The 54,813-nt window shown below is 69.2% G+C and carries 58 protein-coding genes (1 of these 58 only partly in view); 26 read left to right on the forward strand and 32 right to left on the reverse strand.

Annotated features, from left to right (window positions below; translation table 11 throughout):
• Positions 1-1,083 (forward strand): histidinol-phosphate transaminase (hisC, locus tag ACFDTH_RS03655; RefSeq protein ID WP_375286149.1); only part of this gene is annotated, 1,083 nt, incomplete at its 5' end.
• Positions 1,083-1,988: a prephenate/arogenate dehydrogenase family protein gene (locus tag ACFDTH_RS03660; protein ID WP_375286150.1), complete on the forward strand. Its 906-nt coding sequence runs from the start codon at positions 1,083-1,085 to the stop codon at positions 1,986-1,988. The genes hisC and ACFDTH_RS03660, both read left to right, overlap by 1 nt.
• A gap of 184 nt (positions 1,989-2,172) precedes the next feature.
• On the opposite strand, the gene ACFDTH_RS03665 is transcribed toward ACFDTH_RS03660, so the two are convergent.
• From ACFDTH_RS03665 to infA, 4 genes are read right to left on the reverse strand one after another with little or no spacing between them, the layout of a single operon-like run.
• Positions 2,173-2,337: a DNA gyrase inhibitor YacG gene (locus ACFDTH_RS03665; protein WP_375286151.1), complete on the reverse strand. Its 165-nt coding sequence runs from the start codon at positions 2,335-2,337 to the stop codon at positions 2,173-2,175.
• On the reverse strand, positions 2,334-3,257 hold the full coding sequence (locus ACFDTH_RS03670) for a ribonuclease E/G (RefSeq protein WP_375286152.1): 924 nt from the start codon (positions 3,255-3,257) through the stop codon (positions 2,334-2,336). The genes ACFDTH_RS03665 and ACFDTH_RS03670 overlap by 4 nt, the downstream gene beginning before the upstream one ends.
• The gene (locus tag ACFDTH_RS03675; protein ID WP_375286153.1) at positions 3,250-3,828 is read right to left on the reverse strand and encodes a Maf family protein; all 579 of its coding nucleotides are present in this window, start codon (positions 3,826-3,828) and stop codon (positions 3,250-3,252) included. Before ACFDTH_RS03675 ends, ACFDTH_RS03670 begins: the two co-directional genes overlap by 8 nt.
• 5 nt (positions 3,829-3,833) lie before the next feature.
• Positions 3,834-4,079 carry a translation initiation factor IF-1 gene (gene infA / locus ACFDTH_RS03680; protein WP_022685627.1) on the reverse strand — a complete coding sequence of 82 codons (246 nt, stop codon included), beginning with the start codon at positions 4,077-4,079 and terminating at the stop codon, positions 3,834-3,836.
• Positions 4,080-4,228: 149 nt separating this feature from the next.
• Here infA and nusB point away from each other — a divergent pair, with 149 nt between their 5' ends.
• Complete coding sequence (gene nusB / locus ACFDTH_RS03685; RefSeq protein WP_375286154.1) at positions 4,229-4,684, forward strand: transcription antitermination factor NusB; 456 nt, start codon at positions 4,229-4,231, stop codon at positions 4,682-4,684.
• A 118-nt stretch (positions 4,685-4,802) separates the two neighbouring features.
• Here nusB and ACFDTH_RS03690 read toward each other — a convergent pair whose 3' ends face one another.
• From ACFDTH_RS03690 to ACFDTH_RS03705, 4 genes are all read right to left on the reverse strand, one after another.
• Positions 4,803-5,336 carry a CarD family transcriptional regulator gene (locus ACFDTH_RS03690; RefSeq protein ID WP_375286155.1) on the reverse strand — a complete coding sequence of 178 codons (534 nt, stop codon included), beginning with the start codon at positions 5,334-5,336 and terminating at the stop codon, positions 4,803-4,805.
• Positions 5,337-5,557: 221 nt separating this feature from the next.
• Positions 5,558-5,899 (reverse strand): ferredoxin FdxA, encoded by a 342-nt coding sequence (gene fdxA, locus ACFDTH_RS03695; protein ID WP_375286156.1) that lies wholly within the window; start codon positions 5,897-5,899, stop codon positions 5,558-5,560.
• A 51-nt stretch (positions 5,900-5,950) separates the two neighbouring features.
• Positions 5,951-6,259: an RNA-binding S4 domain-containing protein gene (locus ACFDTH_RS03700; protein WP_375286157.1), complete on the reverse strand. Its 309-nt coding sequence runs from the start codon at positions 6,257-6,259 to the stop codon at positions 5,951-5,953.
• Positions 6,252-8,729 (reverse strand): helicase-related protein, encoded by a 2,478-nt coding sequence (locus ACFDTH_RS03705; RefSeq protein ID WP_375286158.1) that lies wholly within the window; start codon positions 8,727-8,729, stop codon positions 6,252-6,254. The genes ACFDTH_RS03700 and ACFDTH_RS03705 overlap by 8 nt, the downstream gene beginning before the upstream one ends.
• A gap of 216 nt (positions 8,730-8,945) precedes the next feature.
• Here ACFDTH_RS03705 and ACFDTH_RS03710 point away from each other — a divergent pair, with 216 nt between their 5' ends.
• Positions 8,946-10,406 carry a M23 family metallopeptidase gene (locus ACFDTH_RS03710; protein WP_375286159.1) on the forward strand — a complete coding sequence of 487 codons (1,461 nt, stop codon included), beginning with the start codon at positions 8,946-8,948 and terminating at the stop codon, positions 10,404-10,406.
• A 44-nt stretch (positions 10,407-10,450) separates the two neighbouring features.
• Here ACFDTH_RS03710 and ACFDTH_RS03715 read toward each other — a convergent pair whose 3' ends face one another.
• From ACFDTH_RS03715 to ACFDTH_RS03725, 3 genes are read right to left on the reverse strand one after another with little or no spacing between them, the layout of a single operon-like run.
• Positions 10,451-12,094: an ATP-binding protein gene (locus ACFDTH_RS03715; RefSeq protein WP_375286160.1), complete on the reverse strand. Its 1,644-nt coding sequence runs from the start codon at positions 12,092-12,094 to the stop codon at positions 10,451-10,453.
• A 59-nt stretch (positions 12,095-12,153) separates the two neighbouring features.
• A complete protein-coding gene (locus ACFDTH_RS03720) occupies positions 12,154-12,909 on the reverse strand; it encodes a TIGR02186 family protein (RefSeq protein WP_375286161.1) in 756 nt (251 codons plus the stop codon).
• A gap of 3 nt (positions 12,910-12,912) precedes the next feature.
• Positions 12,913-13,827: a sulfite exporter TauE/SafE family protein gene (locus ACFDTH_RS03725; protein WP_375286162.1), complete on the reverse strand. Its 915-nt coding sequence runs from the start codon at positions 13,825-13,827 to the stop codon at positions 12,913-12,915.
• Positions 13,828-13,908: 81 nt separating this feature from the next.
• Here ACFDTH_RS03725 and ACFDTH_RS03730 point away from each other — a divergent pair, with 81 nt between their 5' ends.
• The 3 genes from ACFDTH_RS03730 to ACFDTH_RS03740 all read left to right on the forward strand — a co-directional run bounded on the left by ACFDTH_RS03730 (position 13,909) and on the right by ACFDTH_RS03740 (position 16,701).
• Positions 13,909-14,595, forward strand: coding sequence for a cytochrome b/b6 domain-containing protein (locus ACFDTH_RS03730; RefSeq protein ID WP_375286163.1), 687 nt, complete (start codon positions 13,909-13,911; stop codon positions 14,593-14,595).
• Complete coding sequence (locus tag ACFDTH_RS03735) at positions 14,592-15,332, forward strand: molybdopterin-dependent oxidoreductase (RefSeq protein WP_375286164.1); 741 nt, start codon at positions 14,592-14,594, stop codon at positions 15,330-15,332. The genes ACFDTH_RS03730 and ACFDTH_RS03735 overlap by 4 nt, the downstream gene beginning before the upstream one ends.
• A gap of 133 nt (positions 15,333-15,465) precedes the next feature.
• Positions 15,466-16,701, forward strand: a complete 1,236-nt coding sequence (locus ACFDTH_RS03740) for a class I SAM-dependent methyltransferase (protein ID WP_375286165.1) — start codon at positions 15,466-15,468, stop codon at positions 16,699-16,701.
• Here the strand turns inward: ACFDTH_RS03740 and ACFDTH_RS03745 are convergent.
• From ACFDTH_RS03745 to ACFDTH_RS03760, 4 genes are all read right to left on the reverse strand, one after another.
• A complete protein-coding gene (locus tag ACFDTH_RS03745; RefSeq protein ID WP_375286166.1) occupies positions 16,656-17,591 on the reverse strand; it encodes a WcbI family polysaccharide biosynthesis putative acetyltransferase in 936 nt (311 codons plus the stop codon). The genes ACFDTH_RS03740 and ACFDTH_RS03745 overlap by 46 nt on opposite strands.
• 1 nt (position 17,592) lies before the next feature.
• Positions 17,593-18,579 carry a GSCFA domain-containing protein gene (locus tag ACFDTH_RS03750; protein WP_375286167.1) on the reverse strand — a complete coding sequence of 329 codons (987 nt, stop codon included), beginning with the start codon at positions 18,577-18,579 and terminating at the stop codon, positions 17,593-17,595.
• A 199-nt stretch (positions 18,580-18,778) separates the two neighbouring features.
• Complete coding sequence (locus ACFDTH_RS03755) at positions 18,779-20,812, reverse strand: S46 family peptidase (protein WP_375286168.1); 2,034 nt, start codon at positions 20,810-20,812, stop codon at positions 18,779-18,781.
• A gap of 106 nt (positions 20,813-20,918) precedes the next feature.
• The gene (locus ACFDTH_RS03760) at positions 20,919-21,323 is read right to left on the reverse strand and encodes a DUF1801 domain-containing protein (RefSeq protein ID WP_375286169.1); all 405 of its coding nucleotides are present in this window, start codon (positions 21,321-21,323) and stop codon (positions 20,919-20,921) included.
• A 76-nt stretch (positions 21,324-21,399) separates the two neighbouring features.
• Between ACFDTH_RS03760 and ACFDTH_RS03765 the strand changes: the two genes are divergently transcribed.
• On the forward strand, positions 21,400-22,617 hold the full coding sequence (locus ACFDTH_RS03765; RefSeq protein WP_375286170.1) for an argininosuccinate synthase: 1,218 nt from the start codon (positions 21,400-21,402) through the stop codon (positions 22,615-22,617).
• A gap of 120 nt (positions 22,618-22,737) precedes the next feature.
• Positions 22,738-23,412 (forward strand): DUF4272 domain-containing protein, encoded by a 675-nt coding sequence (locus ACFDTH_RS03770; protein WP_375286171.1) that lies wholly within the window; start codon positions 22,738-22,740, stop codon positions 23,410-23,412.
• 4 nt (positions 23,413-23,416) lie between these two features.
• On the opposite strand, the gene ACFDTH_RS03775 is transcribed toward ACFDTH_RS03770, so the two are convergent.
• On the reverse strand, positions 23,417-24,235 hold the full coding sequence (locus ACFDTH_RS03775) for a metallophosphoesterase (RefSeq protein ID WP_375286172.1): 819 nt from the start codon (positions 24,233-24,235) through the stop codon (positions 23,417-23,419).
• Between the two features lie 136 nt (positions 24,236-24,371).
• On the opposite strand from ACFDTH_RS03775, the gene ACFDTH_RS03780 reads away from it, so the two are divergent.
• From ACFDTH_RS03780 to ACFDTH_RS03800, 5 genes are read left to right on the forward strand one after another with little or no spacing between them, the layout of a single operon-like run.
• A complete protein-coding gene (locus ACFDTH_RS03780; protein ID WP_375286173.1) occupies positions 24,372-24,626 on the forward strand; it encodes a hypothetical protein in 255 nt (84 codons plus the stop codon).
• 2 nt (positions 24,627-24,628) lie between these two features.
• Positions 24,629-26,182, forward strand: a complete 1,554-nt coding sequence (locus ACFDTH_RS03785; RefSeq protein ID WP_375286174.1) for a L,D-transpeptidase family protein — start codon at positions 24,629-24,631, stop codon at positions 26,180-26,182.
• 42 nt (positions 26,183-26,224) lie between these two features.
• A complete protein-coding gene (locus ACFDTH_RS03790; protein WP_375286175.1) occupies positions 26,225-27,895 on the forward strand; it encodes a hypothetical protein in 1,671 nt (556 codons plus the stop codon).
• Positions 27,892-29,379 (forward strand): hypothetical protein, encoded by a 1,488-nt coding sequence (locus ACFDTH_RS03795; protein ID WP_375286176.1) that lies wholly within the window; start codon positions 27,892-27,894, stop codon positions 29,377-29,379. Before ACFDTH_RS03790 ends, ACFDTH_RS03795 begins: the two co-directional genes overlap by 4 nt.
• 39 nt (positions 29,380-29,418) lie before the next feature.
• Positions 29,419-31,014: a hypothetical protein gene (locus ACFDTH_RS03800; protein WP_375286177.1), complete on the forward strand. Its 1,596-nt coding sequence runs from the start codon at positions 29,419-29,421 to the stop codon at positions 31,012-31,014.
• A 3-nt stretch (positions 31,015-31,017) separates the two neighbouring features.
• Here the strand turns inward: ACFDTH_RS03800 and ACFDTH_RS03805 are convergent, their stop codons facing one another.
• From ACFDTH_RS03805 to ACFDTH_RS03820, 4 genes are all read right to left on the reverse strand, one after another.
• A complete protein-coding gene (locus tag ACFDTH_RS03805; protein WP_375286178.1) occupies positions 31,018-32,148 on the reverse strand; it encodes a GNAT family N-acetyltransferase in 1,131 nt (376 codons plus the stop codon).
• Between the two features lie 220 nt (positions 32,149-32,368).
• A complete protein-coding gene (locus tag ACFDTH_RS03810; RefSeq protein ID WP_375286179.1) occupies positions 32,369-32,830 on the reverse strand; it encodes a RidA family protein in 462 nt (153 codons plus the stop codon).
• Entirely contained in the window at positions 32,827-33,474 is a 648-nt protein-coding gene (locus tag ACFDTH_RS03815; RefSeq protein ID WP_375286180.1) for an HAD family hydrolase, read from the reverse strand. The genes ACFDTH_RS03810 and ACFDTH_RS03815 overlap by 4 nt, the downstream gene beginning before the upstream one ends.
• Positions 33,471-33,749: a DUF3572 domain-containing protein gene (locus ACFDTH_RS03820; protein ID WP_375286181.1), complete on the reverse strand. Its 279-nt coding sequence runs from the start codon at positions 33,747-33,749 to the stop codon at positions 33,471-33,473. Before ACFDTH_RS03820 ends, ACFDTH_RS03815 begins: the two co-directional genes overlap by 4 nt.
• Positions 33,750-33,759: 10 nt before the next feature.
• Here ACFDTH_RS03820 and ACFDTH_RS03825 point away from each other — a divergent pair, with 10 nt between their 5' ends.
• From ACFDTH_RS03825 to ACFDTH_RS03835, 3 genes are all read left to right on the forward strand, one after another.
• Positions 33,760-34,122 (forward strand): response regulator, encoded by a 363-nt coding sequence (locus ACFDTH_RS03825; RefSeq protein WP_375286211.1) that lies wholly within the window; start codon positions 33,760-33,762, stop codon positions 34,120-34,122.
• A 145-nt stretch (positions 34,123-34,267) separates the two neighbouring features.
• Positions 34,268-35,068 carry a phosphodiester glycosidase family protein gene (locus tag ACFDTH_RS03830; RefSeq protein WP_375286182.1) on the forward strand — a complete coding sequence of 267 codons (801 nt, stop codon included), beginning with the start codon at positions 34,268-34,270 and terminating at the stop codon, positions 35,066-35,068.
• Complete coding sequence (locus tag ACFDTH_RS03835; protein WP_375286183.1) at positions 35,050-35,940, forward strand: hypothetical protein; 891 nt, start codon at positions 35,050-35,052, stop codon at positions 35,938-35,940. The genes ACFDTH_RS03830 and ACFDTH_RS03835 overlap by 19 nt, the downstream gene beginning before the upstream one ends.
• An 87-nt stretch (positions 35,941-36,027) precedes the next feature.
• Here the strand turns inward: ACFDTH_RS03835 and rpmG are convergent, their stop codons facing one another.
• The gene (gene rpmG / locus ACFDTH_RS03840) at positions 36,028-36,195 is read right to left on the reverse strand and encodes a 50S ribosomal protein L33 (protein WP_168135232.1); all 168 of its coding nucleotides are present in this window, start codon (positions 36,193-36,195) and stop codon (positions 36,028-36,030) included.
• Between the two features lie 149 nt (positions 36,196-36,344).
• Between rpmG and ACFDTH_RS03845 the strand changes: the two genes are divergently transcribed.
• The 3 genes from ACFDTH_RS03845 (at position 36,345) to ACFDTH_RS03855 (ending at position 37,836) form a co-directional block, all read left to right on the forward strand.
• Positions 36,345-36,677: a hypothetical protein gene (locus ACFDTH_RS03845; protein ID WP_375286184.1), complete on the forward strand. Its 333-nt coding sequence runs from the start codon at positions 36,345-36,347 to the stop codon at positions 36,675-36,677.
• 21 nt (positions 36,678-36,698) lie between these two features.
• The gene (locus ACFDTH_RS03850) at positions 36,699-37,274 is read left to right on the forward strand and encodes a TMEM165/GDT1 family protein (RefSeq protein WP_375286185.1); all 576 of its coding nucleotides are present in this window, start codon (positions 36,699-36,701) and stop codon (positions 37,272-37,274) included.
• A 73-nt stretch (positions 37,275-37,347) separates the two neighbouring features.
• A complete protein-coding gene (locus ACFDTH_RS03855; protein WP_375286186.1) occupies positions 37,348-37,836 on the forward strand; it encodes a Dps family protein in 489 nt (162 codons plus the stop codon).
• 46 nt (positions 37,837-37,882) lie between these two features.
• Here ACFDTH_RS03855 and pbpC read toward each other — a convergent pair whose 3' ends face one another.
• The 3 genes from pbpC to ACFDTH_RS03870 form a co-directional block, all read right to left on the reverse strand.
• The gene (gene pbpC / locus ACFDTH_RS03860; RefSeq protein ID WP_375286212.1) at positions 37,883-39,940 is read right to left on the reverse strand and encodes a penicillin-binding protein 1C; all 2,058 of its coding nucleotides are present in this window, start codon (positions 39,938-39,940) and stop codon (positions 37,883-37,885) included.
• Positions 39,941-40,245: 305 nt separating this feature from the next.
• A complete protein-coding gene (gene clpA / locus ACFDTH_RS03865) occupies positions 40,246-42,558 on the reverse strand; it encodes an ATP-dependent Clp protease ATP-binding subunit ClpA (protein ID WP_375286187.1) in 2,313 nt (770 codons plus the stop codon).
• Between the two features lie 128 nt (positions 42,559-42,686).
• Positions 42,687-42,884, reverse strand: coding sequence for a DUF1192 domain-containing protein (locus tag ACFDTH_RS03870; protein ID WP_375286188.1), 198 nt, complete (start codon positions 42,882-42,884; stop codon positions 42,687-42,689).
• 96 nt (positions 42,885-42,980) lie between these two features.
• Between ACFDTH_RS03870 and ACFDTH_RS03875 the strand changes: the two genes are divergently transcribed.
• The 3 genes from ACFDTH_RS03875 (at position 42,981) to ACFDTH_RS03885 (ending at position 46,205) form a co-directional block, all read left to right on the forward strand.
• A complete protein-coding gene (locus ACFDTH_RS03875) occupies positions 42,981-43,961 on the forward strand; it encodes an NAD(P)H-quinone oxidoreductase (protein ID WP_375286213.1) in 981 nt (326 codons plus the stop codon).
• Between the two features lie 136 nt (positions 43,962-44,097).
• Positions 44,098-44,778 carry a cell cycle transcriptional regulator TrcR gene (locus tag ACFDTH_RS03880; RefSeq protein ID WP_375286189.1) on the forward strand — a complete coding sequence of 227 codons (681 nt, stop codon included), beginning with the start codon at positions 44,098-44,100 and terminating at the stop codon, positions 44,776-44,778.
• A 119-nt stretch (positions 44,779-44,897) separates the two neighbouring features.
• Positions 44,898-46,205 carry a UDP-glucose dehydrogenase family protein gene (locus tag ACFDTH_RS03885; protein ID WP_375286190.1) on the forward strand — a complete coding sequence of 436 codons (1,308 nt, stop codon included), beginning with the start codon at positions 44,898-44,900 and terminating at the stop codon, positions 46,203-46,205.
• Positions 46,206-46,285: 80 nt separating this feature from the next.
• Here the strand turns inward: ACFDTH_RS03885 and ACFDTH_RS03890 are convergent, their stop codons facing one another.
• The 7 genes from ACFDTH_RS03890 to gluQRS all read right to left on the reverse strand — a co-directional run bounded on the left by ACFDTH_RS03890 (position 46,286) and on the right by gluQRS (position 52,212).
• Entirely contained in the window at positions 46,286-47,251 is a 966-nt protein-coding gene (locus ACFDTH_RS03890) for an alpha/beta fold hydrolase (protein WP_375286191.1), read from the reverse strand.
• 13 nt (positions 47,252-47,264) lie between these two features.
• The gene (locus ACFDTH_RS03895; protein WP_375286192.1) at positions 47,265-48,131 is read right to left on the reverse strand and encodes a 3-hydroxyacyl-CoA dehydrogenase NAD-binding domain-containing protein; all 867 of its coding nucleotides are present in this window, start codon (positions 48,129-48,131) and stop codon (positions 47,265-47,267) included.
• Between the two features lie 64 nt (positions 48,132-48,195).
• Positions 48,196-49,173, reverse strand: a complete 978-nt coding sequence (gene egtD, locus ACFDTH_RS03900) for an L-histidine N(alpha)-methyltransferase (protein ID WP_375286193.1) — start codon at positions 49,171-49,173, stop codon at positions 48,196-48,198.
• A complete protein-coding gene (egtB, locus tag ACFDTH_RS03905; protein ID WP_375286214.1) occupies positions 49,174-50,418 on the reverse strand; it encodes an ergothioneine biosynthesis protein EgtB in 1,245 nt (414 codons plus the stop codon).
• Between the two features lie 52 nt (positions 50,419-50,470).
• Positions 50,471-51,034, reverse strand: coding sequence for a cob(I)yrinic acid a,c-diamide adenosyltransferase (locus tag ACFDTH_RS03910; RefSeq protein ID WP_375286194.1), 564 nt, complete (start codon positions 51,032-51,034; stop codon positions 50,471-50,473).
• Positions 51,035-51,099: 65 nt separating this feature from the next.
• On the reverse strand, positions 51,100-51,330 hold the full coding sequence (locus ACFDTH_RS03915; protein WP_375286195.1) for a twin transmembrane helix small protein: 231 nt from the start codon (positions 51,328-51,330) through the stop codon (positions 51,100-51,102).
• Positions 51,331-51,339: 9 nt separating this feature from the next.
• Positions 51,340-52,212, reverse strand: coding sequence for a tRNA glutamyl-Q(34) synthetase GluQRS (gene gluQRS / locus ACFDTH_RS03920; RefSeq protein ID WP_375286196.1), 873 nt, complete (start codon positions 52,210-52,212; stop codon positions 51,340-51,342).
• 67 nt (positions 52,213-52,279) lie between these two features.
• Between gluQRS and ACFDTH_RS03925 the strand changes: the two genes are divergently transcribed.
• Complete coding sequence (locus ACFDTH_RS03925) at positions 52,280-52,846, forward strand: HNH endonuclease (protein WP_375286197.1); 567 nt, start codon at positions 52,280-52,282, stop codon at positions 52,844-52,846.
• A complete protein-coding gene (locus ACFDTH_RS03930) occupies positions 52,767-53,408 on the forward strand; it encodes an EF-hand domain-containing protein (protein ID WP_375286198.1) in 642 nt (213 codons plus the stop codon). The genes ACFDTH_RS03925 and ACFDTH_RS03930 overlap by 80 nt, the downstream gene beginning before the upstream one ends.
• Before the next feature lie 8 nt (positions 53,409-53,416).
• Here the strand turns inward: ACFDTH_RS03930 and ACFDTH_RS03935 are convergent, their stop codons facing one another.
• A complete protein-coding gene (locus tag ACFDTH_RS03935; RefSeq protein ID WP_375286199.1) occupies positions 53,417-54,553 on the reverse strand; it encodes an epoxide hydrolase family protein in 1,137 nt (378 codons plus the stop codon).
• A gap of 61 nt (positions 54,554-54,614) precedes the next feature.
• Here ACFDTH_RS03935 and fdhD point away from each other — a divergent pair, with 61 nt between their 5' ends.
• Positions 54,615-54,813: the beginning of a formate dehydrogenase accessory sulfurtransferase FdhD gene (gene fdhD / locus ACFDTH_RS03940; protein WP_375286200.1), read on the forward strand. 560 nt of this gene lie beyond the right edge of the window; 199 of the gene's 759 nt are visible here — the first part of the coding sequence; it begins with the start codon at positions 54,615-54,617; the stop codon falls past the right edge of the window.

Below are 54,813 nucleotides of genomic sequence, written 5' to 3' on the forward strand. Positions count from 1 at the left end.
ACCGGACCGCAACCCAAGCCCTGGATCGCCGCGATCGCGCCCTATGTCCCCGGGCGCTCGACCACCGACGACGGCCGCAAGGTCGCCAAGCTCTCGTCCAACGAGAACCCGCTCGGCACCAGCCCCGCGGCCCGCGCGGCCTTCGCCACCGCGGCGACCAGCCTGGAGCGCTATCCGGACGCAAGCGCCACCGCGCTGCGCGAGGCGCTGGCGGCCAAGCACGGGCTTGATCCGGCGCGGATCATCTACGGCAACGGATCGGACGAGGTGCTCCACCTCGCCGCGGGCGCCTTCGCCGGGCCGGGCGACGAGGTGATCCACGTGAATTACGGCTTCGCGGTCTATCCGATCGCGACGCACCGTGTCGGCGCCAAGCTGGTGGTGGTACCCGACCGCGATTACGCGACCGACGTCGATGCGATCCTGGCGGCGGTGACCGAGCGCACCCGCGTCGTCTTCGTCGCCAATCCGAACAATCCCACCGGCACCTTCATCGGCCGCGAGGAGGTGGCGCGGCTGCATGCTGGGCTGCGCGAGGACATCCTGCTGGTGCTCGACCATGCCTATGCCGAATATGGCGTGGACGATGGCGGCATGGCGCTGGCAGAAGCCGCGCCCAACGTGCTGGTGACGCGCACCTTTTCGAAGATGTACGGCCTCGCCGCCGAGCGGATCGGCTGGGGCTATGCCGCGGCGCCGATCATCGACGCGATGCACCGCATCCGCCTGCCCTTCTCTATCACCATCGCCGGCACCGCCGCCGCGCTGGCGGCGCTGAGCGACGAGGCGTTCGTGGAGCACACACGGGCGCACAACGAGACGTGGCGGGCGTGGTTCTCAGCGGAGATCGGTAAGCTCTCCAACGCAGGCCTGAGGGCTGTGCCGAGCCATGCGAACTTCGTGCTGGTGCTGTTCGAGGGGGAGCTGACCGCGGAGGCGGCGTACAAGGGGCTGATGGATGCGGGCTATATCGTCCGCTGGCTGCCGGGGCAGGGGCTGCCGCATGGGCTGCGCATCACGGTCGGCACCGAGGACGAGACGCGCGGCGTGATTGCGGCGCTGCGGGGGCTGGTGGGGGCCTGATGCTCCCCTTCTCTCGCGTTTCCATCATCGGCCTGGGGCTGATCGGCTCCTCCATCGCGCATGCGGTACGCGAGCGGATGCCGACCGTGCGGCTGACTGGGCATGACGCGAGCGCCGAGGTGCGCGCGATCGCCGACGCCTTGGAACTTGTGGACGACGTAGCCGACACGCCCGGCGCGGCGGTCACCGACGCGGACCTCGTCATCCTGTGCGTGCCTGTCTGTGCAATGGGCGCGGTGGCGGCGGAGATCGCCGCCGACCTGCCCGCCGAGGCGATCGTCAGCGATGTCGGCAGCTGCAAGGCGGAGGTCGCCGCCGCGCTGGCCGAGGCGCTGCCTGGCGCCAACGTGATCCCCGCGCATCCGGTGGCGGGCACCGAGCGGAGCGGGCCCGAGGCAGGCTTCGCGTCGCTGTTCGCCGGGCGCTGGTGCATCGTGACGCCGCCCGAAGGCGCCGATCCGATCGCGGCGGAACGGGTGGCGGAGTTCTGGCGGCGGCTGGGCAGCCAAGTCGAGACCATGGCGCCCGACCATCACGACCGGGTGCTGGCGGTGACCAGCCACCTGCCGCACCTCATCGCCTACACCATCGTCGGCACCGCCAGCGATCTGGAGGAGGTGACGAGCAGCGAGGTGATCAAATTCTCGGCGGGCGGCTTCCGCGACTTCACCCGCATCGCCGCGTCTGACCCGACGATGTGGCGCGACGTGTTCCTCTCCAACAAGGAGGCGGTGCTGGAGATGCTCCAGCGGTTCAGCGAGGACCTGAGCCAGCTTCAGCGTGCGATCCGCTGGGGCGACGGCGACGCGCTGTTCGAGCATTTCACCAAGACCCGCGCGATCCGCCGCTCGATCGTCGAGCAGGGTCAGGATGATGCGGCGCCGGACTTCGGCCGGCGGCACTGAGGCGATCCCCAGTCACCCGATCCGTTCGTGCTGAGCGAAGTCGAAGCACAAGCGTGACCGTCGCCCATGCCCTTCGATTTCGGCGCATAGCGCCGAAGTTTATCCTGAGCGGCTGGCTTGCCAGCCAGTCGAAGGGCTCAGGGCGAACCGAGGTGGTGCGGAGCAACCGGGAAGCCGGCTTCTTTCAGTTGTCGCGTGTTTCCGCCTCCGCCTCCGCCGGCGGCCCGGGGATGCGGTACCCCTCGCCAAGCCATTGCAGCAGGTCGCGGTCGCGGCAGCCCCGGCTGCAGAAGGGCGTGTGCGGGGTGGTGCTGGGCTGGCGGCAGATCGGGCAGGCGGAACGGCTCATGCCAGCGATATGGGGCGGCCGGTGCGCCGTTCCACCTCCGCCAGCCAGGCAGGCTCGGCGGCGAGGCGGGTGCGGATGACGGGGGTGAGCGCGTGGACGCGCGGCGCATCGGGCGGGGTGCGCTCAATCATGCGCAGCGCGGCGCGCGCGGCGGCGCCGACCGGATCGCCGCGCAGCAGCTCGGGCAGCGAGGCGCGCGGACGCGGGCGGACGATCTGGAGGAAGCCGAAGCCGTTGACCGCGGTGCGCTCGAACGGCGGCGGCAGCGCCTCGTCCAGCGCCTGCGCGACCGCCTGGCGCGGCGCCTTGCCGGTGAGCGTCGGGAAATCGATGCCGATAGAGCCGCCGATGCCGTGCCGCCGGATCGCGCGTGCCACCGCCCGCGCCGCCGCGATCGACAACGCGTCGAGATCGCCATGGCCGTCGACGTCGAACAGGGTCATCGCCGGGGTCGGCGTCATCCGCAGCGCGCCGCCCGCGAAGGCGATGTCGCCGCTGACCGCCTCGTCGAGGGTCTCGGACCAGCCGGCGGCTTCCAGCGCATCGGGTTCGTAGGCGTGGAGGCGGCGGACTGGAATGCCCGTGGCGGCGATGCGGTCGAGCAGGGTGGGCGCCGGGCGCGGCGGCTCGTCGGTGGCGATCGCGCGGGCCGGTTTCGTGCGGCCGGGCTCGGGAATGACCTCGCGGACGATCTCGACCCGCAGCGCCGAGCCGGTCGACAGCCCCGCCGGCACCCGGTTCAGCGTCGCGACGTGGCGGCCGATGGTGACCTGGCCACCCTCCGCAAGCCGCGCGTCATGCACGCCGCCGACCCTGAGGCCGCCATCATCGACCGCGATCAGCGCCTCGACGATCGTGTCGTCCTCGACCAGCGCGGCGCGCTCCTCGCCGATGCCGGCCTCGTAGAGCCACTCAGCCAAGCACGCCCGCCGTCGCCAGCAAGGCGCGCGTCTCGAACAGCGGCAGGCCGATCACGCCCGAATGGCTGCCCTGGAGGAAGCGCACGAACGCCTCGGCACGGCCCTGGATGGCATAGCCCCCCGCCTTGCCCAGCCCCTCGCCGCACGCGACATAGTCATCGATCTCGCGCTGCGACAGCACCTTGAACGCGACCACCGTGTCGGCGAGCCGCGTCCGTGCGCGGCCCTCGGCGTCGATCACGCACACCGCGGAGAGCGCATGGTGGCGACGGCCGGAGAGTTTCGCCAGCAGGTCGCGTTGCACCGCCTCGGTCTCGGCAGGGGGCAGGATGCGGCGGCCGAGCGCGATCGTGGTGTCTCCGGCGATCACCACCTCGCCGGGCGCGCGCGCCACCGCCGCGGCCTTTTCCGCCGCGAGCCGAAGCGCATAGGCGCGCGGCGTTTCGCCCTTGCGGGGCGTTTCGTCGATGTCGGGCGAGTCGATCCGGTCCGGCGTCACCCCGATGCGCGCGAGCAGGTCGCGCCGGCGCGGGGAGGAGGAGGCCAGAACCAGTGCCGGACGGGCCGGCATGCGGCCTACGACGGGCCGGGGCCGCCGCGGCCGGGCATGAAGCGGTAAGTGATCCGACCCTTGGTGAGGTCATAGGGGGTCAGTTCGACCAGCACCTCGTCGCCGACCAGCACGCGGATGCGGTTCTTGCGCATCTTGCCGGCGGTGTGCCCGAGGATCTCGTGATCATTCTCGAGACGGACGCGGAACATCGCGTTGGGCAGCAGTTCCACCACCTGCCCGCGCATTTCGAGAAGCTCTTCCTTGGCCAAACACGAATCCCCGTTGAAATGGAACGGCGCGCCTTACCGGAGGCACGCCTGAAAGAAAAGGCGCAGTGCCTTTGCAAGGTGATATGGGAAGCGTGGCGGTGCTTCGCCAGACTTTCGCGACGGCGCGCGAACGACTAAGGCGCGCCGCCATGTCCCGTATCGCAGCACGTACCAAGGCCCGCGCCGCCGCGCGGCTCGCCGCCACCCAGGCGCTCTACCAGCGCGAGATGGAGGGGACGCCGACTTCGGCGCTGCTCCACGAATTCCACCACCACCGCCTCGGCGCGACCATCGAGGACGCCCAATATGCCGAGGCGGACGTCGCCTTCTTCGACGATTTGGTCACCGGCACCGAGGCGCGCCAGGCCGAGATCGACACCGCCATCGCCGCGCGGCTGGCGAGCGGCTGGACGCTGGCGCGGCTGGACCGGCCGATGAAGGCGATCCTGCGTTGCGGCACCTATGAGTTGCTGGCGCGTGCCGACGTGCCGGTCGCGGCGGTGATCAGCGAATATGTGGATGTCGCCCACGCCTTCTACGAGAAGCGCGAATCGGGCTTCGTGAATGGGCTGCTCGACGCGATCGCCAAGGAGGTGCGGCGGTAGAGGCGTGGCTGGCACAAGGCCGGCAATGCCTCAATTTTGAGGTAATCCCAAAGAAGCACGCTTCCCCGGCGTTCGCCGGGGAAGCGCTTCAATTCAAGCGGATCAACGTAGCCCCCGCTTACGCGGGCACCTTGTCCTTGTTGTAGATCGCCGCGGCGGCGCGCAGGATCTCCAGGATCTTCACCTGCGCGGCGGGCTCGTCGATCTGCTCCATCGCGGCGAGTTCGCGCGCCAGGCGGCTGCACGCCCCCTCAAAGATCTGGCGCTCGGAATAGCTCTGCTCGGGCTGGTCCTCGGCGCGGAACAGGTCGCGCACCACCTCGGCGATCGAGACGAGGTCGCCAGAGTTGATCTTCGCCTCATATTCCTGCGCGCGGCGCGACCACATGGTGCGCTTCACCTTCGGCTTGCCCTTCAGGCATTCCATCGCCTCGCGCATCGTCTTGTCCGAGGACAGCTTGCGCATGCCGACGCTCTCGGCCTTGTTGGTGGGCACGCGGAGCGTCATCTTCTCCTTCTCGAAGCGCAGCACGTACAGCTCCAGCTGCATGCCCGCGATCTCCTGCTTCTGCAGCTCGACGACGCGGCCAACCCCATGTTTGGGGTAAACGACATAATCACCGACATCGAAATGCAGCGCCTTGGCAGCCATGAAGAGGCCCTTCCGTTGGGATCACCCGGTGGGTCATGGGCGTCGACGCCCGTCCCGGACCGGGGAAAGTTGACTAAGGTTCTCTCGTCTTATGCGAGGGGCGGGCACGAACGTGCCCGTCACGGACCTACATAGCAGACCTGTAACAGATTTGCCAGCATCATGAGTCAGCACCGCTGGCCAAATCGGGACGCGCGCCGCGCAGACGTGGCGTGAAAGCCTCAGTCGCCGGTGCCGGGCTCGGGCGAGAAGAACTTGTCGTACTTGCCCTCCACGCCCTTCATCGCATCCGCGTCTGGCGGCGTCTGGTCCAGCTTGCGGGTTACGTTGGGCCATTGCGACGAGAAGGTGGCGTTGAGCTCCAGCCATTGCTCCAGCCCGCTCTCGGTATCAGGCAGTATCGCCTCCGCCGGGCATTCCGGCTCGCACACGCCGCAGTCGATGCACTCGCTGGGATTGATGACGAGCATGTTCTCGCCCTCGTAGAAGCAGTCGACCGGGCACACCTCCACGCAGTCCATGTATTTGCAACGGATGCAGGCATCGGTGACGACGTAGGTCATGCTCTTTCCTTGGGGGGTTGGCGCGCCTGCTATGCCCCGGGGTCCGGCGCGTCAATCGGCGGCGGGGGTTTGCGAGACGTTCTTATCTTGTGCCGGCCCAAGCAGGTCTTCGTAACAGGCGCGCGCTTCTTCCGGAGGACCGCGCCGGTGCGGCAGTGCGGCGACGCGGATCGCGCGGACGCGGCCGGCGTGGGTGGCGAAGGAAAGGACCTGGCCGACATGGACGGGCATTGCCGCCTTGGCGACCGGGCGGCCGTCGATGCGCAGGTGGCCGGTCTCCGCCATCGTCTGCGCCCAGTCGCGCTTCTTGACGATGCGGGTCCACCACAGGAACACGTCGAGCCGCATGGTCTCAGCCACGCGCCAGCTCCGCCAGCTTGGCGAAGGCGCCGCGCGGTTCGACCACCTCGCGCCGCGCGGGCGGGCGGCCACGCCAGGTCCAGCGCGGGGCGCCGTCCTCGGCGGCGCCAGTCTTCGTCGGGACGGGGCGGAAGCCGAGCTCCGCCATCAGCCGCGCGATCGTGCCCGGCTCCAGCCCGATCGACACCGCCAGTGCAGGATCGGGGGCGAAAGGCCGGCGGCCGGCGCGCGCCTCATGCGCGGCGCGGGCGATCCGCTCGACCAGGTCGATCCGCACCGCCTGCGCCCCGAGGGGGCGGAACCCGGCGGCGAGCGCCGCCTCGCCCCGCGGCAGCACCGTGGCGCCCTCGGGTGGGCGGGCGGGGACGGGGCCGCGCAGCGCGAGCAAGGCGCTGCGCCATGGCCAGGCACGCGGCTTGAGCAGGCGGGGGTCGAACAGGTCGAGCGCGCCGATGGTGATGCCCGCGGCGCGCAGCCGGTGGCGGTCGGCGGCGGTGAGCGCCTCGACACCGGCGCGGATCGCCAGCCGCGGCACGATGCCCGCGCCCGCCTCCAGCGCGCCCGCGACGCTGCGCAGCGCGGGGGTGGCAGCGGGATCGCGCGCCATCTCGGTCAGGCGGGCGAGGGCGGGCAGCGCCTTCGCAACCGTGGTGTCGAGCCAGGCCTGCACCCGCTTCGCCACCCGGTCGCGCAATGGGGAGTCGAGGCAATCGAGCACGCGGTCGAGCTGCGCCTTGGGTCGGGCGAGCGACGGGCCAGCGGCGAGCGTCGCGACGCGATGGCCCGCCCAGGCGATCGCGTCGCCCTCCAGCCCGAACGCCGCGTCCTCGGCCGCGAGCAGCGCCTCGGCGCGTCGCCGGCGCTCGGCGGCGAGGTGGCGCTCGGCGCTGGCGAGCAGCAGGCGCTTCTCGGCCTGCCCCGCTTCGGGCGCGACGCTGAAGGCGAAGCCCTCCAGTCGGCCGATTGCATGCGTGTCGATCGTCACCTCGCCCTGCGCATCGATCGCCACCGGCAGCCGCCCCGCGCCCGCGCCGATGCCGCGCATCAGCACGCTGGTGCGCCGATCGACGAAGCGCTGGGTCAGCGCGGCGTGAAGCGCGTCCGACAGCCGCTCCTCGACGCTGCGCGTGCGCGCCGCCCACACCTGCGGCTCGCGCAGCCAGTCCGGCCGTTCGGCAATATACGCCCAGGTGCGGATCGCGGCGAGGCGGCCGGCGATCGTCTCGACATCGCCGTCGACCCGGTCGAGCCGCGCCACCTCGTCGGCGAACCATTGGTGCGGCAGGTGGCCTTCGGCGAGGTGGCCGAACACGCGCGCGACGAAGCGGGCATGCGGGTCGAGGCCGAGCTTGGCGAAATCGGGAATCCCGCACGCCGCCCATAGCAGCGGGACCTGCCCCTTCGCCCGCGCGCGGATCGCCGGATCGTCGGCGAGGCGGCGCAGCACCGCAAGGTCGAGCGATTCGGGCGCGGCGCGCAGCACCGGGTCGGCGGGCGGGCGCGACAGATCGGCGATCAGCGCGTCGACGCTCGACAGCTCGGGCGCGCCCTCGCGCCAGTAGAGCCATTCGAGGCGGGGGAAGCGATGCGCCTCGATCGCCAGCACCTCCTCGGGCTCGAACGCCTCGGGCCCTTCCTCTACTACCGCGCCGAAGGTGCCGTCGCGATGGTGGCGCCCGGCGCGCCCGGCGATCTGCGCCATCTCGGCCACGGTCAGCCGGCGGCGGCGGCGCCCGTCGAACTTGTGCAGCCCGGCGAAGGCGACATGGGCGAGGTCGAGGTTCAATCCCATGCCGATCGCGTCGGTCGCGACGAGATAGTCGACCTCGCCCGCCTGGAACATCTCGACCTGCTTGTTGCGGGTGGTCGGCGAGAGCGAGCCCATCACCACGGCGGCACCGCCCCGCAGCCGACGCAGCATTTCCGCGGTGGCGTACACCTCCTCGGCGGAGAAGGCGACAATCGCAGAGCGGCGCGGCAGGCGGCTGATCTTCTTGGCGCCGGCAAAGGACAAGGTGGAGAAGCGCGGCCGCTCGACGATCTCGGCGCGCGGCGCCAAGGCACGGATCATCGGCCGTAGCGCTTCCGAGCCGAGGATCATCGTCTCCTCGCGCCCGCGTGCATGGAGCAGGCGATCAGTGAAGACGTGCCCGCGCTCGGCATCGGTGCCCAGCTGCGCCTCGTCGAGCGCGGCGAAGGCGAAGTCCCGATCGGTCGGCATTGATTCGGCGGTGCACAGGAACCAGCGCGCGCCCTTGGGCACGATCCTTTCCTCTCCCGTCACCAGCGCGACCTGCTCGGCGCCCTTGAGGCGGACGACGCGGTCATAGACCTCGCGCGCCAGCAGCCGCAGCGGGAAGCCGATCACGCCGCTGGAATGCGCGCACATCCGCTCGATCGCGAGGTGCGTCTTGCCGGTGTTGGTCGGCCCCAGGACGGCGGTGACCCGGGCCGGATCGTGGTCGCGCATGACAAGGGTGCAGATCGGCGTTCGGCGCGCCGGATGCAACCGCAACCGCATGACGGCGCGGCACTTTCGCTCCGCCGCAGCGACGCCACGGCCCGCCGTTTCGGCGACTCGGCCCGAATCGGGTTAAGTTGACTTTAGGGTTCCTGCGCCACAGCGCTTTGTTCCTGCCGGGGGGTGATCCGGCAAAGCGTTCTGGGGGATTGCGCAGCCTTGTTCTTGCGCGACGACACTCTGCTGACCGGGTCCGGAGGGGGATCCGCCGCGCTGCGCGCTGCGATGCCCGTCGCCGCGCCGGGGCTGGCCGACCGCCTCCATCTCGCCTTCGATCGGATCGACTGGGTGCCCGATCTGGGCGCGCAGGTGGGCAGTGCCACCTGGTGGCGTGGGCTCGCCACCATGACCACGCTCGCCGCCGCCGCCTGGTCGCTCAACCCCGGTTTCGGCCGGCCACTGGCAGGCGGTGTGCCCGCGCCGCTCGCCGGCAGCGACTGGGAGGAGGAACGTGCGCAGGCGATCTCACCGCTCGCGCTCGGCGCTTCGACCGGCCGGCGCATGGCGGAAACCGACCTGGTCCGCCCGCTCGCCGAGACGCCCGAACGCCCGCAGGTCGAACTCTCCGCAGTGCTCGGTGATGGCGACCGCTTCACCGCATTGCTCCAGCGCGCCGGCGTGGGTCGGGGCGATGCACGCGCGGCGGCGGATCTCGTCCGGCAGGCGGTGGACCTCGACGATCTGGAGCCGGGCACGCGCGTGGCACTGGTGCTCGGGCGCCGCGCGACCCGGTCGGTGCCGCGCCCGCTCGAACGGCTCGCCTTCCGCGCGCGTTTTGACCTCAACCTCGCGGTGGCGCGGCAGGAAGGTGGGCTCACGCTCGACCGCCAGCCGATCGCGATCGACCGCACGCCGCTCCGCATCCGCGGCCTGGTCGGCGCCTCGCTCTACCGCTCCGCGCGCGCAGCAGGGGCGCCGGCGAAAGTGGTGGAGGCGTATATCAAGGCGCTCGCGACACGACTGTCGGTCGGCCGCGATGTTGGCGCGTCCGACAGCTTCGACATCATCGCCGAGCAGGAGCGCGCCGCAACCGGAGAGGTGCGGGTCGGCAAGCTGCAATATGCGGGGCTCGATCAGGGGCGTAGCAAGGTGGAACTGCTCCGCTGGGACAGCGCCGAGGCGAGCGGCTGGATGGATACCGACGGCACCTATGAGCGGCGCGGCTTCTTCGGCATGCCGGTCAACGGACGCGTGACCTCCTCGTTCGGCATGCGGATGCACCCGCTGCTCGGCTATGCGCGGATGCACAAGGGCGTCGACATCGGCGCACCCTATGGCACGCCGATCTATGCCGCCAACGACGGGGTGGTGGTCTTCGCCGGCCGCAATCGCGGCTATGGCAATTTCGTCAAGCTGAACCATGCCGCGGGCGTGGCGAGCGGATACGGCCACATGAGCCGGATCGCGGTGTCACGCGGCGCGCGCGTGTCGCGCGGGCAGGTGATAGGATACGTCGGCTCCACCGGCATCTCGACCGGCCCGCACCTGCACTGGGAAGTGTGGCGCAACGGCCGGGCGGTGAACCCGCGCGCGGTGTCGATGTCGAGCGTGGTGCGACTGTCGGGCGGGGCGATGCGCGCGTTCAAGGCGAAGCTGCACGAGATGCTGGCGGCACCGGCGCATTAACCGTCATCGCCGCATTCGCGGTGATGACGGCGGAGGCGGAACCTCTACCGCCCCTGCGCGCGCCACTTCTGGATGGTGCGGGCGATGATGCCATCCTCGCCGCCGGTCTGCGTCCACAGTTGTGAGAAGATCGGGTCGTCGGAGGCGGGGCGCTTGGCGTCCTCCAGCCCGTCGAAGGCGACGCGGATCGGGATCGCGACGCCTTCGCCGCAGATGATGCACTCGCGGTTGCGCAGCGCCGGGATCGAGTCGAGGAAGCCGCGCGCGCCTTCGGGCATCGCCGCGCGCACGAACGCCTGGTCGCGATCGTTGTTGAGCCGCATCGCGATGATCGTGCCGCATTGCGACAGCACGCCTTCGGCGAGGTCCGATGGCCGCTGGGTGATCAGGCCCAGCGACACGCCATACTTGCGGCCTTCCTTGGCGATCCGCCCCAGGATACGCGCTACCGACGAACGCTCGGCCAAGTCCGAAGGGATGTAGCGGTGCGCCTCCTCGCAGACGAGAAGAATCGGCCGCTGCGGCTCGTTTCGGCTCCAGATCGCGAAGTCGAATACCATCCGACTGAGCACCGCCACCACCACGCTGGTGATCTCGCTGGGCACGCCCGACACGTCGATGATCGAGATCGGGCGCCCGTCGCCGGGCAGGCGGAAGATGCGCTGAATGAAGTCGCTCATCGTATCGGCGACGAGCATGCCGGAGAACATGAAGCTGTAGCGCGGATCGGCCTTGATCTCGTCGATCTTGGACTTGAGGCGCAGGTAAGGCGCGGTATTCGTCGCCTTGTCCATCTTGCCCATTTCGAGGCTGATCAGGTTGGTGAGGTCGCTCAGCAGATAGGGCACCGGCGCATCGACGGTGAGCTTGGGCATCTCGCTCCCGACGCGGCTCTTGGCGCGCGCGGCAAGCAGGCACTTCGCCAGGATGTCGGCATCGACCTGCCGCTCGGAGCCCTGCGTGGTGAGGAACACCTCGCAATGTTCCTCGAAGTTCATCAGCCAGTACGGCATCTGGAGGTTCGAGACATCGTACAGCGCGCCATTGCCGCTGAACGCGGCGGCATACTCGCCGTGCGGATCGATCATCACCACATGGCCCTGCGGCGCGAGCTCGCAGATGCGGTGGAGGATCAGGGCGGCGGATGTGGATTTGCCTGTGCCGGTGGAGCCGAGAAGGGCGAAATGCTTGCCCAGCATCGCATCCACGTAGAGCGCGGCGCGGATGTCCTGGGTGGGATAGACGGTGCCGATCTCGATATTGGCGCGCTCATCGGCGGCATAGACCTGCTTGAGGTCCGCCTCCGACACGGGATGCACCAGCGCGCCGGGCGCGGGATAGCGGGTGACGCCACGGCGAAAGTTGCGCAGCCGGCCGCTGCCCGCCTCCTCGTCGCCTTCGCCCAGGAAGTCGATCTGCGCCGACACCTGATCGCCCTCGCCCCCCGCCATGCGCAACGAACGGACGTTGGCGATCAGCCAGCGCGGGCCGACCCGAATCTTGATCTGGCTGCCGACCTGGCCGGCATGCGCGAGCACCGGATCAGCGTTGCCGGACAGCGCATCGAGCGCGCCAAGGTCCAGCACGACCTGGCTCGACGAGCCCGCTACCTCATAGACCATGCCGATCCCTTGCGGGCGGAAGCCCGTGGCAGGCGCGGACAGGCGCGCGTCGGATGTCACGGTCATCGGTGGTTTTCCGGCATGCTGCATGCAATGAACCGGAGACGGTAAAGATTGCGTAGATGCTACTTGCGACCGGCGATCCGCCCCGCCGCCCAGCCGAGCAGCACCGACAGCGCTACCGCGGCGAGGCCATAACCGACCGGTGCACGGTCCGCGGCGATGGCGACGAACCGCTCGAAGCCGGACTTGCGGATGTCGATGTCGCGTACCGCGGCGGCGAGCACGCGGCCGTCGCGGATCAGGAAGGTCTCGGCGGTGAAGCTGCCGACCGGGACGCGCGCGGGGATGCGCACGCTGGCGCGATACAGCACGCCATCGGTGATCTGCACCGCGTCGCTCGCCTCGTAATAGAGGCCCGAGCGGCGGCGCAGGTCGACCAGCCCGCGCACGAAGCGCGCCTCGACGTCTGAGGGCGCGGCGGAGGCGGGGGAAAGCTGCAGGCTGCCGAGGCCGAGCTCGTAGATGGCGCGGGTCCGCTCGTCGACGATCGCGTCGAGCGGACGCGAGGAGGCCACGGCGTAGAAAGAGGGGGCGGAGCGGTAGGACAGGGTCTCGGCATTGACCCACAAGCCGGCGACGCGCGCCTTCTCGCGCACCAGGATCGATTCGACCGGGCCCTTGACCACCACCACCACGTCGGTCTTCGCGTCCGCGCCGGCGCGCTTGGCGGCAGGATCGAGGATCGCGCCGAACAGCAGCAGCTCCGCGCCGGTGAAGCTATAGGCGATCTCGATCGCGCGCTGCGACACGTCCGGCACCAGCACGGGCGCCTGGCCGAGCAGCATCGGCGCGCACAGGGCGATCAGCAGCCGGCGCACGGCTCAGCCCGGCTCCACCGTGTAGAGTTCGCCCGGGCGCCAGGTGAGGCCGATGCCGATGCGCAGCGCGACCAGCAGCACCATGATCGCGAGCGCGAGCCGTAAATATTCCGGCCGTGCCTTCTGGGCGAAACGTGCACCGACCTGCGCGCCCGCCACCGAGCCGACCAGCAGCAGCCCGGCGAGCACGATGTCCACCGCCTTGGTGGTCAGCGCATGCGTCATGGTGGCGGCGGCGGTGACGAACAGGATTTGGAACAGGCTGGTGCCCACCACCACGCCCGTCGCCATGCCGAGCAGGTAGATCATCGCCGGCACCAGCACGAAACCGCCGCCGACGCCCAGGAGGATGGTGAGGATGCCGGTGGCGAAGCCGAGCAGCATCGGCGCGAGCGGCGAGATGTACAGTCCGCTCTTGTAGAAACGCATCCGCCACGGCAGCGCCGCGACCAAGGGGTGATGCCGCCGCCGCGCGGCGGGCGCCTTGCGGTGGCCGCGCGCAACCAGGATCGCCTCCACCGATTCGCGCAGCATCATCCAGCCAATGCCGCCCAGCATCGCGACATAGGTGACCGCGATGGCGACGTCGCTCTGCCCGGTCGCCTGGAGCAGGCGGAACAGCCAGGCGCCGAACAGCGACCCCATCACGCCGCCGATCACCAGGATCACCCCCATGCGAACGTCCACCGCGTCGCGTCGCCAGTATGCCGCGACGCCCGACACGCTGGCGCCGGTCACCTGGCTCGCCGCCGAGGCCGCCGCCACGGTGGGCGGGATGCCGTAGATGATCAGCAGGGGCGTGGTCAGGAACCCGCCGCCGACCCCGAACATGCCCGACAGCAGCCCGACGCCGCCGCCCAGCGCGATGATCACCCACGCGTTCACCGACAGGTTGGCGATCGGCAGGTACAGGTTCATGGCGCCACGCGTTACATCGGCTTGGGGGCGCGGCGCCACCCCGGCATTCCGTGCGAGGCCGCGATAGGCTATGGCCACGGAATGGCGTTCGTGTTCCGGCATCGCTGGCCGACCCGGATCTGGCACTGGCTGAACGCGCTGGCGGTGTTCATCCTGATCGGATCGGGGCTGGGCATCTCCAACGCGCACCCGCGGCTCTACTGGGGGCGCTATGGCGCGAACTTCGATCATGCCTGGGCGACGCTGCCGCGCTTTCCCAGATGGCTGACGATCCCGGGGAACTACAATCTGGCGATGTCGCGGCGCTGGCACCTGTTCTTCGCGTTGGTGCTCGCCTTCGGGCTGCTGGCGTACATGGTCGCGAGCCTGGTCAACCGGCACTTTGTGCGCGACCTGCGGTTCCGAAAGGGCGAGCTGACGCCCGCACATCTGGCCGAGGACGTGCGCGACCATCTCGCCTTCCGCTTCCACGACGCCGACGATCCGGGGCGGTACAATACGCTCCAGAAGCTAAGCTACGTGGCAGTGATCTTCGGGCTGCTGCCGCTGGTGATCCTGACTGGGGTGGCGCTGTCGCCGGGGATGAATGCGGCGTGGCCGTGGTTGCTGGACCTGTTCGGCGGGCGGCAGTCGGCACGGTCGTTGCACTTCATCGCCATGGCCGGATTGGCCCTGTTCACAATGGTGCACCTCGCTTTGGTGATCCTTGCGGGGGCGTGGAACGAGGTGCGATCGATGCTGACCGGCTGGTGGCGGGTGCCCGAATGATCCGCCGCAGAACGCTGATCATCGGCGGCGGCGCGCTGCTCGCCGGCTGCGACCGGGTGGCCGCGATTCCGGAGGCGCGCGCGATTCTGTTCAAGGGCGAGGAGATGCACCGCGGCCTCCAGCGCGCGCTGACCGACCGCAATGCGCTGGCGCCCGAGTTCCGCGCCGACCAGCGCTCGCCGATCTTCCGCTCGAACGGCACGCGCGATCCGGGGACGCCCGCCTATCAGGCGCTACGCGACGGCCGCTTCGCCGACTGGCGGTTGACCGTCGGCGGGCTGGTGGCGCGGCCGCTGGCGCTGTCGCTCGCCGATCTCGGCCGCTTCCCCCAGCGCGCGCAGATCACCCGCCACGATTGCGTCGAGGGCTGGAGCGCGATCGGCAAGTGGCAGGGGCCGCGCCTCGGCGACGTGCTGCGGGCGGCCGGCCTCCGCGATGCCGCGCGCTACATCGTGTTCCGCTGCGCCGACCTCTACGGCGGCCAGCCCTATTACGAATCGATCGACCTGGTCGATGCCTTCCACCCGCAGACGATCCTCGCCTGGGCGCTCAACGACCGCTTCCTGCCGGTCGCGAATGGCGCGCCCTGCCGCCTTAGGGTCGAGCGGCAGCTGGGCTACAAGCATGCCAAATATGTGATGAGGATGGAGGCGGTCGATAGCTTGGCGCGCATCGGCAGGGGGCGCGGCGGCTATTGGGAGGATAACGTCGACTACGACTGGTATGCGGGGATCTGAGGGACCAACGTTCGTGCTGAGCGAAGTCGAAGCGCATTGGTGAGCGCAGGGCTTGCCCTTCGACTTCGCTCAGGGCGGACGGAGGTTGGCGAAGGTCTAGAATCCGCCACATCCCGGCAGTAGCAGCCGCGCCATGGCGCTGATCGACCTTTTCCTTGCCCGCGCGGTGAAGCGCGGCACGCTGACTCTCCACCGTCCCGACCTGCCGGCCAAGACCTTCGGCATCCCCGCCGAGGGCTTCGGCGATGTCGTGATCCGCTTCACCGACAGGGGCGTCGGCCGTGCGATCGTCACCGATCCGGGGCTGGGCGCGGCCGAGGCGATCATGGACGGGCGGTTGGTGATTGAGCGGGGCGACATCCGCGCGCTGATCGAGCTGCTGACCAGCAACGACCCGTGGGAGGAAGGCGCGCAGAAGCTGGCCGCCTCGCCTGTCCGCCGCGGCGTCGAGAAGCTCGCCCACCGCTATGGCCGGATCAACATGGAGCGCGCGTCCAAGCGCAACGTCGCGCACCATTACGATCTCAGCGACCGGCTGTACGACCTGTTCCTCGATTCCGACCGACAATATAGCTGCGCCTATTTCACCGATCCCGCCAACAGGCTGGAACAGGCGCAGGCGGACAAGAAGGCGCATATCGCCGCCAAGCTGCTGCTGAAGCCCGGCATGCGCGTGCTCGACATCGGCTGCGGCTGGGGCGGGATGGCGCTGTACCTGCACCAGAAGACCGGCGCCGAGGTGCTGGGCGTCACTCTATCCGAGGAGCAGCTCAAGGTCGCCCGCCGCCGCGCCGAGGAGGCGGGCGTCGCCGACAAGGTGCGTTTCGAGCTGATCGACTATCGCCATGTCACCGGCAGCTTCGACCGGATCGTCTCGGTCGGCATGTTCGAGCATGTCGGCACCAAGCATTACGGCCAGTTCTTCGCCAAATGCCACGAGCTGCTCGCGGACGACGGCGTGATGCTGATGCACACGATCGGCCGGATGGGCCCGCCGGGCGTCACCGACGCCTTCACGCTCAAGTACATCTTCCCCGGCGGCTACAATCCGGCGCTCTCGGAGATCGTGCGCGGTTACGAGGGAACGCGGCTGTTCCCCGGCGATGTCGAGGTGCTGCGGCTCCATTATGCCTGGACGCTGGACCATTGGTACGACCGCACCGTGGCAGCGAAGGACGCGATCGTCGACCTGTATGACGAACGCTTCTTCCGACTGTGGACCTTCTATCTCGCCGGCGCCGCGGCGGCGTTCCGGCACGGCGGCCTTTGCAACTATCAGGTGCAGCTGGCGAAGAGCCGAAAGGCGATCCCGGTGACGCGGGACTATATCGGCGAGGCTGAGGCGAGGCTGCGAAGCGGTGCCGGGTAGGTCGCTGCGGCCAGAGCGGCTCGCAGCGCACGCCGGGTCTCCTTGATCAGGGGAGTTCTCAAGGCCGGCCGATCCGACCCGCGGTAGATCGCATATGATTGGTTCACGAAGTCAGACAGCGAAAGCGACCGATCGCTCAAGTCGCGCGAGCCCGGGCGCAGGAACTGCACGAATGGCGCGGTCCGTGCCTGCCGCGCAATCGCCGGAAAGACCGGCAGCACCACCGAGCCGAATAACGGATCGCGCACGTTCTCCGGCGGGACCGTGCCCGGTTCCACAAGCCCCAGCTTCTCGAGCGCCAACGTCGCCAGCGTCGCTAGCACAAAGATCGAAGGGTGCAGCCCCATGTGCATGAAGGGCGTCGGTCGCATTTCCCATTCGCGAAGATGCGAAGCGAGGTCGAAGCCGTGTCGTTTGAAGTGGCACAGCAGCGCCACCCGCGCGGGCTCGACCGCATCCAGATAGCCCAGCACCTTGAAGACGTGTGCATTGAACAGCGCGACCGCGTGATCGACGGGAAGGCGGGACAGGAAGCTCGCGACTGCGATGCGCGAGTGAAACTGCCCCACTGGGCTCTCGAGCGGTTTGCCGTCGACCCTAAGGCCGATGATGTCTCTGTGCAGGGCGGGAAAGACGAAGGATGGCAGGTAGAGCGTGCGAACGCCCAGTGCCATGATCGCCTCAGGTCCGAGCAGCGGACCGAGTGGCGCTTCATCGGCGATGTTGGTGACAACGAAGTCCTGATCGCGAACCGCCGCCCGGATTTGCTCCGGAGGCAATGGCACGTTGGCGTGATAAGCCGTGACCTCGGCTTCGGGAAGAAGCGCTTGCGCCGCCAGGCGGAGCGACGCGACTTGGCAGTTGCCGACAAAGGTAAGCCGCAGGGCCATGTCAGACCCCGGCCTCGATGAGATCCTCGTCGCAGACGATCCCGCTCAGCCGCTCGATCTCGCGCGCCTGCATGTCGATCTGCTCGGCCGCCGGCGTCCGCGTGGTGCTGGCGCCCTCCGCGGTGTCTGACGCAACGTCGGCAAGGAAGTGGGCCGCAAATGCGTTCATCACGTAGGTAACGCCTTCGGGACGTACCTCGCGAAGATCGTCGGCCCAGAAGCGGCCGCGTGCATGCGGGCCGGTTATCATCTCGTACGATGGGAAATAGCTGACTCGCGGCAGCGCGCGGCTGGCCTCTTCTGCCACGACTCTTAAGGCCGCCTTGCTGTAGGTGGTCGCCGTCAACACGTGCTGCGCCTCAAACGTCGCCGCCAGCGCCACCGGCGAGACGGTCAGGATGATCCTGACCTCCGGATTTACACCGCGCAGGTCGGCAACGAAGCGGGAGAGGTCGTCGTACATTTCCCCGACGCCGAAGTTCGCGAAGGCCACTTCCGTATCTTCGGCGGACACGACGCCTGGAGCGAGCGGGAAGACCGATCCTTCCGCGGTGGAGATCCAGGCCTCGGTCAAGCCCAGCGTGAAGACGAAGACGTCGCACGTTTCAAACATCTCGCACACCGCGGCGAGATGTTCGGTCCGGTCGGCCGTCAGCTCGTCCAATGAAGCGAACCCTTCCGGCTTGATGTTCGGCCGGAACGGATCGACGAACCGTCCGTCCACACGCCGCCAGGCGGCTGTCGCGGGGCGAAACATGCCGTAGGCACGATCGAACAGCTGGCGCAGCTGCCGCACTGTATAGACGTTCCCATATCGCGCGGAGAACACGCCGAACTGGTCGCTTCCGGAAAAGTCGAATGCGGGCTTCGCTTCCGTCACCAGATAAGCGTAGCCGTCCTCGACCAGCCGGCGCGAGATATGCTGGGCGAAGCAGCTGCCGGCCGTGGCGATCCGGTGCCCGCGCGCGATCCGCCAGCCCGGATCCACCACCGGATCGACCGCCTCCGCCGCACGGCCCGATACGACGCGACGCCAGAACTGGTAGTCGGGCTTTCCCCGGTACGGGTGCGTCAAAGGGTAAACTCCGGTTCTTGGCATCGCGACCTAGCCGGGGCGCTGGGCCGAGAGCAAGCTTCCGGCACACAGCCCTCCGGACCCGGTCGGCTCTCCGCTCCAGGAGCCGTCGTCAGCGCGCCGCCAGTTCCTTCACCAGCGCGGGCGCGGGATACACTTTCTCCAGCGCCTGCTGGATCGCGGCAGTGGAAACCACCACGGTGCGGTTGAGCGCACCGTCATAGCCGAAGGCGCCGCCCAGCGAGTGGATGTTGCCGTCGAACGCCGCGCCGATCACCGAGCCGTCGCGCGCGATCACCGGCGAGCCCGAATTGCCGCCGATGATGTCGTTGGTGGTGACGAAATCAAACGTGCCGGCAAGGTCGAGCCGCGGTTTCGCCGCCTCAAAGCCTTTGGCGAGCTTGAACGGGTCCTGCCCGGTGGCGCGCTCGTAAAGGCCGGCGACCTTGGTCTGGTACGGCACGGGCCTGCCGCGCTCGGTCCAGCCGGAAACCTTGCCGTAGGAGATGCGCAGCGTGAAGGTCGCGTCCGGATAATTGTTGGCGCCATACGCCGCGAAGCGCGCCTTGGCGAGCTTGGCCTGCGCGGCGGTGATCGGGGCGGAGACCTCCGCCTCGTAGCGGCTGCGCACCGCACGCGCCTGGCCGTCGGTGGCCAGCACGAACTTGATCAGCGGATCGTTCGAGGTGCGGATCGCGGCCATGCCGCCGTCGAACAGCTGCTTGCGGACGGCGGGGTCGGCCAGCTTCGTGCCGGCGATCAGCCGCTGCGCCAGCGCCTCGGGCGAATCGCGGCCGAGCAGCACCTTCACCTGCGGGCTGTCCGCGGTCAGGTATTCGCGCGTCTTGGATAGCCAGAAGGCCATGTTGAGCTCTTCCAGCCACGGCGCATAGGGCGTTTCGTCGGTGAGGCGCTTTTCCAACAGCGGCAGCGCCGTATCGGTATAGCCGGGCAGCCGCGCGGCATTGGGCTTCTCGCGCTCCGCCGCGGCGCGGACCAGGTCGCGTGCCCAGCCATAGGGGATCGCGCCCCAGCCGGGCCGGCCTTCGAGGAAGAAATAGTCGAGGTAGATATCGCGCAAGGTGCGGTCTGCAGTGGCGATCGCATTCCAGGGCGCGGGGTCGCCCGCCTTGGCGCGCAGGTCCGCCTCGTTCGCGGCGAGCTTGGCGGCAAAGGCATCGTCGTCGAGCGCGCGCGCCTGGCCCCAATAGACCTTGTAGCTGTTCTCCGCGCCGAACAGGGCATCGGCGCCCTCGCGCGCCTTTTCGGGCGTTTCGGCGCGCGCCGAGATGACGCGGCCGCGATATTCGGAGAGCAAAGAGACGGTGAGCGGGATCGCCACCTCGCGCTGGAAGGCGAGCTGGTCCTGGGTCAGCAGCCGCTGGGTGCGGCCGGGATTGCCGACCACGAAGGTCGCCTCGTCCGCCTTCGGCGCGCGCGAGTTCCAGGTCAGATGCTGCGGCGTGGCAACCGGCTTGCCGTTCTCGTAGGCGCGCAGGAAGGCGCCATCGAGCGCGTAGCGGGGGAAGTTGAAATTGTCGGGGTCGCCGCCGAAAAAGGCCGCCGCGAACTCGGGCGCCCAGACCAGCCGCACGTCCGAATACTTCCGGTATTTGTAGAGCTTGTACTGACCGCCGCCGAACAGCGTAACGACCTGGCAGCGGGTGGTGGCGGTCTCGGTGCAGGCCTCCTTCTCGATGCCGGCGATGGCGGCGTCGCGCGCCTTGGTGAAGGCCTCGCCGGTGGCGGTGCCGAGCGCGGCGGTGACCCGCGGGGTCACGTCGGTGATCGCGGTGACCACCTCCGCCTGCTGGCCGGGGCATTTCAGCTCCTTGGCGCGATCGGTGGCGTTGAAGCCATTGGCGAGATAGTCATTGCCCGCGCTCGACAGGTCCTGCGCGCATTGCACCACGCAATGGTGGTTGGTGAGGATCAGCCCTTCCTTCGACACGAACGAGGCCGAGCACCCCCCGGTCAGCCGCACCGCCGCCGCCTGCACCCGATCGAGCCAGGCCTGGTCCGGGGCCCAGCCATAAGCGGACTGCATCTGCGCGGCGGGGAAAGCGTCGAAGGTCCACATGCCTTCGTCCGCAAGCGCGGGCGAGGCGAGCAGGGCGGCGGCAAGGACGGCGAGCGAGGTCTTCAAGGGTGGTATCTCCTGCAACCTGTGTGCTTTGCGCCTGTGTCGGGCGGGGGGCAAGGGTGGCCGTAGTCACGGACGTGCTCGCTTATTTCCACGAACGGGACGGGCTCTATGGCCACCGTCGCCGGTTGTCCGCCAGGCTGGCCGCGATCAGTTCCCGCAGCACCGCCATGTCCACGTCCGCCAGCGCCTTGATGTACACGCACGCCTTGCCGGTGGTGTGCCGGCCCAGTTTCGCCAGCAGGTCCGGGCGCTCGGGCGTGTCGCTCGCCAGATAGAGGGTCAGGGCCGCCTTGCGCGGGGAGAAGCCGATCCGGCACATCTCGCCGCTGCGGCCGCTTTCGTAGGTGTAGCGGTAGCGGCCGAAGCCGACGATCGCGGGGCCCCACATCGTGGCGGGCTCGCCCGACATCTCCGCCATCAGTGTGGCGAGCGCCTTCGCATCCACACTGCGCGGCGCGGCGTCGAGGAAGGTGCCGACCGCCGTGTCATTCGCCTGGGTCTTCGCCGCCATCACCGCCTCCCGGTTGCGCGGGGGGAGTGTCGACCGTAAGCGGCGGCGCGTCCAGCCATACCGCGAAGGTATCCCCATGTCCGATCAGATCAACCGTGTCGTCCTTGCCTATTCGGGCGGGCTCGACACCAGCGTCATCCTCAAGTGGCTCCAGCAGACCTATGGCTGCGAGGTGGTCACCTTCACCGCCGACCTCGGGCAGGGCGAGGAGCTGGAGCCGGCGCGCCAGAAGGCGCTCAACGCCGGGGTGAAGCCCGAGCACATCTTCATCGACGACCTGCGCGAGGAGTTCGTCGCCGATTACGTCTTCCCGATGATGCGCGCCAATGCGCTGTACGAGGGGCTGTACCTGCTCGGCACCTCGATCGCGCGGCCGCTGATCGCCAAGCGCCAGATCGAGATCGCCAAGCAGGTCGGCGCCGATGCCGTCAGCCATGGCGCGACGGGGAAGGGGAACGACCAGGTCCGCTTCGAGCTGGGCTATTACGCGCTGGCGCCGGACATCAAGGTGATCGCGCCGTGGCGCGAGTGGGACCTGACCAGCCGCACCCGGCTGATCGAGTTCGCCGAAGCGCACCAGATCATGGTCTCGAAGGACAAGCGCGGCGAATCGCCCTTCTCCACCGACGCGAATCTCCTGCACACCTCCAGCGAGGGCAAGGTGCTGGAGGATCCGTGGGAGGAAGTGCCGGACTATGTCTATTCGCGCACGGCGAACCCGGAGGACGCGCCCGACACGCCCGAGACGATCACCATCGATTTCGAGCGTGGTGATGGCGTGGCGCTCAATGGCGAGGCGACCTCGCCGGCCACCCTGCTGGCGAAGCTGAACGAGCTCGGCCGCAAGCACGGCATCGGCCGGCTCGATCTGGTGGAGAATCGCTTCGTCGGCATGAAGAGCCGCGGCATGTACGAGACTCCGGGTGGCACGATCTACGCGCTTGCCCATCGCGGCATCGAGCAGCTGACGCTCGATCGCGGCGCCGCGCACCTCAAGGACGAGCTGGCGCCGCGCTATGCCGAGCTGGTGTACAACGGCTTTTGGTTCTCGCCCGAGCGTGAGATGCTCCAGGCGGCGGTGGACCATTCGCAGCAGAAGGTGTCCGGCACCGTGCGGCTGAAACTGTACAAGGGCAACGTTTCGGTCACCGGCCGCCGCTCGCCCAACTCGCTGTACTGCGAAAAGGTGGTGACCTTCGAGGACGACCAGGGCGCGTACGACCAGCGCGATGCGGCGGGCTTCATCAAGCTCAATGCGCTTCGGCTTCGTCTGCTGGGGCGGCGGGACCGGTAACGTGCTGGCGGTCGCGATTGCCTTGGCGGTGATCGGCATCGCCGCCGCGCTCGCGCACCGCTCGCGCACCGCGCCCGCACGCGGCCTCTCGCCCCGCCGCCCGTTCCTGCGCTGCGGCTGGTGCCGGGCACGGCGGACCGCTTGCCCGACGTGCCCGCCGACTCGCTCGATCGCAAGCGCCGGTCGGACGCGCGGCTGCGTGGGGAGGGCGTGCCAGTGAACCTGTGGCTGCCGGTGATCGAATCGGAAGCCGATACCGCGCTCCCCTCTGTCGAGGAGGTGGCGATGCGTGGCGTTGCGACGCTGGTTGTCGCGGCGCGCGCCTCCGGCATGGCGCAGGAGCAGCTGGACGCGCTGGTGCGCGAATACCGCCTGGACGACTGGTTCTCGCCGGACGAGCGCGCCTTCATGGCGCACGCGGAGCCGCCCGCCGAGGAGCGCGGCATCCGCCGCTGGCGCTTCGAAGCGGCGAACGTGCTTTTCTGGGCGCTGGGCTTCGTCGGCCACCTCGGCGCGCCGACCGCGCAATGCGATCCGCGCGCGCTGGTCGCGCTGGTGCAGGGGCAGTCGCGCGCGGCGCTGCTTGCCGCCGCTCGGCCGCGCCCGGTGGCGGAGGTGCTGGACGAGGCGGACCTGATCTATCGCTATCGCTGGGCGCTGGTGGACGCGCGGATCAAGGATGCGGCCGCGCCCGCCGGGCTCGACGACGACGTGGCGATGGAGCGGCACCACGCGTTCAACTGGCTGGTCCAGCACGCCGACACCGACTGGGACGACATCTCGCTCGACACCTGAGCGGTCATTCGGGACCGAGCGTCACCAGCCACCAGTCGGGCGGGGCGCCGACGCGGATCGGGAGCATGCTGGTGCCCAGCCCTGCGCCGGTGATCACCGTGCGAATACCATCGCGGTCGATCCCGCAGGCGTAACGTTTGCCGGTGCGGGTGAAGGTCACCGGTGGGCCAAGCAGCGGCAGCGACACCTGGCCGCAATGGGTGTGGCCGGCGAGGACCAAAGGAAAGCGGCGCGACAGGTTCGGCACCACGTCCGGCGAATGGCTGAGCAGGATCGACGGGCCGCCCAGCGCCGCCGTTGCCTTTTCCATCGCAGGAATGTCGTCACGGCCGGTGAAGGCGTCGTCGGCGCCCGCCACGGTGACCGGCCCGGCGCGCACCGCCTGGTTGACCAGCACGCGCACGCCGGCCGCCTCCAGCGCGCGACGGATCGCGGGCGCATCGTGCCCATGATCGTGGTTGCCTAGCACAGCAATCGTGCCGAGCCGCGGCCGCAGCGCGGCGAACGGCGCGGCGATCTCGGCGGGCGGATAGGCGCGGGTGGCGAGGTGGCGGTCGCCAACGAAGTCGCCGGCGATCAGCACCAGGTCCGGCCTGGCGGCGTTCACGTCCGCGACCAGCCGGGCGACGCGCGCGGGCGGCACGTCCGGTCCGGTGACGTGGATGTCGGTGAGGAACGCGATCCGCAGCGGCGTGCGCAATCCCGGCAGCGCCACCCGCGCCTCGCGGCGGACCGGATCGGCCAGCGCGTTACGGTATCCCCACAGCGCCAGAAGCACGCCGGCGAGCGCCAGCAGCAGCAGGACGGACAGGAGGCGGCGCATGGCGCCCGATAGCGCACCATTCATCGGGGATACAGCCGCACCCTTGCCATGGTCGTTTCCACGCTGGAACGGGTTCGCATGCGGCCGCGTTTTGCGTATTCCGGCCGCATGCGGTCCTGTTGTTGAGGGAGCAATCATGAAGGGAACCCTGGTTCTGGCGCTTGCCGCCGCCACGGCGCTGAGCGCCTGCGCGAAGGACCGCGAGGAACTCGCGCCCGCGCCGCCGCCTCCAGGCGCGCTGATCGGCACCGTTGCCGCGGATCGTGACGGCGACGGTATCGTCGATGGCTATTACACCGCGGACGGCATGTACGTCGCCTTCCAGGCGCCGCCCTGCCCGCCGCCCCCGCCGCCCCCGCCGCCGCCCACCCCGCGCGGCGAACGAGGCTGACCTTGCGGCCCCGCGTCCGGGCGCGGGCCCGGCGCGGGGCCCTGTCTCTGCTGCTCGCCATCGCCGCGCCCGTCGCGGTGATGGCGCAGCCCGTCGATACCGAGACTAGGGACCAGTCGCGCGCGGTCGCGGCGGCGCTGCGCGATCAGGTAGGCGGGCGTTTCAAGGACGTCTATCGCCAGCGCGGCTATTGGCCGCTTTGGGTCACCGACGAAGGCCCTGCCCCGCAGGCCGAAGCATTGGTGTCGCTGATCGCCACCCTCCGCGCCGATGGCTTGAGCCCGGCACGCTACGACCTGCCGCGCCTGCGCCGGATGATCGAGGAGGCGCGCGGCGGCAATCCGCGCGCGCTCGCCGCCGCCGAACTGGCGCTGTCCACCGCCTTTGCCGAGATCGTGCGCGACATGCGCCGGCCAAGGGTTGAGATCCGCTACCTCGACGAGAGCCTCGAACCCGCGAAGCTCAGCCCGGAGACCGCGCTGCGCCAGGCGGCGCTGGTGCCCTCGCTGAACACCTATGTCCGCCAGATCGGCTGGATGAGCCCGCTCTACGTGCGGCTGCGCAGCGTGCTCGCCGAGGCGGGCGATGCCGACACGCCGCAGGTGACGATCCCCGACGGCGTGGTGATGCACCCCGGCGATCTCGGCCCGGAGGTGTCGCTGCTGCGCCGCCGGATGGGGCTGGCCGATGGCGACGTATTCGATCCCGAATTGGCTGGAGCGGTGCGTGCCTTCCAGCGTGCGCGCGGGCTGGGTGCGGACGGCGTGGTCGGTGCGCGCACGATCGCGGCGCTCAACGCGCGCAGCGCCGGCGGCGTCGACCGCGCCTTGCTCCACCTCAACCTGGAGCGTGCGCGGCTGCTGCCCGGCGCCTACACCCGGCACATCGTCGTCGACGCCGCCTCGGCGCGCCTGTGGTATTTCGGCGAGGGCGCGACCCAGGGGATGATGCGTGTGGTGGTGGGCACCGCCGAGACGCAGACGCCGATGATGGCGGGCGTGGTCCGCTATGCGACGCTCAATCCGTTCTGGAACGTGCCGGTAGACCTCGTCCGCAAGCGGATCGCGCCCAAGGTACTCGCCGGCCAGCGGCTGGAGGCGCTGGGCTACGAGGCGCTGTCGGACTGGACCGCGGACGCGCGCGTGATCCCCTCGTCCGAGATCGACTGGCGCGGCGTGGCCGCGGGCAATGTCGAGGCGCGGGTGCGCGAACTGCCGGGCAAGAGCAACTCGATGGGTCGCGTGAAATATATGTTCCCCAACGACATGGGCATCTACCTGCACGACACCAACGACAAGAGCCTGTTCGGCAAGCCCGACCGGCATTTCAGCAACGGCTGCGTCCGGCTCCAGGACGCCGACCGGCTGGGCCGCTGGCTTTTCGGGCGCAAGCTCCAGCCGGACGGCACCGCACCCGAGCAGCACGTACCGCTACCCGAGCCGGTGCCGGTCTACCTGATGTACTTCACCGCCAGCCCCGACGAGGACGGCGTGACCTATGCGGCGGACACCTACCGCCGCGATCCGCCGGCGCTGGAGCATTTCGGCAACGGCTGAGCCTCAAGCCGACGTTAACCATCCGGCTCTAGCCCTGCGCGCATGAACGTGCGCCGATCGGGAGCATGGCAGGACCTGACGGGCGCGGCGCTGCTGGCGGCGCTGCTGTGCGCGGTGTGGGCGGTGCGGGACTGGGCAGCGCTTTCCGCGCTGCACCTGCCCGACACTGACGATGCAGTGCGGCTCCAGCAGATTCGCGACTGGCTGGGCGGGCAGCGCGTCGGCGATCTCGCGCAGCATCGGCTTGGCAGCCCGCCGGGGCTGGAGATGCACTGGTCGCGGCTGCCGGATCTGATGCCGGGCGTGATCATCGCCCTGCTGACCGGCACATTCGGGCGGCATGGCGCCGAACTCGCGGCGGTGGTCATCTGGCCGGCGCTGCTATTCGCGGCGGCGCTGTGGCTGATCGCGCGGATCGCACGGCAGGTGGGCGCGCCGCCGGGGATCGCGCTTGTACTGGCGGGGCTCGCCTATCCGGCGACCAGCGTGTTCCTGCCGGGGCGGATCGATCATCATGGTTTGCAGATGGTGCTGGTGCTGGCGCTGATGCACCGGCTGCTCGCGCCGGCGACGTTGGCGAGCGGGGCGGTGGCGGGGCTTGCCGTCGCAACATCGCTGGCGATCGGGCTGGAAACCGCGCCGCTGCTCGCGGTGGCGGGTGGCGTGCTGGTGACCGACTGGGTGCGTGGCGATCGCGTGCGGATGCTCGGTTTCGGCGCGACGCTGGTGGCGGCGCTGCTGCTGAGCGGAGCGCTGCTGCGGACCGGCGGCTGGGACTATCCGGCCTGCGATGGCTTCGACCGGCAGCTGTGGCGCGCGGGGACGATTGCCGCGCTGGCGCCGCTGGTGCTCGGGCTGATCGGCGACCGGATGCGCGGGCGGTGGCGCGTGATCGTCGCAGCGATGGTCTGCGGCGCGGCGGTGGTGGTGGCGCTTGCGGCCTCACCGGCGTGTCTGCAACCCTATGGCGCGGTGGACCCGCTGCTGGCGCGCGCTTGGCTGGCGCAGGTGGGCGAGGCGCAGCCGCTGTTCGGCGCGTCGCTTGCCCAGGCGATCGGCTATGCAGGGCTGATGCTCGTGGGCATCGCCGTTGGCACGGTGTTGGCGTGGCGGACCGGTGGACGTGGGTGGACGATCCTGCTCGCCTTTCAGTTCGCAGCACTGGCGGTGACGCTGGTGCAGCTGCGCGGCGCCTATGCCGGCGCGCTGCTCGCCGTACCGGCGCTGGCGGCGACCATCGCGGCGGCGCGGCGGAGGGGCACGCTCGCGCTGGTGGCGGCATGGGTGGCGTCGGCGGGAATCCTCTATCCCATTCTTGGTAAGGCGCTGCCCTCGCGCCCGGAAGAGGGCGGAGTGGCACAGGCGCCATGCGAAAAGCAGGTGATGCTCGCACATCTCGCCACGCTGCCGCCCGGCTGGCTGCTCGCCTCGATCGACCTCGGCGCCTATGCGCTGGCAGAGACGCCGCACCGGGTGATCGCCGCACCCTATCACCGCAACACGACGGGCAATCTCGCGCTGCTCACCGTGGTGCAGGCACCGCTGCCCGAGGCAGCGCGGGTGACCCGGGAGTGGCAGGTCGACTATCTCGCGCTGTGCCCGGCCGATCTCGGCACGGGCGCGAACACCCTGGGCGCGGCCATCCGCGCCGGACGCGCGCCGGCCTGGCTCGTGCCCGTGGCGCCGCATCTCTACCGGGTGCGCCGCCCGTGACCGCGCGGCGCTGGTGGGAGACGCGCGGTTATGCGCTCGCTGCGATCCTCGCCTCGGCAATCCCCTTGCTGTGGCCCGCGCTGCCGCCGCTCGCCGACCTGCCGGGACATATCGGCCGCTACCACATCGCCGCCAATCTCGCGCGATCGGCGGACCTCCAGCGGCACTGGCTGTTCGAATGGGGACTGGTCGGCAATCTTGGGGTCGACCTGCTGGTTCAGGCGCTGGCGCCGCTGCTGCCCGCCGAACGCGCGGCAAAGCTGATGGTGCTGCTGATCCCGCCCTTGTGGGTGTCCGGGCTGATCGCGCTGTCGCGCCAGGCAGGCGGCGGGCGGCTGTCGCCCGCGGCGGCCTTCGCCTTCCCGCTGGCCTATGCCTATCCGTTTCAGCTCGGCTTCGTGAACTTCATGCTGGCGGGCGGGCTGGCGCTGCACGCTTTGTGGCTATGGGTGCGGCTGGAGGGGCGGCCGGGCCTGCGCGCGGGGGCGTTCGTACCGGCCAGCTTCGCATTGTGGGTTGCGCACAGCTTCGGCTGGGGGATGTTCGGGCTGCTCGCCTTCGCCGCCGAGCTGGCACGCCAGCGGCGCAGCGGGTGCGGCTGGGTCAAGGCGGCCGTACGCGCTGGGCTGCACTGTCTGCCGCTCGCGGGTCCCATGTTGCTAATGCTTGGCGGTCCGATGGGCGAGGGCGCCTTGTGGGACTGGAAGAGCAAGGCAAGCTGGATCGCCATCCTGCTGCGCGAGCGCTGGAAATGGTATGACGTCGGCTGCGCCTTCGTCCTGCTGGCGCTGTTGTGGAGCGCAGTGCGCGGGCGACGGCTGCGCTTCGATGCGGTGACCGGCGCGGGGGCGCTGCTCTGCCTCGCCGCCTTCGTCGCGCTGCCGCGGCTGATGCTCGACGGCGCCTATGTCGACATGCGGATGCTGGCGCCGGCGGTGGCGCTGGCGCTGGTCGCGATCCGCGTCGTGCCCGGCGAGACACGGCTGGCCGAGCGGCTGGCGCTGGCCGGCACCGCCTTCTTCGCGCTGCGGCTGACGACCTCGACGGCCGCGATGCTGCTGTTCGCGCGCGAGCAGCAGGTGGCGCTCGAAGCGGTCGATCGGCTGCCGCGCGGTGCCGCGGTGCTGGTGTTGGTGAACGAGGCCTGTGCCTCGCAATGGCACTCCGACCGGGTGGGCCACCTCGCCGGCATAGCGGTGGCACGGCGGGACATGTTCGAGAACGGGCAATGGGCGATCGCCGGGCAGCAGCTGCTGCGCGACCGGCACCCGGAGGCGGCGCCCTACCGCGCCGATCCGTCGCAGCTCGTGTACCCGGTCCACTGCGAATATCGGCCGACGCGTTTCGCCGAGGCAGTGCGCGATTTCGATCGCGGCACCTTCGGCTATGTCTGGACGCTCGGCTTCCCCGCCCGGCCACGGCTCGCGCGGGATGTGGAGTTGGTGTGGAACAACCGCATTTCAGCCGTCTATCGCGTCCGGTGAGCTTGCGGCTCAGGTATCGACGCGCCTAGAGGCGGGCAGATGCAGGGGGGCGAAACGCGACTTTGGTGGCAGACGCGGGCGTTTGTGATCGCCATGGCGATCCTCGCGACCGTGCCGCTGATGTGGCCGGACATTCCGCCGCTGGTCGATCTGCCCGGCCACATGGGCCGCTTCCGCGTCCAGCTGTCCTCGGACCAATATCCCTGGCTGCGCGACTGGTATGATTTCCGCTGGTCGCTGATCGGCAATCTCGGCATCGATCTGGCGATCATCCCGCTTACTCCGGTGTTCGGGCTGGAGCTTGCGGTGAAGCTGGTGGTGATGGCGATCCCGGCGCTCACCGTCGGCGGTCTCCTGTGGATCGCGCGCGAGGTGCATGGTCGCATCCCGCCGCACGCGCTGTTCGCGCTACCCTTGTCGTACAGCTTCCCGTTCCAGTTTGGCTTCGTCAACTTCGCGCTGTCGATGGGGCTGGCGCTGTGCCTGTTCGCGCTGTGGCTGCGCATGGCGCGGCTGGCAGCGGTGCGGCTGCGCGCGGCGGTGTTCGTGCCGCTCTCCTGCCTGCTCTGGCTGTGCCACACCTTTGGCTGGGGCGTGCTGGGCGTGCTAGCCTTTTCCGCCGAGATGATCCGCCAGCACGACCTGCGCAAGAACCGCCAGTCGGGCCATTGGGTCGAGAGCTGGCTGCGCGCCGGGCTCGGCTGCGTGCCGCTGGCGCTGCCGATGGTGCTGATGGTGGCGTGGCGATCGGGTGACCATGTCACCGGCGAGACCGCGGACTGGTTCAACTGGCATGCCAAGATGCAGTGGGTGACCATGGTGTTCCGCGACCGCTGGCTCGGCTGGGACATGGCGAGCGGCGCCGTGCTGCTGCTGGTGCTGATCAAGGCGCTGCGCGACCCCAATGTCCAGTATTCGCGCAACCTGGGGCTGTCCGCCGTCTTCCTGGTCGCGGTGTTCCTGCTGCTGCCGCGGATCGTGTTCGGATCGGCCTATGCCGACATGCGGCTGGCGCCCTTCATGCTCGCGATCGCGGTGCTGGCGATCCGGCCCAAGCCGGCGATGACCGCGCGGCACGCCACGATCATGGCGGTGCTGGGCCTCGCCTTCTTCCTGGCGCGGACCGCGGGCACGACGGCGAGCTACGTGATGTTCGACCGCGTCTACGACCGGGAGCTCGCGGCACTGGACAAGCTGCCGGTCGGCGCACGCCTGGTCTCCTTCGTCGGCATGCGCTGCAACAATCCCTGGGTGATGTCACGGCTGGAGCATATGCCCGCGCTGGCGCTGGTGCGGCGCGCCGCTTTCTCCAACGACCAATGGTCGATGGCGGGGGCGCAACTGCTCACCACCCGCTATCGCGCTGCGAAGGGCTTCGCGCACGACCCGTCCGAGATTGTCACGCCCTTCCAATGCTCGCGCGAATGGTGGCGGCCGGTGAACCGGGCTTTGCTCCAGTTCCCGCGCGACGCGTTCGACTATGTCTGGATGATTGAGCCACCCAGCCACGATCCGCGCATGCTCCGCGACCTGAAGGAAGTGTGGCGCGATGGATCGAGCGTGCTCTACCGTGTCGATCGCTCGGTGCCGCCGCCCGAGTTCGATCCGGCGACCATGGACAAGCGCTGGTGGTGACGTTCAGCCGCGTTTGAACGGCGTCATCGTGCCGAGGAACGCCTGTTCCTGAGCCACCGCGGCACGCTCGCGCACGAGGAAGTCGGCGACGGCGCGGCGGAAGCCCGCATCGGGGAGATAGTGCGCCGACCAGGTCGGCACGGGGACATAGCCGCGCGCGAGCTTGTGCTCGCCCTGTGCTCCCGCCTCCACCGTGCCGAGCCCGCGGGCGATGGCGGCGTCGATCGCCTGGTAATAGCACAGCTCGAAATGGAGGAAGGGCACGTCCTCGGTGCAGCCCCAGTAGCGACCATAGAGCGTGTCCGCGCCGATCAGGTTGAGCGCGGCGGCGATCGGCACGCCGTCCCGCTCGGCGAGGATCAGCAGCACCCGGTCGCCCAGTGCCTCGCCTAGCAGCGGGAAGAACGGGCGGGTGAGATAGGGCTGGCCCCATTTCCGGCTGCCGGTGTCCTGGTAGAAGGTCCAGAAGGCGTCCCATTCGCGCCGGCCGATCTCAGTGCCGGAGAGGTGGCGGATGGTGAGACCCTCCACCGCCGCCTCGCGCTCCTTGCGGATCGCCTTGCGCTTGCGGCTGGCGAGCGTGGCGAGGAAATCGTCGAAACAGCCGAAGCCATGGTTCTGCCAGTGATATTGCGTACCCTGGCGGATCAGCCAGCCGGCGCTCTCGAACAACTGCAACTGGTCCGGTACGACGAAGGTGGCGTGGGCGCTCGACAGGTCGTGCCGATCGACCACCGACTCGATGGCGGCGACCAGCGGTGCGGCATAGGCCGGGTCGCGCAGCAGCAGGCGGGGGCCGGGCACGGGGGTGAACGGCGCCGCAAGCTGGAGCTTGGGATAGTAATTGCCGCCGGCGCGCTCCCACGCGTCCGCCCAGCTATGATCGAAGACATATTCGCCCTGGCTGTGGCTCTTGGCATAGGCCGGGCCGACCGCGGCGGGGCGACCGTCCGGGCCGTCCACCACCACCGGCACCGGCTGCCACCCGCTGCGCCCGCCGACGCTGCCCGAGTCCTCCAGCGCGGCAAGGAAGCCGTGTGAGACGAAGGGGTTGGCGGTGCCGGCGCAGGCATCCCAATCGGCGGCCGGAATGTCGCGGACGCCGGCGGCGATCCGGGCGGTGAGCTGGGTCAATCTATAGGTCCGTTCGATCTGGGTATGCCCTCACCCCGTTCGTCCTGAGGAGGGACTGAGCGGAGCGAAGGGCCGTCTCGAAGGACATGTGGTTCGAGACAGTGATGGGTGGAAGTGCCCCCAGCACTTCCAGGATCGTACGGGGGACGATCCGACCCATCACTCTTCGACAAGCTCAGCCTCTCCTCACCACGAGCGGTTCATGGATGAAACAGGCGGATCAGGCCACCTCGACCACCGCGTCCACCTCCACTGCGGCCCCGAGCGGCAGCACCGCGACGCCCACCGCGGAGCGGGCGTGGCGGCCGGCGTCGCCGAACAGCGCCACCATCAGCTCGCTGGCGCCGTTCGCCACCTTGGGCTGGTCGGTGAAATCGGGCGCCGAGTTGACGAACACGCCGAGCTTCACGATCCTTTTCACCCGCGACAGGTCCCCGAGCGCCGCCTTGAGCTGCGCGACCAGCATCAGCCCGCAGCGCTGCGCCGCATCCTGCCCCTCCTCCAGCGACACGCCGTCGCCGAGCCGGCCGGTGACGACTTGGCCGTCTCGGAACGGCAGCTGGCCGGAAACGTGGAGCAGCCCGCCCGCCTCGACCGCCGGAACATAGGCGGCGACGGGCGCGGCGGCCTGGGGCAGGGTGAGGCCGAGCTCTTCGAGCTTGCGGTCGATGTGCGTGGTCATGCCGGCTGGGTGTCCTTTGCCTGGGCTGCGGTCAAGCCCGACGCGAAGCGTGCGGCGATCCACGGCAGCGCCTCCTGCCAGTCGTCGATCCGTGCGTGCGCCTCGGGCGCGGGCGGCACGCCGGGTGAGAGCGCGGGCTCCGACACCATGTGCAGGCGGTGGACCTCAGGTGCGTGCTCGGCGACCGAAGCGTGGTGGTGCGGCAGGTCGTCGACGAAGACGGTGACCGGATCGCCATGCTCGGCGACCAGCCGCGCCACCGGACCACCCTTGCCGCCCTGGTTGCACTCGACCCGGTGCTCGATCCCGAACGCCGAGAGCTGCTCGATCCGCGCCTGACGGCAATCGTCCTGGAGGTTGGTGAGGATGACGATGTCCGCCTGCGCCGCAAGCTTGGCGAGCGCTTCGCGGGCATGCGGCACCAAGGTCTGGCGGTGCATCTGCGAGGGAAAGAAGCCGCCGAGGAAGCCGAACAGCTCGTCTTGCGCGATCGGCGCGCCGTTGCGGCGGCGCATGTTCTTCGCCAGCTCCCACGAGTCGACGGTGAACTCGATGTCGTGCGCCTCGTCCAGCCAGGTGCCGAAGTGGCGCACCATGTGGAGCAAAACCTCGTCGCAGTCGCAGATCAGCAGCGGGCGGGTCATGCGAGAGCCTCCTGCGCGGCGACCAGCCGCTCGGGCGCCACGCCCAGCGACTCGGCACAGGCGACAAGGTCGGGCTGGTGCGCCTGGAGGAAGGCGAGCGCGGCGCCGAGCACCGCGGGATCGCCGGCGCGGGCGCGCAGGTCGGCCGGGTCGAGCCCGGTCACGTCGAGCAGCCTTTGCGCCCGCGCCGGATCGCCGAGCATCCACGCCAAGGCCTGGAGCGCCAGCACCTGCGGGTTTGTGTCGGCGGGCGGCTTCTCGTAGTCACGCAGCATGGCGGATGTCGTGGCGAAACGGGTGCTCGTTGTCGAGGACAACGAACTCAACCTGAAGCTGTTCTGCGACCTGTTGCGCGCGCACGGCTTCGCGGCGGAGCCGGTGCGCGACGGGCGCGAGGCGGTGGCGCGGGCGCGGGCGGTGCGGCCGGACCTCGTGATCATGGACATCCAGATGCCGCACGTCACCGGCGACCGGCTGATCCCCGAGCTCAAGGCCGACCCCGACCTCGCCCATGTGCCGGTCATGGCGGTGACCGCTTATGCCGGCCGCGAGGACGAGGAGCGCATCCGCGCCGCGGGCGCGGACGCCTATGTGTCCAAGCCGATCGGCCTGGCGCGCTTCGTGGAGGCCGTGCGCACGCTGGTGTGAGGTCGCGTTGCGGCCCCAATCCAAGTTTTCACAGCGCATCTCTCCTCACGCGAGATCATGGTCGGCGCGGATTGTTCGGCAGAGTTCTTTCGAGCGGCAGACCATTGCTGTATGATCGGATAGACTCGGTCGTGGGGGGCGCACGATGCGATTACTTCTGCTCGGCATCCTGCTAGGCACGTCATCCGGCGCCCTTGCTGGAGATGCTTTCTTCGCGCGAGACTTCTCCACCACCCATTACGCAACTTCACGCAGCGGCGGCGTCGGTCTGAGTATCTGGACGCTGACCCGACGTCGGCCCGCCGGCGCCACGCCGATCGAACTCGTGCTGGTGACCATGGCAAAGAATACTGCGCACGCGCGGATCGTGCCGGTCGCCCGCGGAGGCGCCAGCACCGAATTGTTCGGGCCCGCGCTATGTCCTGGCGGCGTGGCGGTGAACGGCGGCTTCTTCTTGCGCCAAGGCGAGGCTCGCAAGCCGCTGGGCCTGGTGCGCGTGGATGGGAGGACGCTCTCGAAGGCGTCGCGTCGGCGTTCGGGCGGAGTGCTGGCGATCCGCGGCGGCGAACTGCAGGTGCTGCCGCGCCGAAATATCGCCGAGGCCCTTGCGGCAACGGATGCAATCGAGTCGACTCCCCTTGTGATCGAAGCGGGGCGCAATGCGATGCGCTCGGATGACAGGATTAGGTTCGATCGCGTGGCGATCGGACGCGCGACGGATGGCGGCGTGCTGATCGTGGGCGCTTTCGGGAAGAACCAGGACAGCATTTCCTTGTGGGAGCTTGGCGTCCTCGCACGCGCGGCGATGAAGGCCCGGGGCGGTACCGTGCGTGACCTGCTGGCATTGGACGGCGGGCCGAGCGCTCATATCGCCATCGGCGACCGGCTGTTCGGCTATCGCGGCCCTGCCTATCTTCCCAACGCCATATGCCTGACACCGCGGTGAGCACTCTGGCCGAACGCGCCAAGGCGTTCTTCTCCAGCACGGCCGGCATGATCGGCAGTGCGGCAGCGGCGGCGCTGGTGGCCGGCGTGACGGCGGCAATGAGCCCGATCGGCGACTATCTGCGCAACCAATTGTGGCCCGAAAGGATCGTCGTGGACCAGTCGATCGCCGTGGTCGAGCGCGCGCCGGTCCCGCTGAGGGTCGCCCTGACTGACCTGTCGGCCGGCTCCGGCCTGTCCGGAGGTCGCGTCTCGATTCGCGAGCCTGAGGATGGATCGGTGGTGCTGCACGGTCCGTCCACCTTCTCCTATCCCGAGGCGGAGGGATCGATCGATCTGGTGCCGGAAGGCGGGCCGACCGTCGAGGGACGGGTGCCCGGCCGCAGTCGCCTTACGGTCACCGTACAGACCAATCGCGGGCGCAGTTTCCAGGGGCATATCGACGTGCGCACCACGGCATCCCGGCCGGTGGCGTCCAGCAAGAATCTCTCCGCCGACGCCTGGATCATCCTTCTCAATCGGCGTGAGGGCGCGATGACCCTGCACGAAGAGGGTAACCGCTTCACGGGCGAAGCGGAAATGGCAGACGACGAGGTCTTTAGCGTCAAGGGGTGGCGCGATGGTGAAACGTTCCACGTCGCCTTCTACGCGCGGGAACAATCCGGGCACCCCGCCTATACGGCGGATGGGCAGTATTGCGAGAAGAACGGCTGGCTGATCGTCAACGCCAAGACGATCACCTATCGGGCTGGCGTCCCGACCCCCAACCCCGTGCCGCTACAGACCATGCGGGAGCGCTGTCCGGGGTTCCCGGCAAGCCTCGCGCCATTGGACGGAGACGGCACGTTCTTCGCCTCAGTGGCGACGCACTGAACGACGAAAGCCGCAGGCGTGGTCGCCTGCGGCTTTGGATCCCGGCCAATTACGGGATGAGAACAGTCGCTTACGCGACTCGTTGGTTCACTTGATCTTGGCTTCCTTGAACTCGACGTGCTTGCGCGCGACCGGGTCGTACTTGTTGAACGACAGCTTCTCGGTCTTGGTGCGCGGGTTCTTCTTGGTGACATAGAAGAAGCCGGTGTCGGCGGAGCTCACCAGCTTGATCTTGACGGTGGTCGGCTTGGCCATGAGCCCATCCTTGCAAAGCGAATCGAGTAAACGGAAAACAGCGGCGAACCCGGGGCACGCCGCTGGCAGGCGGGGGCGCATGGCGTATGCGGGCAGAGAAGTCAACCGGAGGCACGTGTTTACGTCGCCTTGACCACATCGCGCGCAGGATGCCCGGCGCAAGGGGACAGGTGATGGTCGAGGCAATGGTCGAGGGTATCCGGGCCGATCTTTTCCGCCGCATTGGCGCGATTGAATGGCGCGGCGGGCCGGGGCGGATCGCGGGCGAAGTGGATGCGATGCGCCGGATCGCGCAGCGCCACGGCCTACGCGCCGCAGAAACGGTGGCGCAGGCGCTGGAGGGCGCGCTGGCGCGGGGCGAGCGCGGTCCCCTGGTCCATGCCTGGCTGGGGCTGCTGCGCGAGGCGGTGGCGAGCGAGCGACAGGACGAGGCGGCGGGGCGCGCCTATGCCGCGGCCTGCGCGGTGCGCCAGTGTCGCTGAACCGGACTTGATAGACCTGCCATGGACGCTCTGATGGCGGCGCTGGTGCTGGGCGCCCTGGTCCAGCTTGGCGATCGGACACCCTGGCTCGCGGCGATCCTGGCGGACCGGTTCCGCAGCCCCGGCACGGTGCTTGCCGCGGCGGCGTTGGCCCTCGCCGTGAACAATGCGGTCGGCGTGGTCGGCGGCATGCTGGTCGCGGGATTGCTGACGCCGAGCGCCAAGCTGCTGCTGCTCGCACTGGCCCTGCTGCTCGCCGGCCTTTCGACGGGCCTGCGCGGTAAGGCGCCGGACCGGCTGACCGGATGGACGCTCGGCGCGTTCGGCACCAGTGCGCTCGGCCTCACCATCCTGGCGTTCGGCGACCGGATGCAGTTCGTCACCGCCGCGCTGGCGGCGCGCGGCGCGGTGCCGTGGCTCGCCGCGGTGGGCGCGACGCTGGGCGCATTGGCGGTGTGTGCGCCCGCGATCCTGATCGGCGAGAAGCGCTGGGCGGCGCTGCCCTGGCTGCCGGTGCGGCTCGGCGTGGGCGGTGTGCTGGTGGTGGCGGGAGTGTGGACCGGCCTGTCGGCGCTGCGGCTGATCGGATCAGCGTGATCGATCTTTCGAGCGGATAGATTCGCGCGGTCGGTTGTTGCACAAGCGAACCGACTTTCAGGAGACCCATGCCGTGACCAGCCCCGCGCTCGACACCCCCACCGATCTCGCGCGCAACGACACGCGCTCCGTCGCCGATGCGCTCAATGCCTCGCTGGCGGACTGCTATGCGCTGTACCTCAAGACCAAGAACTTCCACTGGCACGTCTCGGGCCCGCATTTCCGCGATTATCACCTGATGCTGGACGACCAGGCCGCCCAGATCCTGGGCGTGACCGACGCGATCGCCGAGCGCGTGCGCAAGACCGGCAACACCACCCTGCGCTCGATCGGCGACATCGGCCGCCGCCAGACCATCGTCGACAACGACCGAGAATTCGTGTCGCCGGAGGACATGCTGGCCGAATTGCGCGACGACAATCGCAAGCTGGTGGAGAGCTTCCGCGCGGTGAAGACCGCGGCGGAGGAAGCGGGCGACAATGCGACCAGCGGCATCGTCGACGAATGGACCGACCAGGCCGAGGAGCGGGCGTGGTTCCTGTTCGAGGCATCGCGGCGGTAATGGCCCCTCGTCATCCCGGCAAAGGCGGGGATGACGGATGTGGCGTTCACCGCATGGTGAACCACACCTCGTCCACCGGCTTGCCCGCGAGGTCCACCAGTCGCAGCCGGTGCCGCCCCGGCGCGATCGCGAGCATGCTGGTCGCCTGTGCGGGCCCGGCGTCGCGGCCGTCGATCGACAGGCGCAAGGTCTCCAGCGCGCCCGTCGCGGAGATCGCGAGGCGCTGGCGAGCCGGTGGGATGTCCGGATCGAGTGCATAGACGCTTCCCGAGACCGGCGAGGTCACCCGCGGGCGGCGCGCGGCGAGCGGCGCGGCGGCCACGCGGCTCATGCCGGTGCCGGCGACGAACCATTCGCGGCGCGGCGGCTCGTGCGTGGCGGTGAAGCGCACCAGGCGCTGCTCGATCCCGGCGGGGCGGGGCGGCGCGCCGGCGCCGCCCAGCGCGGTCATCACGTCGCGCCACACCGGCGCCGCGCCGCTGGTGCCCGATACGGCGCGCATCGGATCGCCCTCGACGTTGCCTACCCATACCGCGACGGTGTGGCGCGGGGTGAAGCCGATGCACCAGTTGTCGCGCATCGCCTTAGACGTCCCCGTCTTGGCCGCCGCCCAGAACGGCAGGCGCAGCGCCGAATCGATCCCGAAGGTAACGCTGCGCGCGTTCGCATCCGCCATCATGTCGTCGACGATCCAGGCGGCCTGCGGTGAAAGCAGGCGGCGCGACGCGGTTCGGGGCGCATCGGCGGTCAGGCGCGGCGCCGACCAGCGGCCGGCATTGGCAAGGCTGCGGTAGGCGTTGGCCTGTTCGAGTAACGTCACCTCCGCCGAGCCAAGCGCCAAGCTGTAGCCGTAATAGGCGCCGTCCTCGACCAGCCCGCGATACCCCGTGTCCCACAGCCGGTCGCGGAATGGCTCCACCCCGACGAGCAGGAGCGTGCGCACCGCGGGCACGTTGAGCGAACCCGCCAGCGCGACCCGGGCGGAGACCGGGCCCTTGAAGCCGCGGTCGTAGTTCTGCGGCACGTACAGCCCGGAGGCGGTGTCGAGCTGGACGGGCGAATCGTCCAGGATCGAGGCGGCGGTCAGGTACCCGCGCTCGATCGCCTGCGCGTAGAGGAAGGGCTTCAGCGTCGAGCCGGCCTGACGGTAGGCGGCCGCCGCGTCTACCGCCGGGGCAGTCGAGGCGCCGCCGATGCCGCCGACATAGGCGAGCACATCGCCGCTGGCGTTGTCCATCACAATCACCGCGCCGTCGCGCGCGCGCGTACCGCCCAGCCCGACGAGCTGGCGGCGCAGCGCGGCGGCGGCGAGCCGCTGAACGCGCGCGTCAAGCGTGGTGCGGATGCGCAAGCCGGGGGTCTTGAGCAGCCGGTCTGCAAGGTGCGGCGCCAGCCCCGGATCGAGCTGGAGGCTGCGGGCGGGGCCCAACATGGAGGCGGCAGCGGCGGCGAAGCGGGCGCAGTTCGCCGCACGGGCGAGCGCACAGGCGCGGGCGGCGATCTGGCGCGCGTCCGCCTGCGGCTGCGGCAGCAACGCCGCAAGCAGCAGCGCGTCGTCGCGGGTCAGCGCCTGCGGGGTCTTGCCGAACAGCCCCAGCGCCGCCGCGCCGATCCCCTGCGCCTCGCCGCGAAAACCGGCAAGATTGAGATACGCCTCCAGCACCTGGTCGCGCGTCCAGTCGCGGCCGAGCGCGCGGGCGGCACGGAGTTGGCGGAGCTTGTCGAGCAGGCCGCGCGCACCGGGTCGGGCGAGATCGGGGGACAGGAAGCCGGCGACCTGCATCGCCAGCGTGCTGGCGCCGCGCGGGCGCTTGCCCTCCACACGGTCGCGCGCCGCGGCGGCGATCGCAAGCCAGTCTATGCCGCGGTGCCGGGCGAAGCGGCGATCCTCTGCGGCGATCACCGTAGTGCGCACCACAGGGGCGATGTCGTCGAGCGGAGTCCAGGCGAGGCGCCGGGCGGCGAAGTCGATGCGCGAGGAATCAAGCAGACGATCGTGCCGGTCGTACAGCCAAGATTCGGAGGGGTGCCATCGCGCGTGAACCTGCGCGAAGGCGGGCAGCGGCGGCGGGCGGGTCATCCAGTCCGCTCCGCCAAACAGCATCGCGAGCGTAAGGATCAGCGCAGGAACGCGCCATTCGCGCTTCACGCGCCGCTCCTGCGGGCAGTTGATCGGTGCGGGGCGCCGGAAGCATGGGGCACGCGGCGAGCAGAACCCCTCCACGGCCGCAAACGCAAGAGGTTGAGCCCGCCATTGCCACGCCGCCGGGGAGCGCGAGCCCGCTGGTAGGTCCGCCGGTCCGGCCGCCGCGTTGGAGCCCACCTATGCGGCGGGCCAGCCCAGGCTCTGAAGCAAAAAGGCGCCCGGCCGAAGCCGAAAGCCTTTCGTTCATCGTAACGGTGCGGCCCTTAGTCCGCCGCGACCTTGGCTTTGCCGCCCTTGCGCTTTGGCTTCTTCGGAGCGGCGGGCTCGATCTCGAACGCCAGCGCATTGTCCTTGAGCCGCACGGTCACTTCACCGCCGTGGACGAGCTTGCCGAACAGCAGTTCCTCCGCGAGCGGTTGCTTGATCTTCTCCTGGATCAGACGGCCCATCGGACGCGCGCCGTAAAGCTTGTCGTAGCCTTTGTCGGTCAGCCACTTGCGGCTGTCGTCGTCGAGCTTGATGTGCACGTCGCGGTCCGCCAGCTGGAGTTCGAGCTGGAGGATGAACTTGTCCACCACCCGCGCCACGACTTCGGTCGGCAGATAGCCGAACGGGACGATCGCATCGAGCCGGTTGCGGAACTCGGGCGTGAACAGCTTCTGCACCGCCTGCTCGTCCTCGCCCTCGCGGCTGAGCTGGCCGAAGCCGAGCGTCTCGCGCGCCATGTCGGACGCGCCCGCGTTGGTCGTCATGATCAGGATGACGTTGCGGAAGTCGACGGTCTTGCCGTGCTGGTCGGTGAGCCGGCCGTTGTCCATCACCTGGAGCAGGATGTTGAACAGGTCCGGATGCGCCTTCTCGATCTCGTCGAGGAGGAGGACGCAATGCGGGTTCTGGTCGACCGCGTCGGTCAGTAACCCGCCCTGGTCGAAGCCGACATAGCCGGGAGGCGCGCCGATCAGCCGCGAGACGCTGTGGCGTTCCATATATTCGGACATGTCGAAGCGCTGGAGCGGGATGCCGAGGATCGAGGCGAGCTGCTTCGCCACCTCGGTCTTGCCGACGCCGGTGGGGCCGGTGAACAGATAGTTGCCGATCGGCTTCTCGGGCTCGCGCAGGCCGGCGCGGGCGAGCTTGATCGCCGACGACAGCTTCTCGATCGCGGCGTTTTGGCCGAAGACGACGCGCTTGAGGTCGGTCTCGAGCGTGGCGAGCTGCGCCTTGTCGTCGGTCGAGACCGACTTCGGCGGGATGCGCGCCATGGTGGCGATCACTGCCTCGATCTCCTTGGGCGTGATCGTGCGCTTGCGCTTGGAGGGCGCCACCAGCATCTGCATCGCGCCGACCTCGTCGATCACGTCGATCGCCTTGTCGGGCAGCTTGCGGTCGTTGATGTAGCGCGCGCTGAGTTCCACCGCCGACTTGATCGCGTCGGGGGTATATTTCACGTCATGGTGCTGCTCGAACGCCGAGCGCAGGCCGGCGAGGATCTTGATCGTGTCCTCGATGGTCGGCTCGTTGACGTCGATCTTCTGAAAGCGGCGCAGCAGCGCGCGATCCTTCTCGAAGTGGTTGCGGAACTCCTTGTAGGTGGTCGAGCCGATGCAGCGAATGGTGCCGCCCGACAGCGCCGGCTTGAGCAGGTTGGACGCGTCCATCGCGCCGCCGCTGGTCGCGCCGGCGCCGATCACCGTGTGGATCTCGTCGATGAACAGCACCGCGTGGGGCAGCTTCTCGAGCTCGGAGACGACCTGCTTCAGCCGCTCCTCGAAGTCGCCGCGATAGCGGGTGCCGGCGAGCAAGGCGCCCATGTCGAGCGAGTAGATGACGGCGGGGAGCAGCACCTCGGGCACGTCGCCCTCGACGATCTTGCGCGCGAGGCCCTCGGCGATCGCGGTTTTGCCGACGCCGGGATCGCCTACATAGAGCGGATTGTTCTTGGAACGCCGGCAGAGGATCTGGACGGTGCGGTCCACCTCCGGCCCGCGCCCGATCAGCGGATCGACCTTGCCGTTCTTGGCCTTCTCGTTGAGATCGACGGTGAACTGCTTGAGCGCGCTTTCGCCCTTGCCCTTCTCCGGCTTCTTCTCCTCCTTCTCCTCGGCCCCTTTGGGGGTGGCGGCCTCAGGCGCGGCGACGCCCTTGCCGACGCCGTGGCTGATGAAGCTTACGGCGTCGAGGCGGCTCATGTCCTGTTGCTGGAGGAAATAGACTGCGTAGCTCTCGCGTTCGGAGAACAAGGCGACCAGGACATTGGCGCCGGTCACCTCGTCGCGGCCCGAACTCTGGACGTGAAGGATGGCACGCTGGACGACCCGCTGAAAGCCGCTGGTCGGCGAGGGATCGGTCGCGCCATCGACGCGCAGCGCGTCGAGCTCGGTATCGAGGTAATGCGCGACGGTGGTCTTGATCTCGCCCAGCTCGACGCCGCAGGCCTGCATCACCTTGGAGGCATGCTCGTCGTCGACGAGCGCGAGCAGCAGATGTTCGAGCGTCGCATATTCGTGCCGGCGCGAGGAAGCGGCCTCGAGCGCCTTGTGCAGCGTAGATTCGAGGGCGCTGGCAAAGGAAGGCATTCAGATTACTCCGTGCAGGACCGCGTGGGGGCGCGCTCCTTCCAATCCAATGTCGGGGTTGGGGTGCCCCGCATCAAGCGCTGGGGCGTCGCACCGGCGGCGGGCAAGCTGGGCCGGTGCGCCAGCGTTCATCGCCTGAATAGCGCGTCGGCGCTTGCGCGATGATTAACCGCGCCGTCGATCTTGCGCCGGCAGCGCGCGATCTCGCCCTCGAGCGCTGCGACGCGGGCCTCCAGCTCGGAAACCGACAGGCGGTCGAGGTCTTCCGCGAGCAGGCTCGCGAGCGGGTCACCCGGACGGGGACCGAGAATCTCGTCGAGGTCCACGCCGTCGAACGTTGACCGCAGGAGGAGCGAAGTCAATAAGCCGGCGCGGTTTTCCTGACGAAAGGGGGGGCGTGGGTGACCGAGCTGCCGACCATGATGCGCGCGATCGATCCGGAGGACGCGGGGGGACCCGAGGTGCTGGTGGTGATGGATCGCCCGGTGCCGCAGCCGGGTGCGGGTGAGGTGCTGCTCAAGGTTGCGGCAGCCGGCGTCAACCGGCCGGACGTGATGCAGCGCCGCGGCCTGTATCCACCGCCGCCGGGTGCGCCGTCCATCTTGGGGTTGGAAGTGGCGGGCACCGTGGTGGCGCTAGGCGAGGGTGTCGGCCCCGAACTGATGGGCCAGCCGATGTGCGCCCTGGTCGCGGGCGGCGGCTATGCCGAATATTGCGTCGCGCCTGCGGGCCAGTGCCTGCCGGTGCCCGAGGCGCTCTCCATGGCCGAGGCGGCGGCGATCCCCGAAACCCTGTTCACGGTGTGGACTAACCTGTTCGAGCGCGCCTTTGCGGTGGAAGGCGATATGGTGCTGGTCCATGGCGGGACGAGCGGGATCGGCACCACCGCGATCGCGCTCGCGCGCATCTTCGGGCTGACCATCATCGTCACTGCCGGATCGGACGCCAAATGCGAAGCGGCGCGCGCGCTCGGCGCGAGCCATGCGATCAACTACAATGCCGAGGATTTCGTCGCGCGCGTGAAGGAGATCACCGGCGGCAAGGGCGTCGCGGCGGTGCTCGACATGGTCGGCGGCGATTACCTGCCGCGCAACCTCCAGTGCCTCGCCGACGACGGACGCCACGTCTCGATCGCGGTGCAGCGCGGCGCGAAGGCGGAGGTGCCGATCTTCGAGATCATGCGCCGTCGCCTGACGCTGACCGGCTCGACGCTGCGCGCGCGCGACAGCGCGTTCAAGAGCCTGGTCGCCGACGAACTGGCTCAGCAGGTGTGGCCGCATGTCGAGGCCGGACGGCTCAAGCCGGTGATCGACCGGACGTACACGCTGGCGGACGCCGCGGAGGCGCACCGGCGGATGGAGGCGGGCGACCATGTCGGCAAGATTGTGCTGACGCTGGTCTGAATCCCCGCGCGCTGAATGGCGCCGCCGCTTCGTCGCACGGGCAGCCTTGCCCTTGCCGCACCAGTGTATTAGATCGGCCGGCAGCACGGGTGGCCGCTCCGCGAAGGGGCGGCCCTTTTCATTTCCGGAGTTTGCCGTGGCCCAGCCGCTGATGCCGCATGCGACCGCTTCTTGGCTGGTCGACAACACCTCGCTCTCGTTCGACCAGATCGCCGACTTCTGCGGGCTCCACATCCTGGAGGTGCAGGCGATCGCCGACGACACCGCCGCGACCAAGCTGACCGGCCGCGATCCGGTGCGCGCGCACGAGCTGACCCAGGAGGAGATCGACAAGGGTCAGGCCAACCCCGCCTATCGCCTCCAGATGACCAAGGGCCCCGAGCAGGTCCGTCGCACCAAGGGCCCCCGCTACACGCCCGTATCCAAGCGGCAGGACAAGCCCGATGGTATCGCCTGGATCATCCGCAACCACCCGGAGATCTCGGATGGCGCGATCGGCAATCTTATCGGTACGACGAGGACCACCATCGCCGCGATCCGCGACCGCACCCACTGGAACATGGCGAACATCACGCCGAAGGATCCGGTGACCCTGGGCCTGACCACACAGCGCGAGCTGGATGCGGCGGTGGCCAAGGCGGCCAAGGCGGCCGGCATCGAGGCGGCGCCGACCGACCATCGTTTGGATGGCCATCGCGAGGCGCTGATCGAGCAGCTGCGCGCCGAGCGCGAGGCGGCGGCGCGCGAGGCGGAGACCGCCGGGCAGGAGCAGCTTAGCGACGAGGAAGCGCTGTTCGGCCGCCGCGACAACGGCTGAGGCGTCAGAGTCTCGCAACTGCACAATTTGACGGACCGGCGGCATGGACATGAGCCGGGCCGGACGATAGCGCGCAGCGCGAGAGCCCGCCGGGCGGGCCAGACGGAAAAGGGGCTTCCATGCGCATCACCATGATCGGTTCGGGCTATGTCGGCCTCGTCTCGGGCGCCTGCTTCGCGGATTTTGGGCATGACGTGACCTGCGTCGACAAGGATGCCAGCAAGATCGAGGCGCTGCGCGCCGGGCGCATGCCGATCTACGAGCCCGGCCTGGACCAGCTCGTCGCCGGCAATGTCGCCGCGGGTCGACTGACCTTCACCACCGATCTGGCCGAGGGCGTCAAGGGCGCCGATGCGGTGTTCATCGCAGTGGGCACGCCCTCGCGCCGCGGCGACGGGCACGCGGACCTGTCCTATGTCTTCGCCGCGACCGAGGAAGTGGCGCGCGCCGCCACCGGCCCGCTGGTGGTGGTGACCAAGTCGACCGTGCCGGTGGGCACCGGCGATCGCGTCGAGGCGATCCTGCGCGAGACCCGTCCGGACATCGATTTCGCGGTCGTCTCCAACCCCGAGTTCCTGCGCGAGGGCGCGGCGATCAGCGATTTCAAGCGCCCCGATCGCATCGTCATCGGTACCGACGACGCGCGCGCCCGCACGGTGATGCACGAGATCTACCGGCCGTTGTATATCGGCGAGAGCCCGATCCTCTACACCGGCCGCCGCACCGCCGAGCTGACGAAATACGCCGCCAACGCCTTCCTGGCGACCAAGATAACCTTCATCAACGAGATCGCCGACCTGTGCGAGGCGGTGGGTGCGGACGTGAAGGACGTGTCCCGCGGCATCGGCCTCGACAACCGCATCGGCCGCAAGTTCCTCCATGCCGGTCCCGGCTATGGCGGGTCGTGCTTCCCCAAGGACACGCTGGCGCTGCTCAAGACCGCCGAGGATTACGAGAGCCCGGTCCGCATCGTCGAGGCGGTGGTGAAGGTGAACGACGCGCGCAAGCGGGCGATGGGCCGCAAGGTCGTCGCGGCGCTGGGCGGCGGCGACGACGCCCGCGGCAAGACGGTCGCGCTGCTCGGCCTCACCTTCAAGCCCAACACCGACGACATGCGCGACGCGCCTTCGCTCGCCATCGTCCAGAGCCTGCAGGACTGCGGCATCACCGTGCGCGCCTATGACCCCGAGGGGATGGCGATCGCCAAGACGATGATGCCCGACGTGGTCTATTGCGAGGACGCCTATGAGGCGGCGACCGGCGCCGATGCGGTGGCGATCGTCACCGAATGGGATGCCTTCCGCGCGCTCGACCTCAAGCGCCTAGCCGGCCTGCTCACCGCACCGCGGCTGGTGGACCTGCGCAACGTGTACGACCGCGAGGAAGCCGAGCGGGCGGGGTTCAGCTACAGCGCGATCGGGCGGTAGGGGCTAGGCTCGGTGGGTGTGTCCCCGCGAAGGCGGGGACCCAGTTTTGGCTCCCGTCTTCGCGGGAGCACACCGCCCGGTCAGCCGTTTACCCGCGCCAGCCACTCCAGCAGCAGGCGGTTGACCGCCTCGGGCCGCTCCTGCTGGGTCCAGTGGCCGCAGCCCTCCAGCATGTGACCCTCTACGTTCGGTACATGCGGCCGCATCGCCGCGACCGGATCCTGGAGCGCGCCGAACAGGGTGCTTGCCGGGTCCTTGGTGCCGCCGATGAACAAGGCCGGCTGGTCGATGGTGCGGCCTTTGAACTGCTGGAACCAGGCCCAGTCCCGCTCGTGATTGCGGTAGCGGTTGAGCGGGCCGCGTAGCCCCGAGCCCTCGAACTCGGCGGTGAAATAGTCGAGGTCCGCCTCGCTGAGCCAGGGCAAGGGCCGGGGCGGCAGCGGCATGCCGTCCAGCAGCCTGGCATCGGCCGTCTTGTTGGGCCAGGTACCTTCCGGTGCGTCGCCCGAGATGCCGTAGAGCATGCGCAGCAGGAAGCCGCGCACGTCCGCCTCCAGCTCCGTTTCCGCCACGCCCTCCTGCTGGAAATAGGCTTGGTAGAAGAACTTGTTCTTGTTGGTGAAATGCTCGGTGAACCATTCGGTCAGCGGCCGAGCAGGCACCCCCAGGTGCGGCACCGACAACGCGGCGACCGCGCGGAAGCGATCGGGCCGGGTCATCGCCGAACTCCACACGATCGGCGCGCCCCAGTCATGCCCCACCAGGATCGCGGGTTCGCCGGGGCGAAGCGCATCGGCGACGCGGACCAGATCGTCGACAATATGCTGCATCGCATAGGCCTCGACCGGGTGCGGCTTGCCCGAGCCGCCATAGCCGCGCACGTCGATCGCAGCGGCGGTGAAGCCCGCTGCCGCGACCGGACCGATCTGGTGGCGCCAGCTATACCAGCTTTCCGGAAAGCCGTGGACCATGATGATCAGGGGGCCATCACCCTCGACGGCGGCCCGAATCGGCATGTCGCCTTCGATCATCCGGAAATCGGGCATGCTTTTCCTCCCCTTAGCGGGTGGGCGTCGGCACCTCACCCCGATAATCGTAGAAGCCGCGACCGGCCTTGCGGCCATACCAGCCTGCTTCGACATATTTGACAAGCAAAGGCGCGGGCCGGAACTTGGGATCGCCGGTGCCCTCGAACAGCACGCGGGTGATCTCCAGGCAGGTGTCGAGGCCGATGAAATCGGCGAGCGTCAGCGGGCCCATCGGGTGGTTGAGGCCGAGCTGGCAGGCGGCGTCGATGTCCGCGATGGTGGCGACGCCCTCGCCCAGCGCGAAGCACGCCTCGTTGAGCATCGGCATCAGCACGCGGTTGACGATGAAGCCGGGTGCGTCGTTGGCGTGCACCACCCGCTTGTTAAGCGCCTGGGCGTAGCGCTCGACCGCTGCGACCGTTTCGGCTGAGGTGGCCAGGCCGCGGATCACCTCGATCAGGCCCATCACCGGCACCGGATTGAAGAAGTGCACGCCGATGAAGCGCGCCGGGTCGGGCGCCGCCTGGGCGAGCCGAGTGATCGGAATGGAGGAGGTGTTGCTGGCGAGGATCGCCTCCGCGCCCAGCACCTTGCCGACACGGCCGAAGATCGCGCGCTTGATCTCCTCGCGCTCGGTCGCCGCCTCGATCACCAATGCGGCGGGCGCCATCGCCTCGACCTCGCCGACCGGCGCGATGTTGGCGAGCGCGGTGTCACGCGCCGCCTCGTCCAGTTTGCCCTTGTCCACCGCGCGGGCGAGCTGCTTGGCGATGCCGACCTTACCCGCCTCGGCGCGCGCAAGATCCACGTCGCTCAGGAACACCTGGAAGCCTGCCTGCGCCGACACCTGCGCGATCCCCGCGCCCATCTGCCCCGCACCGATCACACCGATCTGCATCTCGATCTCCTATGGTCTGGCGCGGCCATAGCGGCTCCGGAGCGCGGTGCTAGTCGGTGGCGCGCTAGGGCGCCATCCGGATCGGCTGGGCTTCGGCGAGGATCAGCGCGAAGGCATCGTCGGGGTCGGTCCATTCCGCAATCGGCGTCCACCCGCCCGCGCGCAGCAGGATGCGCGCGTCGCGGGGGCCGTATTTGTGGCTGTTCTCGGTGTGGATCGTATCGCCCGCGGCGATGGCGAAGTCCTGCCCGGCGACGGTGAAGGCGGCGTCGCGGGTCGCCTCCAGGTGCATCTCGATCCGCGCGCGCGCGTCGTTCCAGATCGCGCGGTGGCGGAAGGCGTCAAGCGGGATGGTGCCGGCGAGTTCGCGGTTGATCCGGGCGAGCAGGTTCAGGTTGAACGCGGCGGTGACGCCAGTGGCATCGTCATAGGCGGGGATCAGCATATCGAGCGGCTTCACCCGGTCCATGCCGATCAGTAGCAGCGCGCCATCCCCCAGCGAGCCGCGCATCGCGCGCAGCAGGTCCGCGGCGACATAGGGGGTGAGATTGCCGATGGTGGAGCCGGGGAAGAAGCCGAGCCGCGGGGCGTCGCCGATCGCGGCGGGCAAGCTGAGCGGCTGGGTGAAATCCGCCTCGAACGGATGGACGGGCAGGTCGGGGAAGCGCGCCTGGAGCGTTCGCGAGGATTCCCGCAGGAAGTCGCCCGAGATATCGATCGGCACATACGCGCTGGGCCCGATGCAGCCGAGCAGGATCGGGGTTTTGGTGGAGGAGCCCGAGCCGAACTCCACCACCGCGCGGCCCGCGCCGATGTGCCCGGTCAGCTCGGGGCAGACGGTGTGGAGCAGCGCGGTCTCGGTGCGGGTGGGGTAATATTCGGGCAGGTCGGTGATCGCCTCGAACAGCTCGGAGCCGCGATGGTCGTAGAACCAGCGTGCCGGGATCGCGCGCGGGCGACGGGCGAGACCAGCGAGCACGTCGGCGCGGAAGCGCGGGTCGGCAAGGCGGCTCTCGCCGTCCTCGATCTCGACTTTGAACATTCAGAGATCCTTGGCGAGCCGCACGCCGGTGAACTGCCAGCGCTGGTGAGGATAGAAGAAGTTGCGGTAGCTGGGGCGGACATGGCCGCGCGGGGTGGCGCAACTGCCGCCGCGTAGCACGAACTGCCCGTTCATGAACTTGCCGTTATACTCGCCCACCGCGCCTTCGGCGGCATGGAAGCCGGGGTAAGGGCGATAGGCGCTGCCGGTCCATTCCCAGACGTCGCCGAAGAAGGCCGGACCGCTCGGGGACGGACGCGGCTCGACCGGGCCGGCGATATCCATCTGGTTGCCGCCGGTGGGATCGTGCGCGGCGGCGGCCGCCTCCCATTCCGCTTCCGTGGGCAAGCGCGCGCCGGCCCAGGCGGCATAGGCGTCGGCCTCGTAGAAGCTGACATGGGTCACCGGCGCGGCGGGATCGAGCGCGCGCCGGCCGTCGAGCCCGAAGCGCGTCCAGGCGCTGTCGCGCTGCTCCCAATAGAGCGGTGCCTCGATGCCCTCGCGCTGGACCCAGGCCCAGCCATCCGACAGCCACCAGCGTGGACTGGCATAGCCGCCGTCGGCGATGAACGCCTGCCACTCGCCGTTGGTGACGGTACGGTCGGCGAGCGCGTGCGGCGCCAGCAGGGTGCGATGGCGCGGCCCCTCGCAGTCGAAGGCGAAACCGCCTCCGTCATGGCCGATCTCGACCACCGCCTCGCCCTGCTCGATCCAGCCGACCGGGCCAGGCATTGCCACCGGCACCTTGCATGCGGCGGGCCACAGCGCCGGTTCGAGGGGGTTCTCCGAGAAGAGGTGGAGGATGTCGGTGACGAGCAGTTCCTGGTGCTGCTGCTCATGATGGCAGCCCAGCTCCACCAGCGCCTGCACTTCGGGTGGCAGGCCGGGCAGCGCGGCGGCGAGCGCCTCGTCGACATGGGCGCGATAGGTGCGCACCTCGTCCAGCGTCGGGCGGGTGATCATGCCGCGCCGCGCGCGGGCGTGGCGGCGCCCTTCCGCTTCGTAATAGCTGTTGAACAGGAAGGGGAAGCGCGCGTCGTGCAGCCGATAGCCGCGCACATGGTCGCGCAGCACGAAGGTTTCGAAGAACCAGGTGGTGTGCGCGAGGTGCCACTTGGCCGGGGACGCATCCTCCATCGACTGGACGGTGGCGTCGGCCTCGCTGAGCGACGCGGCAAGCGCAATAGTCAGATCGCGGACGGCGTGGAAACCCTCGGCGAGCGCATGCTCGTTACGATCGGCCATGGCGGTGGGCGGGATCATGCAAGTCTCCTGACCGGCAGGAGGCTGATATACGTTAGCGATTGGCCCCCGGAACCCACAGAACGTCCCCGCCCGCGCTTTTGTTCACGAAGCGGCAGGCGACGAACAGAAGGTCGGACAGGCGGTTGAGGTAGCGTAGCGCCTCGGGATTGAGCGGCACCTCGGCCGCGGCGGCGACCGCGGTGCGCTCGGCCCGGCGCGAGACGACGCGGGCGAGGTGCAGCGCCGCCGCCGCGCCGCCCGGCAGGATGAAGCTGGTGAGCGGATCGAGCGCGGCGTTGAGCCGGTCGATCTCCGCCTCCAGCCAGGCGACCTGGGCGGGGACGATGCGGAGCGTCATTTCGCCGGGGGCGAAATCCTCGCCCGGCGTGGCGAGGTCGGCGCCCAGATCGAACAGGTCGTTCTGGATGCGCTGGAGCGTGGCGGCGGGCTCCGCCCCGTCGAGTGCGGTGATTGCGAGGCCGATCGCGCTGTTCGCCTCATCGACGTCGCCGATCGCGGCCATACGCGCATCCGCCTTAGAGACGCGGCTGCCGTCGACCAGTCCGGTAGTGCCGTCGTCACCGGTGCGGGTGTAGATCTTGTTGAGCTTGACCATGTGATACTGCTGCTTCGCTCAGTCTCTAGTCAGGACGAACGGAAACGGAGATCGTACCGAAAGCCTCACGTCCGCCCGGCGGCGGACAGCAGCAGCACGACCACCATCACCGCCAACGCCTGGAACAGGATGCGCTGCTGCATCATTCGGTTGGACTTGAGCTGGGTGGCGGACGGCCCGCCGGTGCCGCGCGCTTCGGCGCTGGCGGTCTGGAGGAAGGTGACGACGCCGCGCACCAGCGCGACCAATGTGGCGATCATCGCCGCGATCAGCAGGATGACGAGAAAGGTCTGCATGGGGGCAATCTAGGCGTTCGCCGTCGAAAATCCAGCCGGAAGGCACCCGGCGCGCAGGGCATCCGCCACCGCGCGCCCGTCCTCCCCGGCTTCGCGCATCGCCGCCAGCGCCGGCGCGCCATGGCGCTTGGCGAGGCGGGTGCCGTCCGGCCCGGCGAGCAGCGCATGGTGGTGGTAGGCGGGCGTGGGCAGACCGAGCAAAGCCTGGAGCAGGCGATGGACGTGGGTCGCCTCGAACAGGTCGCGCCCCCGCACCACGTCGGTGACGCCCTGCGCAGCATCGTCCACCGTCACCGCAAGGTGGTAGCTGGCGGGTGCGTCCTTACGCGCGAGCACCACATCCCCCTGAACGAGCGGCGTAGCGGGATGCACCTCGCCACCATCGATGAAGGCGAGCGGCCCGGCCCGGGCGACCGCCCGCGCCATGTCGAGCCGCCAAGCATGCGGCTCGTGCAGCCGGTGCGCGGCGTCGAGGCCGCGGCAGGTGCCGGGATAGGCCGCGACTGGACCGTGCGGCGCGGTCATCGCCTCGGCGATCTCCGCGCGCGTGCAGAAGCAAGGGTAGAGCAGGCCGATGGTGCGCAACTCCGCAAGCGCCGCCTCGTAGAGTGCCAGGCGTTGCGACTGGAAGCTGAGCTCGTCCCACGTCAGCCCCAGCCAGGCGAGGTCGGCCAGGATCGTCTCGACATGCTCCGGCCGGCTGCGGGTGCCGTCGATATCCTCGATCCGCAGCAGGAAGCGGCCGCCGTCCGCCCGCGCGAAATCATGCGCGCGGATCGCCGAGACGGCGTGACCCAGGTGCAGCCGCCCGGTCGGGCTGGGCGCGAAACGAGTGACGATTTCACCCGGGACTTGACGGGGTGATTCGGCGCTTGTCATCATGCCGTCATCGCCTTGGGCGACATCGCGCGCGCGTAGCTTGGGTTCTTTGGGCCAATAGGGAGGGCATGTGTTTCATCCCGATCTAATGCGGCATCCGGACAGTTGTCCCAGTCTTGTCCTCAATGCCGATTACACGCCACTTTCCTATTATCCGCTGAGCATCTGGCCCTGGCAAACCGCCGTGAAGGCGGTGTTTCTCGACCGGGTCGACATCGTCTCCTATTACGAGCGCGAGGTGCGCAGCCCCAGCCACAGCTTCCGCCTGCCCTCGGTGATCGCGCTGAAGCAATATGTGCGGCCGTCGCAATTCCCCGCCTTCACCCGCTTCAACCTGTTCCTGCGCGACCGCTTCGCGTGCCAATATTGCGGCCACCCGCGCGACCTGACCTTCGACCATGTCGTGCCGCGCGCGCAGGGCGGGCGGACGACCTGGGAGAATGTCGTCACCGCCTGCGCGCCGTGCAACCTCAGGAAGGGCGGGCGCACCCCCAAACAGGCGGCGATGCCGCTGCACGTCGCGCCGATCCGTCCCACGAGCTGGCAGCTGCAGGAGCATGGCCGCAGCTTCCCGCCGAATTATCTGCACGAGACGTGGCACGATTGGCTTTATTGGGACGTTGAGCTGGAAGCGTAACGATCTGGAGACGGGCATGCGTGGTCTGGCGATGGTGGCGGTGATCGGGGCGATAGCGCTGACCGGTTGCTCGCGTGAGAATGCGGCGGTCACCAGCAATTCGGGAACAGCGGCAACGCCCGTCTCGCCCGCAACACCCGCTGCAGACAGCCGCGCCGAACGGCGGGCCGAGCGCCGCGCACGGCGAGGCGAGGGCTTCACCCCCAAGGCGTCGATCTCGCGCGCCGACTACGGCGGCCGCATGGAGCGCCGCTTCCGCAAGCTCGACAGGAACCAGGACGATAAGCTGACGGCTGACGAACTGCCGCAGGCCCGTGCCCAGCGCATGGTCCGCCGGCTCGACACCAGCGGCGACGGCGCGATCTCGCAGGATGAATGGAGCCGGGGGATGCTTGCCCGCTTCGACCGGCGCGATGCCAACAACGACGGCACGTTGACACCCGATGAGCGCGGCAAGCGCGGTGGCGCGCGCGGCAACATGCGGCGCAACGCTCGCGATATGGACGCCGTTGATACCGATATGATCAGCGACAACGGCGACGCGGTCGACGAGGATCTTTGACGGACGGACTAGCGCATCGGCCGGAAGCCGGCGCGCACTTCCTCCACGAACAGCGCCGGCTGCTCGAACGCGGCGAAGTGTCCGCCGCGGTCGAGTTCGTTCCAGTGGACGATCTGCGGGTATTTGCGCTCCGCCCATCGCCGCGAGGTGCGGAACAGCTCCTTGGGGAAGATGCTGCACGCCACCGGCCGCGACACCGGCTCGGCGGAAAAATCGCGGAAGCTTTCCCAATACAGCCGCGCCGACGAGGCGCCGGTGCCGGGCAGCCAGTAGAGCATGATGTTGTCGAGCATCCGATCGCGCGACAGCACCGTTTCGGGCGTGCCGCCGCTGTCGGTCCATTCGGCGAACTTCTCGTAGATCCACATCGCCTGCGCTGCGGGCGAATCGACGAGGCCATAGCCGATGGTCTGCGGCCGCGTGCTCTGTTCGATCGCATAACCGTTGCCGTCGCGCCTGTAGCGTTCGAGGTCGGCCAGCGCGGCCTTCTCCACATCGGTGAGATCGGCGAGATCGGCAGGATCGGGCAGCGCGACCACCATGTTGAGGTGGATGCCCAGCACTTCCGGCGCCCCGGTCAGCGCGATCGCATTGGTCACCGCCGAGCCCCAGTCGCCGCCCTGCGCGACGAAGCGGGGATAGCCGAGCCGCGTCATCAGCGTGATCCACGCCCGGGCGATCCGCGGTACCCCCCAGCGCTCGCGCGGCCGGTCCGAGAAGCCGTAGCCGGGCAGCGACGGCGCCACGACGTGGAACGCGTCCCCCGGATCGCCGCCATGCGCGCGCGGATTTGTGAGCGGGCCGATCACGTCAAGGAACTCGATCACCGAACCCGGCCAGCCATGCGTCATCACCAGCGGCAGCGCGTGCGGCTCTGGCGAGCGAACGTGCACGAAGTGGATGCCGCAGCCGTCGATCTCGGTGCGGAACTGCCCCAGTTGGTTGAGTTCCGCCTCGCAGCGGCGCCAGTCGTAGCCTTCGCGCCAATGGCGGCACAGCTCCCGCGCGGCATCGAGCGGCACACCTTGGCTCCAATCGTCCACGGTTGCCGGCTCGGGCCAGCGGGTCGCGTCGAGGCGGCCGTAAAGATCCTCGATTGCGCTATCGGGGATCGACAATCGGAACGGTTGTACCGAGTCGTCCATCGGAACCTCCCGCAAGATTGCCAATGATGCCGGATCGGACCTTTGAAGTCGAGGTAAAGAGATGATCCGCTTTGGACGGATCGGCCGTGAGGGCGGCGTCGGGAGGGTGGAACGCGCACTGGCCGATGAGACCGCGATCGCCATCGAGGCGAACGGCATCGGCTATGCGGTGCTGATGGCGAGCGCCGCGGACCTGGCCGACCTGGCCACCGGTTTCGCGCTGGCCGAGCGGCTGGCGGATACCGCCGCGGACGTGATCG

This window comes from Sphingomonas sp. (assembly GCF_042096255.1).
GTDB lineage: Bacteria > Pseudomonadota > Alphaproteobacteria > Sphingomonadales > Sphingomonadaceae > Sphingomonas.

Excerpts from the sequence above, each read along its gene's own strand:
- ACFDTH_RS03660 (WP_375286150.1), top strand. The coding sequence starts at position 1,083 with ATGCTCCCCTTCTCTCGCGTTTCCATCATCGGCCTGGGGCTGATCGGC.
- ACFDTH_RS03665 (WP_375286151.1), bottom strand. The coding sequence starts at position 2,337 with ATGAGCCGTTCCGCCTGCCCGATCTGCCGCCAGCCCAGCACCACCCCG.
- ACFDTH_RS03675 (WP_375286153.1), bottom strand. The coding sequence starts at position 3,828 with ATGCCGGCCCGTCCGGCACTGGTTCTGGCCTCCTCCTCCCCGCGCCGG.
- nusB (WP_375286154.1), top strand. The coding sequence starts at position 4,229 with ATGTCCCGTATCGCAGCACGTACCAAGGCCCGCGCCGCCGCGCGGCTC.
- ACFDTH_RS03690 (WP_375286155.1), bottom strand. The coding sequence starts at position 5,336 with ATGGCTGCCAAGGCGCTGCATTTCGATGTCGGTGATTATGTCGTTTAC.
- fdxA (WP_375286156.1), bottom strand. The coding sequence starts at position 5,899 with ATGACCTACGTCGTCACCGATGCCTGCATCCGTTGCAAATACATGGAC.
- ACFDTH_RS03705 (WP_375286158.1), bottom strand. The coding sequence starts at position 8,729 with ATGCGCGACCACGATCCGGCCCGGGTCACCGCCGTCCTGGGGCCGACC.
- ACFDTH_RS03715 (WP_375286160.1), bottom strand. The coding sequence starts at position 12,094 with ATGACCGTGACATCCGACGCGCGCCTGTCCGCGCCTGCCACGGGCTTC.
- ACFDTH_RS03725 (WP_375286162.1), bottom strand. The coding sequence starts at position 13,827 with ATGAACCTGTACCTGCCGATCGCCAACCTGTCGGTGAACGCGTGGGTG.
- ACFDTH_RS03730 (WP_375286163.1), top strand. The coding sequence starts at position 13,909 with ATGGCGTTCGTGTTCCGGCATCGCTGGCCGACCCGGATCTGGCACTGG.
- ACFDTH_RS03735 (WP_375286164.1), top strand. The coding sequence starts at position 14,592 with ATGATCCGCCGCAGAACGCTGATCATCGGCGGCGGCGCGCTGCTCGCC.
- ACFDTH_RS03740 (WP_375286165.1), top strand. The coding sequence starts at position 15,466 with ATGGCGCTGATCGACCTTTTCCTTGCCCGCGCGGTGAAGCGCGGCACG.
- ACFDTH_RS03745 (WP_375286166.1), bottom strand. The coding sequence starts at position 17,591 with ATGGCCCTGCGGCTTACCTTTGTCGGCAACTGCCAAGTCGCGTCGCTC.
- ACFDTH_RS03760 (WP_375286169.1), bottom strand. The coding sequence starts at position 21,323 with ATGGCGGCGAAGACCCAGGCGAATGACACGGCGGTCGGCACCTTCCTC.
- ACFDTH_RS03765 (WP_375286170.1), top strand. The coding sequence starts at position 21,400 with ATGTCCGATCAGATCAACCGTGTCGTCCTTGCCTATTCGGGCGGGCTC.
- ACFDTH_RS03775 (WP_375286172.1), bottom strand. The coding sequence starts at position 24,235 with ATGCGCCGCCTCCTGTCCGTCCTGCTGCTGCTGGCGCTCGCCGGCGTG.
- ACFDTH_RS03780 (WP_375286173.1), top strand. The coding sequence starts at position 24,372 with ATGAAGGGAACCCTGGTTCTGGCGCTTGCCGCCGCCACGGCGCTGAGC.
- ACFDTH_RS03790 (WP_375286175.1), top strand. The coding sequence starts at position 26,225 with ATGAACGTGCGCCGATCGGGAGCATGGCAGGACCTGACGGGCGCGGCG.
- ACFDTH_RS03800 (WP_375286177.1), top strand. The coding sequence starts at position 29,419 with ATGCAGGGGGGCGAAACGCGACTTTGGTGGCAGACGCGGGCGTTTGTG.
- ACFDTH_RS03810 (WP_375286179.1), bottom strand. The coding sequence starts at position 32,830 with ATGACCACGCACATCGACCGCAAGCTCGAAGAGCTCGGCCTCACCCTG.
- ACFDTH_RS03815 (WP_375286180.1), bottom strand. The coding sequence starts at position 33,474 with ATGACCCGCCCGCTGCTGATCTGCGACTGCGACGAGGTTTTGCTCCAC.
- ACFDTH_RS03820 (WP_375286181.1), bottom strand. The coding sequence starts at position 33,749 with ATGCTGCGTGACTACGAGAAGCCGCCCGCCGACACAAACCCGCAGGTG.
- ACFDTH_RS03830 (WP_375286182.1), top strand. The coding sequence starts at position 34,268 with ATGCGATTACTTCTGCTCGGCATCCTGCTAGGCACGTCATCCGGCGCC.
- ACFDTH_RS03835 (WP_375286183.1), top strand. The coding sequence starts at position 35,050 with ATGCCTGACACCGCGGTGAGCACTCTGGCCGAACGCGCCAAGGCGTTC.
- rpmG (WP_168135232.1), bottom strand. The coding sequence starts at position 36,195 with ATGGCCAAGCCGACCACCGTCAAGATCAAGCTGGTGAGCTCCGCCGAC.
- ACFDTH_RS03845 (WP_375286184.1), top strand. The coding sequence starts at position 36,345 with ATGCCCGGCGCAAGGGGACAGGTGATGGTCGAGGCAATGGTCGAGGGT.
- ACFDTH_RS03850 (WP_375286185.1), top strand. The coding sequence starts at position 36,699 with ATGGACGCTCTGATGGCGGCGCTGGTGCTGGGCGCCCTGGTCCAGCTT.
- pbpC (WP_375286212.1), bottom strand. The coding sequence starts at position 39,940 with ATGCTGTTTGGCGGAGCGGACTGGATGACCCGCCCGCCGCCGCTGCCC.
- clpA (WP_375286187.1), bottom strand. The coding sequence starts at position 42,558 with ATGCCTTCCTTTGCCAGCGCCCTCGAATCTACGCTGCACAAGGCGCTC.
- ACFDTH_RS03875 (WP_375286213.1), top strand. The coding sequence starts at position 42,981 with ATGCGCGCGATCGATCCGGAGGACGCGGGGGGACCCGAGGTGCTGGTG.
- ACFDTH_RS03885 (WP_375286190.1), top strand. The coding sequence starts at position 44,898 with ATGCGCATCACCATGATCGGTTCGGGCTATGTCGGCCTCGTCTCGGGC.
- ACFDTH_RS03890 (WP_375286191.1), bottom strand. The coding sequence starts at position 47,251 with ATGCCCGATTTCCGGATGATCGAAGGCGACATGCCGATTCGGGCCGCC.
- ACFDTH_RS03895 (WP_375286192.1), bottom strand. The coding sequence starts at position 48,131 with ATGCAGATCGGTGTGATCGGTGCGGGGCAGATGGGCGCGGGGATCGCG.
- egtD (WP_375286193.1), bottom strand. The coding sequence starts at position 49,173 with ATGTTCAAAGTCGAGATCGAGGACGGCGAGAGCCGCCTTGCCGACCCG.
- egtB (WP_375286214.1), bottom strand. The coding sequence starts at position 50,418 with ATGGCCGATCGTAACGAGCATGCGCTCGCCGAGGGTTTCCACGCCGTC.
- ACFDTH_RS03910 (WP_375286194.1), bottom strand. The coding sequence starts at position 51,034 with ATGGTCAAGCTCAACAAGATCTACACCCGCACCGGTGACGACGGCACT.
- ACFDTH_RS03915 (WP_375286195.1), bottom strand. The coding sequence starts at position 51,330 with ATGCAGACCTTTCTCGTCATCCTGCTGATCGCGGCGATGATCGCCACA.
- gluQRS (WP_375286196.1), bottom strand. The coding sequence starts at position 52,212 with ATGATGACAAGCGCCGAATCACCCCGTCAAGTCCCGGGTGAAATCGTC.
- ACFDTH_RS03930 (WP_375286198.1), top strand. The coding sequence starts at position 52,767 with ATGGCCGCAGCTTCCCGCCGAATTATCTGCACGAGACGTGGCACGATT.
- ACFDTH_RS03935 (WP_375286199.1), bottom strand. The coding sequence starts at position 54,553 with ATGGACGACTCGGTACAACCGTTCCGATTGTCGATCCCCGATAGCGCA.